Here is a 57671-nt window from a genome sequence, read left to right as displayed (position 1 = left end):
GGCGCGCAGCGCGTCCTGTTGGAAACGGGGCAGGCCGCGGCGGAAGTCGTCGGCGGGCAGATCGTCGAACGAGCTGAACCGGCCGGCCAGGAAACCGCGACCGAGCGGGGAGAACGGCAGGAAGGCGATGCCCTGCTCGACGCAGTACGGCAGCACCTCGGCCAGCGGGTCGCGGGTCCACAGCGACAGCTCGGACTGCACCGACGCCACCGGGTGCACCGCCTGGGCCCGCACGATCTGGGCCACCGTCACCTCGGACAGCCCGATCTGCCGTGCCTTGCCCGCCGCGACGATCTCCGCCATCGCACCCCAGGACTCCTCGATGGGCACCTCCGGGTCGACGCGGTGCAACTGGTAGAGGTCGACGTGGTCGGTGCCGAGCCGGCGCAGGCTGTCGTCGATCGCCACGCGGAGGTGCGCCGGGCGGCCGTTGTTGCCGATCTTCGCGAGGTTGGCAGTACCGCCGGTGGGGGAGGTGACCACCAGCCCGGCCTTCGTCGCGAGGACGGCCCGCTCGCGGTGACCGCCGGAAAGCGCCCGCCCGACCAACTTCTCGTTGGTGTACGGCCCGTACACGTCGGACGTGTCGATGAGCGTGGCGCCCAGGTCGAGTGCCTGGTGGATGACCGCGACCGAGGTGTCGTCGTCGCGCGGGCCGGTGACGTCGTAGGCGTGGGTCATGCCCATGCAGCCGAGGCCGATGACGCCGACCTCGGGACCTGCGCTGCCCAGCGTGGTGGTTCGCATGCGCCCCACGCTACGACCCGGTGCGGGCAGCCCGCACACGCTGTGGCGGGCCAGTATGGTCGGTCCATTGACCATTGCCTCTGACCTGCGATTGGAGCTGCCACGTGGGGAGCAAGCTGGTGGTGGGGACGTTCCTGTCCCTGGACGGCGTGATGCAGGGCCCCGGTGGACCCGGCGAGGACGACTCGTTCGGGTTCCCGCACGGCGGGTGGCTGCCGCCGCACGTAGACGAGGGTTTCGGCGAGATCATGGGTGGGGTGTTCGACCGCGCGGACGGGTTGCTGCTGGGCCGCAGGTCCTATGACACCCTCTCCGGGCACTGGCCCAACGTCCCCGACGAGGACGGTGGAGCAAAGATCAACAGCATGCCGAAGTACGTGGCGACGCGCAGCCCGATGACCGCCGACTGGCGCAACACCGAGGTCCTGATGGGTGAGGCCGCCGAGACCGTCGCCGCGCTCAAGCAGCGCACCGAGGGTGAGCTGCTCGTGCAGGGCAGCAGCGACCTGCTGCGTACGCTCCGGGCCGTCGGGCTGGTCGACGAGTACCGCCTGCTGATCTTCCCGGTCGTCCTGGGCCAGGGAAAGCGGCTCTTCGCCGAGGGGACCGTCCCGGCGGGGCTGCGACTGACCGGGTCGCGCACCACCAGGGCCGGCGTCGTCTACGCCGCGTACGAGGTGGCGGGCGAGCCGTCGTACGGCAGCGTTCTGTAGCGAAGCGCGGGTAGGGCGGGCGGTTCGGCGGACACCGTAAGCAGACGGTAAGGCGGCCGGCGCAGGGTGAACCACATCGGCCGCCGCGGGCGGCCGTTCACCCACCGCAGCTTCCCGAAGGGACACTCCCGTGTTGATGTCGACAGGTCGCCTCCTTCCCGTACTCACCGCTTTGCTCCTGCTGGCGTCGGCCGCCCCGGCGAACGCCGCGAGCACCAGCCGCGACAACCCGGTCACCTGGTCGGCGGCCTGGTCGGTCGCCCACCACCACCCCGTACCGGGCAACGACTGGTTCGGCGCGAACTGGTCCGTGTCCGGCTTCGCCGACGATTCGGTTCGGCAGGTGGTCCGGGTCAGCGCGGCCGGATCCCTGATCCGGATCCGCGTGTCCAACCGCTACGGCGGCCAAACGCTGCGGCTGACCGGCGCCACCGTGGGCCGGCCGGACGCCGGGGCGGCGGTGCGGCCCGGCACCCTGCTCCCGGTCACCTTCGACCGGCGGCGCTCGACCGCCGTGGCCGTCGGTGCCGAGGCCACCTCCGACCCGGTGCTCCTGCCGGTACGGGCGTTGGAGGCGCTGACCGTGACGCTCTACTTCGCCGGCGCCACCGGCCCGGCGACCTACCACCAGGACGGGCTCACCAGCACGTACCGCGCGGCGGGCGATCACCGCTTCGACCACCGTGGCGCCGCGTTCTCCGGCGAGACCAGCCAGTCGTGGTACCACCTGGCGGGGGTCGACGTCGCCGGGTCGCCGCGTGTCCGGGGGACGGTGGTGACGTTCGGTGACTCGCTGACCGACGGCTACGGATCCACCCCGGGCGCCGACAACCGCTACCCGGACCAGTTGGCCGAGCACCTTGTCGCCGCCGCCCGCCCGCTGGCCGTGGTCAACTCCGGCATCGGCGGCAACAAGCTGCTCGCCGACTCGTCGTGCTTCGGCGAGCGGGGCGTCGACCGGTTCCGCCGCGACGCCCTCGGACAGCCGGGTGTGCGCTCGGTGGTCGTCCTGATCGGCATCAACGACATCGGTGGCGGCGGCTACCCCGACTTCGGCTGTGGCGCCTCACCCGTGGTGACCGCCGCGCAGCTCATCGACGGTCACCGGGCGCTGATCCGGACCGCCCACGCCCAGCGGATCACCATCATCGGCGCCACGATGCCGCCCATCAGGAACGCGACCGGCTACGACACCCCGGCCAACGAGGCGGTCCGCGACGAGGTGAACCGGTGGATCCGCACCAGCGGCGCGTACGACACCGTCGTCGACCTCGACCGGGTCCTCGCCGATCCGGCCGACCGGGACGCCCTACGGCCCGCGTACGACCACGGCGATCACCTGCACCTCAACGACGCCGGGGCAACCGTCGCCGCTGCCGCCGTCGCCGCCCGGATCCGCTGAGCACCAGCTCGCTCGACCTGACGTCGGGTCCGCTGCTCTGCGCGCCACCGCCGGCTCTGGCGGAGCCGGGACCCGGGGCGGTATGCTCCGCCGCGATGATCACTTCCTCTCGTTCCAGATTGGGGGTCCGATCCGCGAACGGTGAGTGCTGATGCACTCCCGGGCCGCGGATGCGGACTCTCGACTGTCCTTCTGGCGGCGCGTGCGCGAGTTCGCCGTGCCGCCGTCCATGATCGAGCGCGCGGGTGCTCGCCGCCTGGTCGGTGACTGGGGCGGGGCCTGCGCCGCCGCGCGTGTCGATGCCGACATCAGCCTGCGAGCGGTCGCCCACTGCCACGGTCGAGACCTGGCGACACGGCTTCGGACCGACCTCCGCCACCTGGCACCTGACCTGCTGCGCTGGCACCTACCGAGGGTCGCCCCCGATGGTCTGCTGCGTCCGGGCCTGACCATCTCGCTGATCCGGTACGACCCGGAGCAGCCCACCGGTGGCACGGTGCACCTGGTGGCCCGTACTCCGCCGGCCTGGGCGGATGCCGGCCAACGGATCAGCCTCGCCCTGTGGGAGGGGTCGGGCCGACATCCGCACCCCGACAAGCGGTTCCGCCTCGACCTGCACCGCCACCTCTTCGACGCGCGCCGGACCACGGAGTTGCGCATCCGATCGGGCGCGGGCCGGGCCTCGGTCCCACCGCATGGCGTCCCCGACGAACTGGTCACGGCTGTCGACGCGCACCGGTACGCGACCGACCGGTGGCCAGCCGAGGCGGCGCTTCTGCTCGCGACCGAGGGAAGGACCAGTGGTGCTGTCGCGGTGCGGCTCGGCACCGGACGCCGGCTGGTCCTGCCCGTCCACGCGGAAGCTGGTGCGGCAGGCGCGGATGGCGATCGGTCCGCCGTGGCACGGGTCGGCCCGCGGGCGGACGGAACCGGGCTGCCGGTGCTGCCCGACGCGGCGACCTGGGTGCTGCCCGACCTGGCGCTGCTGCGCACCGGGCTGATCGAGCCGGCCGAACTGCACCCGCTGGTCGCGGCGGCGCTGGCGCCCGAACGTCAGGTGTCCACGGGCCCGGTGGCGTCGGATCGGGTCTCGGCACCGCGCCTGGTGCCGTGCCGAGGCGACCTGCATCGCATCGGCCTGGTCGACGGGGTGCTCGCCGCGCTGGACCACGACCCGGCCGAGATCCGCCGGGAGCAGTTGCTGGCCGCGCTCACCGGTACCCCGCTGCCCTGCCTGCGAGCCGTCGACGAGGCGCACCGAGAGCCGGAGTGCCTTCCCGACGTGCGGGCGCGGCTCGACCACGGCGACACCGTCGGCGCGCTGGCCACCGTCGAGGCCCTGCTCGGCCCCGAGGCGCTGCTGCGCGACGGCGCCCTGCGCGACGAACTCGAGTCCGCCGCGCAGCGGCGGGTCACCCACGGCCTGTTCCGGGCCGGCCTGATCGGGGCCGGGCGCGGCCCCACCGCCGACGGACCCCGCCGCTCGGGCGTGCGCCGGCGGCGCACGCGCCACGCGACATCCGGCTGACCGAGCACCCCCTTCTTCCGGTACGACCCCCACCGCACCCAACGCCAACCCCAAGGTGATGACCATGCCTGCGTCCAGTCCGCAACTCGATGTCGCCGACGACCTGATCGCTCTGCTCGGCGCGACCACCACCGAACCCCGTACCGACATCCAACTGTCGGCCCTGATGCTGACCGTGGCGGCCGATCTGCCCGTCCTGCTCTGGGGGGCGCCCGGCATCGGCAAGACGGCGGCCCTGACCCACCTGGCCGCGACCCTGGACCTGCCCCTCACGACCGTCGTCGCCAGCGTCCACGAGCCGTCTGACTTCTCGGGTCTGCCCATCGTCGGCGACGACCCGGCGACCCAGGGCGTCCCGATGGCCCCGCCGGACTGGGCGGTCCGCCTGGTCCGGGCGGGTCGGGGCCTGCTGTTCCTCGACGAGTTGTCCACCGCGCCCCCCGCCGTCCAGGCCGCCCTGCTGCGCCTCGTCCTGGAACGCCGCGTCGGTGCCCTGCGGCTGCCACCCGGCGTACGGATCGTCGCCGCCGCCAACCCACGGTCGTCGGCCGCCGAGGGATGGGAGCTGAGTCCACCGTTGGCCAACCGCTTCGTTCATCTCCAGTGGACCCACGACCATGAGATCGTCGTACGCGGACTCGGTGGCACCTGGCCGCGTGCGGCGCTGCCCCGGCTCGACCCGGACCTGCTGCCGGAGGCCGTCACCTTCGCCCGCCGGGCGGTCTGCGGTCTGCTGTCCGTCCGTCCGGATCTCGTGCACCGGCTGCCCACCACCGACGCCGCGCGTGGTGGGCCGTGGCCGTCACCGCGGAGCTGGGAGATGGCGCTGCGCCTGACCGCCTTCGCGACGGCGGCGGGCGTCTCCCGTGAGGTGCTGTCGCTCCTGGTCCGGGGCACGGTCGGCGACGGCCCCGGGCTCGAGCTGCTGGCCAGTATGGATCGGATGGACCTGCCCGACCCGGAGGACCTGCTGGCTGACCCGGCCGCCGCGGTGCTGCCCGAACGGGGCGATCTGCGGCAGGCCGTGTTGGACGCCGTGGTGGCCGCGGTCCGCAACCGGCCGGAGCGGTCCCGGTGGGACGCGGCGTGGGTGCTGTTGGCGCGGGCCGTGGACACGGGCGCGCCGGACCTGGTGGTGGTCCCCGCGACCACTCTCGCCAGCCTGCGCCGCGAGAACTGGGACGTGCCCGCCACGATCGAACGCCTGGCCGGGGCGGTGTCGCTGTCCCGGCGAGCCGACCAGGTGGCGACCCGGATCGCGGCCGCCGCCGGGGCCGGACGATGAACGCGGGCGTCCCGGCGACGCTCGACGTCGACAAGCTGTACGCCGCCCGCCTGTACGCCGCCCGGGTGCGTCCCTACCTGGCGACCGCGTTGTTCGCCCTGCACACGGTGGCGTCACGGCAGGTGCCGACGATGGCGGTGGACCGGCACTGGCGCTGTTACGTCTCGCCGACGTTCGTGGACCGCACCCCGTTGGAGCAACTCGCCGGGGTGTGGGTGCACGAGGTGTCGCATCTGCTGCGCGACCACCACGGCCGCGGTGACCGGGTCGCCCGGGACCGGGGGCTGCACGGCCCGGGGGAGCGGCTGCGGATGAACATCGCCGCGGACTGCGAGATCAACGACGACGTGTTCGGTGACGGGCTGACCATGCCCGAGGGCGCCGTCGAGCCGGCGTCGCTGGGGCTCCGCCCGGGGGAGCTGATGGAGGACTACCTGCGCCAGTTCGGGCTGGGTCCGCGTACGCAGGGTCTGGTCTGGTTGGACTGTGGCAGTGGCGCGGACGGGCTGGAACGGGAGTGGGACCTGGGACCGGACGGCGCACAGGGCCTCAGCGAGCAGGAGCGCGACGCGGTCCGGTTCCGGGTGGCGGAGGGCATCACCGGCCACCCGGGATCCGTGCCCCAGGGCTGGCGACGGTGGGCGGAGCAGGCGTTTCACCCCCCGCAGCCGTGGCGTGACCTGCTGGGGGCGGCGGTCCGCTCGGCGGCGGTGGCGGCCGGGACCGGTACGGATCACAGCTATGGCCGGCCGTCCCGGCGGTCCCAGGGCGTGCCGGGCGTGATCCTGCCCAGCCTGCGCCGCCGACCTCCGACGGTCTGCGTCATCGTCGACACGTCCGGGTCGGTCAGCGACGCCGAGCTGGGTAGCGCGCTGCTCGAGGTGGCGGCGATATCCCGGGCCCTGGGCGGTCGACGCGATCTGGTCAGCGTGTTGCCGTGCGACGCGGCGGCCCGAGTCGTGCACGCGCTGTGTCGTGCGGAGGAGATCCCGCTGATCGGCGGTGGCGGCACGGATCTGCGGACCGGCTTCGCCCGTGCGCAGCGGGTCCGGCCGGACGTCATCGTGGCGCTCACCGACGGGCAGACGCCCTGGCCGCGTGCCCGCCCGGTGGCGCGCACGGTGGTGGGGCTCTTCCCCCGGGGCCGGGCATCGTGGACCGAGGACGCGGACCGGGTGCCGCCCAGGCCACCGGAGTGGGCGCGGGTGGTGACCATCGGGCCGCACTGAGTCCGACGAGCGGCCGCTTTTGCAGCCGGCACCCCGGCCAGCGGGAGAATCGGCGGGCCGACCTTGAATTCCATAGCGGATGATCGATATTGTCTGCGCAGGCGCCGCCCCGCCCCAGGCCATCACCGTCGATCGACCGAAGCGGGTTCAGCATGCGCGCTCTGAGACTTGTCACGACTCTGGCCGTCGCCGGCCTGCTCGCCGGTGCGGTGGCGATGCTCGCCACACCGGCCAGCGCGGCGACCGCCGTGTTCTCCGTGACCAACACCTGGGGCAGTGGCTACCAGGGGCAGGTCACCGTCACCAACAACACCTCCACCCAGATCAGCAGTTGGCGCGTGGAGTTCGACCTAGCGGCCGGCACGAGCGTCAGCCAGTCGTGGAACGCGCAGCAGACGACCTCCGGCAGCCACTACACCTTCACCAACGTGTCCTGGAACGGCACGCTCGCCGCCGGGGCCTCGACGTCGTTCGGCTTTCTCGTCACTGGCTCCGGCACTCCGCTCAACTGCACGGTCAACGGCGCGTCCTGCACCGGCGGGACGCCCCCGACGACCGCGCCACCGACCACGTTGCCCCCGACGAGCGCTCCGCCCACGACTCCGCCACCGACCACCCCGCCGCCGAGCACCGGCACGCCCGTCGAGCGGCACGGGCAGCTCCGGGTCTGCGGCACGACGATGTGCGACAGGTCCGGCGCTCGGGTGCAGTTGCGCGGCATCAGCAGCATGTGGCTCAACTGGGAGACCGCCCCGTACGCCGAGAACCTCTCCGCGTTGAGGTGGATGCGGGACAACTGGAACCTCCAGGTGATCCGCGCGGCCATGGGCGTGGAGCCGGCCGGCGCGTACCTGAGTGACCCGACCAGGGCGCGGGCGCAGGTGGAAACCATCATCAACAACGCGGTCACCGCCGGGGTGTACGTGATCGTCGACTGGCACGCGCACGAGGCGCAGAACAACCAGTCCCAGGCGGTGGCGTTCTTCGGCGACCTGGCCCGCCGCTACGGCCACCTGCCCAACGTCATCTGGGAGCCGTACAACGAGCCGTTGCAGGTGAGCTGGACCAGCGTCATCAAGCCGTACCACCAGGCGGTGGTCTCCGCGATCCGCGCCGCCGACCCGGACAACATCGTCGTGCTCGGCACGCCGACCTGGTCGCAGGACGTGGACGTGGCGGCCGCCAACCCCGTGAGCGGCACCAATCTGATGTACACCCTGCACTTCTACTCGTGCACGCACGGCGCGTCACTGCGGGCCAAGGGTGACGCGGCGATCCGCGCCGGCCTCGCGCTCTTCGTCACCGAGTGGGGCGCCAGCAACGCCGACGGCGGCCTCGACGGTCGGTCCTGCCTACCGGAGGCGCAGTCCTGGATCGACTGGATGAGGGCGAACGGCATCTCCTGGACGGCGTGGAAGCTCGACGTCGGCACCGACACGACAAACCTGCTCAGCCCCGGCGCGCCGGTGACCGGCGGGTGGAGCAACTACCTGCACGGCCACGCGCCGTTCGTCGTGGCGAACATGAGGTAATCCAGCCGCGCAGGCTTGATCAACTCCAGATCGCCAATGTCGGGGTGTCCGCTGCGGCGCGACACCCCGACACTGCCGATCCCGTGTCGAGCACCCAAGCGCGCGGCCATCGGTGAGTGGCCCCGAGGCAGAACGGTCCGCCACCTTAACGCACCGGAAACACGCCCGGTACCAAACCTGGGAACGCTCGTCGGACAGCCACGACCACCGATACGCGAACCGGGGTGACCATGGCCGACAACACCACGAACGCGCCAACGTTCGACGGGCCGACCAGCCGGTCCGGCAACGGCCGGGCACTGCCCACGCCGCGCGCCAGAACGGCCGCGACCCTCGACGACGGCGACCCGGCGGATCTCGCCACGCTCGGTGTGGAGGAGGAGTTCCACGTCGTCGACCTGCACACCCGGGAGCTGGTGCCCCGGGCGGGAGAGTTGCTCGACCGGCTGCCGGCCGACTCGTTCACCGCGGAGCTGCACCGCAGCGTGGTGGAGACCAACACCGCGGTCTGCCGCACCCTGGACGAGATCCGCGCCGAGCTGACCCGACTGCGCCAACTGGCCGTGCAGGTCGCCGACCGGGCCGGGCTGGGCATCGTGGCGGCCGGCACGGTGCCGTTGCGGGCCGACGGCGATCTGAGCGTCACCCCGACCTCCCGCTACCGGCGGATGCTCGACGAGTACCAACTGCTCGCGCGGGAGCAGTTGATCTGCGGCGCGCAGGTGCACGTCGGGGTGACCGACCGGGACCTGGCCGTCGCGGTCACCCGCCGGGTCCAGCCGTGGCTGCCGGTGCTGCTCGCCCTGTCGACCAGTTCGCCGTACTGGATGGGTCAGGACAGCGGCTACGCCAGCATGCGGTCGCTGGTCTGGCAGCGCTGGCCCACGGCGGGTGACCCCGGCGAGGTGACCAGCGCGGCGGATCACGAGGCGCTGGTCGCCGAGCTGATCTCCTCCGAGACGATCACCGACCCCGCCATGATCTACTTCGATGTCCGGCCGTCGGCGCACGTCCCCACCGTGGAGCTGCGCATCACCGACGCCAACGCCGACGTGGAGACCATCGTCCTGCTCACCGGCCTGTTCCGGGCGTTGGTCCGGCGCGAGGTCGCCGCCCTGCGCGCCGGGGTCGAGCGCACCGCCGTGCGTTCCCCGGTGCTGCGCGCCGCGGTGTGGCGGGCGGCCCGCTCCGGCCTGGAGGGTGACCTGCTCGACCTGCCCCGCTCGGCCCGGCCGGTGCCGGCCGCCGAGGCGGTCCGCCGGCTGGTGACCGACCTGCGCCCGCAACTGGAGGCGACCGCTGACTGGGAGCAGATCCGAGAGCTGACCCGGTACGCCCTGGAGCGCGGCAGCTCCGCCGCGCGGCAGCGACGGGCGTACGAGCGTCGCGGCCGGCTGGCCGACGTGGTGGACCTGCTCCTCGCCGAGACCAGGGGCCGGGTCCGCGAGACGCTGCCGGGTACGCACACACCACCGGTGCTTCCCACGTACGCCGATGCCGGTGACGAGGTCTTCGGAGCGGCCGGGCCGGAGCCGGCGTACGCCCCGATCCTGGCGGCCCTGCGCCACCTCGGTGCCGGCGCCCTCCGCCAGCGTGAGCACGACCGGGACGAGGAACAGCGCGCGCGGGGCGTGACGTTCAGCGTTGCCGGTGAGGCGAGCACCAGGCTCTTCCCGGTCGACCTGGTGCCCCGCGTGGTGCCGGCCGCCGACTGGCGGACCCTGCGCACCGGCCTGGTGCAGCGTGCCCACGCCCTGGACGCGTTCCTCCGGGACGTCTACGGCGACCGGGCCGTGGTGGCCGACGGCGTGGTGCCGGCGTGGGTGGTGGAGTCCTCACCCGGGCTGCGCCCGACCGGCGCGCTGATGGGCCGGCGGGGCACCCGCGCCCAGGTGTCCGGGACCGATCTCGTCCGGGACCCGGACGGCGGCTGGTACGTCCTGGAGGACAACCTGCGGGTGCCCTCCGGGCTCGGCTACGCGGTGCAGAACCGGCGGCTCACCCAGGCGGTGCTGCCTGAGCTGCCGGTGCCCGACGACCTGCTGCCCGCCGACGAGACGCCCGCGATGCTGTACCGGGCGCTGATCGCCGCCGCGCCCGCCGCGGCCGACGATCCCGCCGTGGTGGTGCTCAGCAGCGGCCCGGGTGACCCCGCGTGGTTCGAGCACCGGTTGCTCGCCGACGAGATGGCGGTGCCGCTGACCGAGACCAGCGACCTGCTGGTGCAGGAGGGTCGGGTCTGGTTGGTCCGGGCCGGCACCCGCAGCCGGGTCGACGTGATCTACCTGCGGATGGACGAGGAGGCGCTGCTGCACGCGCCCGGCGCCGACGGGGTGCCGCTGGGCTGGCCGTTGCTCGCCGCGGTGCACGCCGGGCGGCTCACGCTCGCCAACGCCCTGGGCAACGGCGTCGGCGACGACAAGGCGCTGTACGCGTACGTGCCCCGACTGATCGAGTACTACCTGGGCGAGAAGCCCCTGCTGGGAGACGTGCCGACGTACCTGTGTGGGCTGCCCGAGCAGCGGGCCGAGGTGCTGGACCGGCTCGATGAGTTGGTGCTCAAGCCGGTCGACGGGTACGGCGGCGACCGTGTGGTGATCGGCCCGCGGGCCGAGGAGGAGGAGTTGGACGCCGTCCGGGAACAGATCCTCGCGGCCCCGCACCGGTGGATCGCCCAGGAGATGGTCTCGCTCACCACCCACCCGGTCTTTGACGGCACGGCTCTCGCTCCCCGCCACGTCGACCTGCGGGCCTTCGTGTTCCTCGGCGAGCAGGCCGAGGTCGCGCCGGTGGCGCTGACCAGGGTCGCACCCGCCGGCAGCATGATCGTCAACTCGTCGCGAGGCGGTGGGTCGAAGGACACCTGGTTGCTCGGTGGAGACGAGCAGAATTCGGTGTAACGCACGGTTGACCAACCCGTCATCGGTTCGCAACCCGGTCCGCCAAACCTGGACCGGTCAGCGGCCCGAGCGGATCCGAGCCGATGAGAGGTGAGTGCCATGTGCGGTATCGGAGGCGAGCTACGCCTCGACGGGGCGCCACCGGACGTGGCCGCCGTCGAGCGGATGCTTCCCGTTCTGAGCGCCCGAGGCCCGGACGGCGCGGGTCGGTGGCAGCACGGTCCGGCGGCTCTGGTGCACCGCCGGTTGCGCATCATCGACCTCTCCGACGCCGGCGCCCAGCCGATGGTCGACCCCGAACTGGGCCTGGCCCTGGTCTTCAACGGTTGCATTTACAACTACCGGGAGCTGCGCGACGAGCTGATCAGCCTCGGCTACTCCTTCCGGTCGACCTCCGACACCGAGGTGATCCTCAAGGCGTACCACAGGTGGGGGACGGCCTGCGTCGAACGGTTCTACGGCATGTTCGCGTTCGCCCTGGTCGAGCTGGCCACGCACACCCTGGTGCTGGCCCGCGACCGGCTCGGCATCAAGCCGCTCTACCTGTCCGAGGGGCCGGGACGGGTCCGCTTCGCCTCGACCCTGCCGGCGTTGCTCGCCGCCGGCGACGTGGACACCGACCTCGACCCGGTGGCGCTGCACCACTACATGACCTTTCACTCGGTGGTGCCCCCGCCGCGCACGATCCTCGCCGGGGTCCGCAAGCTCCCACCGGCCACCGTGCGGGTGATCACCGCGGACGGTCGGAGCACCGACACGCTCTACTGGAAGCCGGAGTTCAACCGTGCGGCGGCCGACCCGATGTCCGCCGACGAGTGGCAGGAGCGACTCATGGCGGCGTTGCGCACCGCCGTACGCCGACGGATGGTCGCCGACGTGCCGGTCGGGGTGCTGCTCTCCGGCGGGCTCGACTCCAGCCTGATCGTCGCGTTGCTGGCCGAGCAGGGCCAGACCGGACTGGCCACCTTCAGCATCGGGTTCGAGGCGGCGGCGGGGGAGAGCGGCGACGAGTTCCACTACTCCGACCTGGTGGCCCGCCACTTCGACACCGACCACCAGCAGATCCGCATCGGTGCCAGCCGGTTCGTCCCCGCCGTGCACGCCGCCATCGCGGCGATGAGCGAGCCGATGGTCAGCCACGACTGCGTCGCGTTCCACCTGCTCTCCGAGGAGGTCTCGCAGCGCATCACGGTGGTGCAGTCCGGGCAGGGCGCCGACGAGATCCTGGCCGGCTACGACTGGTACCCGCCGATGGCGAACGTGGCCCGCGCGGACGCCGTCGAGGCGTACGCCCGGGTGTTCTTCGACCGTCGGCACGACGCGCTCGGCGGGCACCTGGCACCCGAGTGGATGCTCGACCACGACGCGAGCCTGGAGTTCGTCGCCGCCCACTTCGGCGCGCCCGGCGCGGACACCGCGCTGGACGCGGCGCTGCGCCAGGACAGCCTGGTGATGCTCGTCGACGATCCGGTCAAACGGGTCGACAACATGACGATGGCCTGGGGATTGGAGGCGCGCGTGCCGTTCCTCGACCACGAGGTGGTCGAGCTGGCCGCCGCCTGCCCACCCGCGCTGAAGCTGGCCCAGGGTGGCAAGGGCGTGCTCAAGGCGGCGAGCCGGGGCATCGTCCCGGACGAGGTGATCGACCGACCGAAGGGCTACTTCCCGGTCCCCGCCATCCGGCACCTCTCCGGGCCGCTGCTCGACGACGTCCGGGACGCGCTGACCGCCCAGCCGGCGCGCGAGCGGGGGCTGTTCCGCAAGGACTACCTGGAGGAGTTGCTGGACGCGCCGAACACCCGGCGGACCACGCTGGGCTCCAACGCGCTCTGGCAGCTCGGGCTGCTGGAGCTCTGGTTGCAGCGGATCGGGGTTTAGATGATCGTTCGGACCGAGGTGCCGCGTACCGTCCTTCGGAACCGACCCGCCAGCCCTCGGCCGGCGGTGCCGGTGCCCGTGGGCGAGGAGTACCGCCCCGCGCCGTCGCCCGACGGCCGTCGGGTGGCGTTCCTCTCCGACCAGGGCGGCAGCCCACGAGTCTGGGTCCGCGACGTCGACACCGCCGAGGCCGTCGCGCTGCCCACCGGTGACGAGCCGGTGCTGGCGCTGAGCTGGTCCCCGGACGGGCGGTGGCTGGCCTGCGTCGTCGCCCCCGGTGGTGCGCCCCGCACCGAGCTGTGGGTGCTGCGCCCGGACGGTTCGCGACGCCGGCAGGTCGCCGGGTTCGGCAGGCGCAGCGCCGCGCTGGCCGGCTGGCTGCCCGACGGCGCGGTCCTGATGGTCACCGAGACCGACGAGCGGGGCCGGGCCGTCCTGGTCGACGCGGGCACCGGGCGCCGGCGGGTGCTCGCCGAGGGTGATCTGCTCACGCTCCTGGACGTGACCCCGGACGCCGGCACCGCGCTGCTGCGCCGTGGCCCCCGCAACGCCCGGTGGTTGGAGCTGCTCGACGTGGCGACGGGCGAACAGCTGCGGTTGTTCCCGGACACCGGCCAGGGCAGCACCGACCAGGGCTGGTTCGGCCCGGACGGCACGAGCGTGCTGGCCCGTACCGACGCGTTCTCGGAGCTGGCCGCGCTGGTACGGGTCGACCTGACCCGACCGGAGCGGACGCCGACCCGGCTCGCCGGGCGACCGGACGCCGAGTTGGAGCACGCCGCGCACAGCACGGACGGGCACCGTGTCGCGCTGCTGTGGAACACCTACGGCGGGCGCAGCGAGCTGAGCCTGCTCGACCTCACCGACGGCGTGCAGCGGGCCGCCGGCGCCCCCGGGGAGGTGCTCGACGACGCCGTGTTCGCCGCCGGCGGCGACCTGCTCTGCCTGACCGCGCAGGGGCCGGTGCAGCCCCGGGAGGTCTGGCTCGTCGACCCGTCGTCCGGCGCGCTGCGTCCGTTGCGGCCGAGCGCCCCGCCCACCGGCACGAGCGGCGGCGGGGTCGCGCCACAACTTGTCGACCTGCGCGCCCAGGACGGGTTGCCGCTCTCCGGCTGGCTCTACCGCCCGGCCGGCCCGGGTCCCTGGCCGACCGCGATCAGCCTGCACGGCGGCCCGGAGGCGCAGGAGCGCCCCGGCTACAACCCACTGTTCCAGGCCCTCGTGGCGCAGGGCGTCGCGGTGTTCGCGCCAAACGTCCGCGGGTCGTCCGGGTTCGGCCGCTCCTTCGTCGCCGCCGACAACCTCGCCGGCCGCTACGGTGCGATCGCCGACGTCGCGGCCTGCGCCGAGTTCCTCGTCGACGCCGGCGTCGCCCGGCCCGGCCAGCTCGGCTGTCTGGGCCGTTCCTACGGCGGTTACCTGGTCCTCGCGGTGCTGGTGAACTTCCCCGGGCTGTTCGCCGCCGGGGTCGCCGAGTGCGGCATCTCCGACTTCCACACCTTCTACGCCGGCACCGAACCGTGGATCGCCGCCGCCGCCGTCAGCAAGTACGGCGACCCGCAGCGAGACGCGGAGCTGCTGCGGGACCTGTCGCCGCTGACCCACATCGACCGGCTGGACGTGCCGGTGCTGCTCATCCACGGCGCGAACGACACGAACGTGCCGGCCGGCGAGTCGGCGCAGGTGGCGCGGGCCCTCGCCGCCCGGGACGTGCCGCACGGGCACCTGGTGCTCACCGGCGAGGGGCACGACTTTCTGGCGCGGACCAACCAGGAGGCGGCCCGGACGGCCACCACCGCCTGGCTGACCCGGCACCTCGCCGCGACCACGGCCACCGTGGGCTGAGGCGTTATCCTGCGCCGGTGGAGGTCACGACGCAGGGCGAGTGGTTGGCCGCGGACCTGGGTCGCTGGTTGGCCGAGCTGACCTTCGTCGACCTGGACGCGGACGCGGTCACCGCCCGGGTGATCGACTCGGTGGTGCGGTGGGCCGAGGCGCAGGGCTGGCGGGTCTACCGGCGGGCGCCGAGCGTGTTGCCGTTGCCGCCGCCGATGGGGCAGCGGCACTCGGTCCTCGACGTGGCGTGTGCCCGCCCGGACGGCCCGCCGGTCGTGGTGGAGGTCGACCACACCGACCGCGCCCGTACGGTGCAGAAGCTGCACGCCGAGGCGGACGCCGGTCGCATCCCGATCTGGGTGCGGTGGGGGGTCGGACGGTTCACCGCGCCGCCACCGCCGGTGCGGATGGTGACCGTCGAGGTGACCCGTCGGGCCGGTCCCGCCGGGCGCGGACGGCTGCACAGCCGCGGCGGGGACCGCCCCGCGCCGGCGCACTCGACCGGCGGTGGCACGGTGGCCGCGCAGGCGCTGCCCATCCCACTGACCGACCCGGACGCGGACGCCGGTAAGGGCGTCGGAAGCGAATCGTAAGCGCGGATCGGCAGAGTTCTGGGTGTCACCGGAGAGCACGACACAAACCCAGGAGAATTCCGATGCGCAAGCTCATCAACTCGACCTACATCACCCTCGACGGCGTCATCGACAACCCGATGTGGACCATGCCGTACTTCGACGAGGAGGCCGCCAGCCTCGCCGGGGCGCAGACCACCGAGGCCGACGCGATGCTGATGGGCCGGGCCACCTACGACGGCTTCTCCGCCGCGTGGCCGAACATGGACGAGAGCGACCCGACCACGGGCGCCGCGTTCTTCAACAACGTCAAGAAGTACGTCGCCTCGACCACCCTGACCGACCCCACCTGGAACAACACGGAGGTGCTCCAGGGCGACCTGGTCGAGGCGGTCACCGCCCTCAAGGCCCAGGAGGGCAAGAACATCATCCAGTACGGCTTCGGGTCGGTCACCGCCAAACTGATCAGGGCGGGTCTGGTGGACGAGGTCCGGTTCTGGATCCACCCGGTGTTGGAGGGCGGCGACAACCTGACGGTGGCGCTCTCCGATTTCAAGGCATCGTTCGACCTGGTCGACACGCGGGTGCACAAGAGTGGCGTGATCGTCGCCTCGTACGCGCCGAAGACGCCGGCCTGACGGGCGCGTTCGCCCGCTGTCGCCCGCCGAACCGCCCGCCGCGGCCGGGGGCGCGGGTCAGAGCTGAGCCCGGGCCTCGCTCGGGCTCAGCTTCGCGCCCTCGGCGAGCAGCGCGTCGAACCGTTGCGGCCCCAGTTCGGCCCGCAGCCGAGCGGTCGTCCGGTCGGTGTCGTCGCGTTCGGCCGGCGCGGCGGGGGACTGCGCGGCGAGCCGGGCGGCGGCCGCGGCGCCCAGCAGCCGGGCGGCGACCTCGGGGGAGTCTGCCGCCGCCGCCATCCCCTCCAGGGGGCCGACCGCGTCGCGCATCGTCGCCATCGCCTCGGCGGCCTCGAACGCCTCGATGTGCAGGGCCAGCGCCGCGTCCGGGTCGCCGCCCTGCTCGACGGCGTAGCCCAGCTCGACCAGGACCATGGGCAGGTAGAGCGCCGGCTGTGTCTCGCTGCGGCCCAGGTCGACGAGTCGGGTGAGGTGGGTGACGGCCAGGTCGAGCTTGCCGTCGCGGCGGGCGGCCATCCCGAGGCTCATCTCCGCGAAGATCACCGCACCGGGCGAGCCCTGGTCCACCGCCAGCTCGTACGCGCGTTCGGCCAGCTCCCGACCCTGGGCGTAGTCGCGGGTCTGCACGGCGAGCCAGGCCAACCAGGACAGCTCCGCACAGACCTGCGGCCAGAGCGCCAACTCCTCCGCCCAGCGCAGCCCCTCCCGGTGCAGCGCGGCGGCGCGCTCGTGCTCGCCGCGCATGTCGGCGAGCCCACCCACCCACTCGGTCGCCCGGAGTCGACCCCACCGGTCGCCGAGGTCGGCGAACAGTGCCGCGCTGCGGGTCGCGGTGCGTTCCAGGGTGGCCTGGTCACCGCCCGCGTGCGCGAGGTGGGCCAGGGAGGTGAGCACCGCCGCCTCGGTCCACCTGTCGACGGGAGCGGTGGGCAGCAGCTCCGACGCCAGGGCCAGGTCGCCGTGCTCGATCACCGCGTTGGCCGCGAACCAGGCGGCGTGTCCACCCGGGTCGACCGCCACCGCGGCGCGTACGTCGTCGGGTGCGATCACCTCGCCCTGCGACAGGGCGAAGCCGACCCGCCAGGGGGCTGCGCGCGTCTCCTGTCCCGGGTCACCGGGCGCGGTCAGGGCCTGCCGTGCCTCGGTGAGCCGGCCGCGCAGATACCAGTACCAGCTCAGGGCGATGGCCAACCGCAGCCCGCCACCGTGAACGAGTGCCGGGCGCAGGTTCGCCGTCTCCGCGTCCAGCAGGGCCAGCCACCGCTTCTGGTCGGCGCCGCGCAGCTCAGGGTCGGCGCGTTCGGCCAGCTCGGTGAAGTAGGCGGCGTGCCGCGCGCGTACCTCCTCGGCGTCGGTCAGCCGGTCCAGACCGAACGCGGCTACCGACTCGAGCAGCCGGTAGCGCGGCTCCGCGCCGGAGTCGTCGAGCACCACCAGCGACCGGTCCACCAGCCGCGCGAGGGTGTCCAGGTCGGTGCGGCAGACGTGCTCGGCGGCCTGCGGGGTGCAGCCGTCGCGGAACACCGCCAACCGGGCCAGCACCTCCCGGTCGGGCGCGTCGAGGAGGTCCCAGCTCCAGCCGATCACGGCGGTCAGGGTCCGCTGCCGGGTCGGCACGTCCCGTTGGGCGGTGCTGAGCAACCGGAAACGATCATCGAGCCGGTCCACCACACCCCGCACACCGAGGGTGCGGACCCGGGTCGCGGCCAACTCCAGGGCCAGCGGCAGCCCGTCGAGGCGGCGACAGAGCTGCGCCACCGCCGGCGCGGTCTGCTCGTCGAGCCGGAAGCCGCGCTGCTGCGCGGCGGCGCGGGCGGCGAACAACCGGGCCGCCGCCGAGCGCCGGACCGCGTCGAGGTCACCGTCGACCGGCACGGGCAGCGGGGGTACGTCCCAGAGCAGCTCGCCGGTCAACCCGAGTGGCTCCCTGCTGGTGGCCAGCACGCTCACCCCGGGCACGTCGCGCAGCAGTCGGGCGACCAGCTCGGCGGCCGGCTCGACCACGTGTTCGCAGTTGTCCAGGACGAGAAGTAGGTGCCGGTGTTGCAGGGCCGTGACCAGGCGGTCGCTGGCCGACAGGCTCGTGCCGGCGGCCTCGTGGGCGCCCAGCACCGCGAGCACCTGCTCGGCGACGCGCGGGTCGCCGGCCGACAGCGGGGCCAGCTCCACCAGCTGGACGCCGTCCGGGAACGACTGGGTCCGGGCCGTCTCGGTGGCCAGGCGCGTCTTGCCGACCCCGCCCGGCCCGACGAGTGTGACCAGCCGTTGCCGGGGCAGCAGCGTCCGCAGCTCGGCCAGCGCCTCGGCCCTGCCGACCAGTTCGTCGAGCTGGGCCGGCAGGCTGTTGCGGATGAGCGCGGTCTTCGGCGGTGCGCTCAGGCCGGCGTCCTGTTCGAGGATCCTGCGGTGCAGGGCGACCAGCTCCGGCCCCGGGTCGAGGCCCAACTCCTCGGCGAGCCGCTCGCGCAGGTCGGCATAGCTGTCCAACGCCTCGGACTGACGCCCAGCCGCGTACAGCGCGCGTAGTTGCACGGCGCGTAGGCCCTCGCGCAGCGGATGCCGGGCGACCAACTCGGCGAGGTCGGCCGCGACCAGGTCGTGCTCACCCCGGGCCAGGCGGGCCTCGGCCAGCCGTTCGTGCACGGCGAGGCGCTGCTCGGCGAGGCGGCCCGCCTCGGCGCGGACGAACTCGGCGTCGGCCACATCGGCGTACGCCTCGCCGCGCCACAGCCCGAGCGCCTCGGCCAACCGGTCGGCGTCGCTGCTGCGGGCCAACTCGGCGAACCGGTCGGCGTCGACGGTGGCGGTGCGCAGCAGGTAGCCGGGCGGTCGGGACTCGACCACCTCGCGGGCGCCCGGCTCGGCGTCGTTGAGCGCCTTGCGCAACTGGGACACCCGCACCTGGAGAGCGCCGAGCGGGTTGGCGGGGGCGTCCGCACCCCACAGGTCGTCGACGAGGCGGTCCGCCGACACGACCTGATTGCGGTTGGCCAGCAGGTCGGCCAACAACGCGCGCACCTTCGCGCCGGGCACCACCACCGGCTCGCCGTCGTCCGTGGCCACGGCGAGCGGCCCAAGCACCCCGAACTGCACGGCGGTCATCTTAGCGTCGGTAAGGCGACCGGAAGCCAACCGTAAGCGCGTCGGCGCACCGTGTGGCCATGGACATCTATTCCGAAGCACACGGCCACGGGGCGGGCCGCCCCCTGGTGCTGATCCACGGAGCGCTCTCCGGCATCGGCACCTCGTTCGGCGCGATCCTGCCGCTCCTGGCGAAGACCCGACCGGTCATCGCCGTCGAGCTGCAGGCCCACGGCCGCACTCCCGACGTGGACCGCCCGCTGACCGTGGAGCACTTCGCCGCCGACGTGGTGGAGTTGCTCGACCGGCTGGGCGTCGCGCGGGCGGACGTGTTCGGCTGGAGCATGGGCGCGGCGGTCGCGCTGCGCCTCGGCACCGATCACCCCGACCGGGTCGGGCGGCTGGTGCTCGCCTCGGTGAGCTTCGACGACGACGGCCTGCACCCCGGGCTCCTGGACGGGATCCAGGACCTGCAACCCGAGCACCTGCACGGATCGGAGTTCCACGAGGAGTACCTGCGGACCGCGCCGGACCCGGTGGGATGGGCCAACCTGGTCACCAAGATGAAGGTGCTGGACGCGAACCTGCCGCAGTGGACGCCCGAGCAGATCCGTGCGCTGGCCGCACCGACCATGATCGTGCTGGCCGACTCGGACATCGTCCAGCCGGAGCACGCGGTGCTGATGTTCCGACTGCTCGGCGGCGCGGTGCCCGGCGACCTGACCGGTCTGCCGGCGTGCCGGCTGGCCATCCTGCCCGGCACCACGCACACCTCGATCCCGCAGCGCGCCGACTGGCTGGCCCCGATGATCGACGAGTTCCTGACCGAAGCCGGGTCGATCGGTTAGACCCCTCGATCCGTCGCCCTCCCCGGCTTGTCCGCCGCCGACCGTGAGGAGCGGCTTGCCGATGGCTCGCCAGCGACTGCTGTCGGAGAGTTGCCCAGTCGGATCGGTGTCAACTGGCAATGGTGCCGTGGCGTCCTCGCCCACCTCGCGATCTTGCGCTTCCTGCGACCACACAAGCCGCAAGAGCCGCGGGATCCACCGATCGCGGGCAGCGGCGCGGGGGCGGGGCGGGGCTGCTGTCTGCTCCGACGTGGACTTCTCGATCAAGCGGTTACCGTGCACCGATGAATGTGCCCCGGGTTGATTCATGTCTGTTGGAGTTCGCGATCGGCTTGTCCGAACGAGCGGGCAGCCTGGCTGCCGAGCGGTTCTTCGCGGCGGACTTCGCGACCGCGATCAAAGCGGATGGGACCGAGGTCACCGAAGCTGACTTAGCCGTCGAGGCGTTGATCTGCGGTGAGCTGGCAGACCGGTTTCCCGCTGACGGAATATACGGCGAGGAGACCGGTGCCACGGCTGGCACGTCGGGCCGGCGGTGGGTCATCGACCCGATCGACGGCACCAGGTACTTCGCGCACCGCATCCCCATCTTCGGTACGAACCTTGCCCTTGAGGATCAGCATGGCACCGCTCTTGCCGTGATCAATCAGCCGGTGGCTCGGCAGCTCATCTACGCAGGCCGTGGCCGAGGTTGCCGTGTCCGTACTGACGGCACAGATATGGCACCGGTGCTGCGGGACAACCCCGAGTTGGCCACAGCCCGGGTGGAACTCGTCAATCCGGCTGGCTGGCCCGCTGATCTCCTGCTCACGCTGCATCGCCACACCCGGATCACCGGCCATCTGGGTGGCATCGGTGGCCTGTTGACCGGATTGGTGGACGCCGTGGTGATCGCCGGCTCCGAAATGGGTTACGAAGACCTCGCGCCCCTACCAGTGATTCTCGAGGAGGCTGGCGGTAGAGCGACCGACCTTCGCGGCGGCCCACTTCTCGCCGGGAACGGAACGGCGCTGCTCAGCACCGGCCGCCACCACCAGGCACTGTTGGACATGCTTGCGCCAGTGCTGGCGTACTGAGTGTCGATGTGCGGTCCGGATCACGGACCGCCGGCGTGGACCCGGGGATCTTGTTCGGATCGGCGGCGGATGGTCGCGAGGATGCGTCGGACGCCGATCACGTGACCGCCGGAGGTCAGCAGGATCTGCCGGTAGAGGCCGCCGGTCAGGCCGGCGAAGACGGCGCGCGTCTCGGCTCGTAGCCGGGATCGGCCCGGCTCGATTGGTGTGAGGCGGAAGATCAGCGCGTAGGTCGAGAACCGGTGGCTGCCGCGCAGTGCCAGTTCCTCACCGGGGACCGCGCTGGTCACCCGGAACCCGGGGAACGTCGAGCCGGCGGCGAGTGGTCGTGGCCCGGACGAGACGGGATCGGCGGCGCTCACCAGCCGGGCGTACCCGGTCATCCCCGGCGCTGCGAAGGACCTCTCGACGACGTCGGTCAGGTGCGGCCAGATCCGGTCGGTGTCCGCCGCGATGAGAGTGGAATGTTCGTCCAGGTGGGGCAACGAGTCGATAGCCATCAGCGACTCCTCGCGTCGGCCTCCATTCTCACCCGTCGTTCCCGAAGTTCGCCGCCCGCGGTCATAGCGTCTGGTCGATCGAACGGGTAGAAACATGTCTACCCGTCAGAGAGCGCTCTCACCGCCCCCAGCTGTGCCGGTGGTACGCCTCCGGCCAGCGGAGAGGACGAACCACATGACAAACCCGTCCCGACGTACCCTCCTGCTTGCCCTGCTGGTGACCACCGCGGTCGTGACGACGAGCACGGCCGCCACCGCCGGTCGCCCCACGCACGGCGCACCCGACTTCGGCCCGAACGTGACGATCTTCGACCCGAGCATGCCGGTCGGCGAGATCCAGCAGACCCTGAACGCCGCGCACGGCCGGCAGGTCGACAACGAGATGGGCACCGAGCGGCACGCGTACCTGTTCAAGCCGGGCACGTACGGCACTGCCGAGCAGCCGTTGCAGGCCAGGGTCGGCTACTACACCGAGGTCTCCGGCCTGGGCGCCTCGCCCACCGACGTCACCGTCAACGGCAAACTCGAGGTCTACAACCGCTGTCTGGCCGACGGCGGCACCGGCAACTGCCTCGCCCTGGTCAACTTCTGGCGCACCCTGTCCAACCTGTCGCTCACCATCAACGCCGCCGGCCAGGACGACTGCCGCTCGACCGCGAACTTCTGGGCGGTGTCGCAGGCGGTGTCGATGCGCCGGCTGAATATCGACGGCGGCGGTCTGTCGCTGATGGACTATTGCACCGCCGAGCCGCGGTACGCCAGTGGCGAGTTCATCGCCGACTCGCGGCTGCCGGCCACCACGAACGGCTCACAGCAGCAGTGGCTGACCCGCAACAGCGAGGTCGGCGGCTGGTCCAACGCGGTGTGGAACCAGGTCTTCGCGGGCGTCGAGGGCGCGCCGGACGACGCCACGTTCCCCGACCCGCCCTACACCACCCTGGAGACCACCCCGCTCAGTCGGGAGAAGCCGTACCTCTTCGTCGACGCAAAGGGTCGCTACCAGGTGCGGGTGCCCGCCGCGCAGCGCGACAGTCGGGGAGTCTCCTGGGCCGACGGTATGACGCCGGGGCGGACCCTCGGCATCGGCGACTTCTTCATCGCCAAGCCGACCGACTCGGTGCGCGTCATCAACAGCCACCTCGCACGCGGCAAGCACCTGCTGCTCACGCCCGGCTTGTACGACATCGCCCGTAGCATCGAGGTCCGGCGACCCGGCACCGTGGTGCTCGGGATCGGCCATGCGACGCTCACCGCGGTGAACGGCGCCATCCCGCTCGACGTCGCCGGCGTCCCCGGAGTGATCGTCGCGGGCGTCACGATCGACGCGGGCCCGGTCGAGTCGCCGGTCCTGCTGCGGGTGGGTCGCCAGCACGGTCACCACGCCAGCAGCCCGACCGACCCCACCACCCTGTCCGATGTGTACTTCCGGGTCGGCGGCCCGCACATCGGGCGGGCGAACACCGCGCTGGAGATCAACAGCGACAACGTGCTGATCGACCACACCTGGGTCTGGCGCGGGGACCACGGCGTGGAGGGCTTCACCGAGGGCGTCAACGGGGACACCGACCGGTGGCGCACCAACACCGGTCGCTACGGCGCCGTCATCAACGGCGACCACGTGACCGCGACCGGCCTCTTCGTCGAGCACTTCCAGCGGTACAACACGGTCTGGAACGGCGAACACGGCACCACGATCCTCTACCAGAACGAGCTGCCGTACGACCCGCCGACGCAGGCCGACTGGATGAACGGCGCGGTCGAGGGCTGGGCCGGGTACAAGGTCGCTGACCGGGTGCGGCACCACACCCTGTACGGCGGCGGGGTGTACGTCTTCAACCAGAACAACCCGTCGATCCACACCGAGAACGGGTTCGAGGTCCCGAACCGTCCGGGTGTGCGGCTGCACCACATCATGACCGTCAACCTCAGTGCCGGAACGATCGACCAGGTGGTCAACGGCGTCGGGGCGGCGGCCGACATGACAAAGGTCGGCGCGCCGGTCTACCTCGCGCAGTATCCGACTCCGTAGGGAACTCGGGCGCACCGACGGGGCCGGAGCCGGCACGGCTCCGGCCCCGATGGGCTGATCCGCTACGGCCTGGCTCGCCGGTCCGAGCGGTCGACTAGCTCGACTCGTAGTCCGGCAGCGGCAGGGCTCTGGGCTGTAGGCGGCGCTCCACCGCGGCCATGGCTGCGAGCAGCGGCAGTTGGGCCATCGTGTTTCGAGCCCAGATGCCCGGGCGGCTCTTCGGCGCGATCATACCGATGAAGAGGCTCGACTGACTTCGCTCGACCATCTTTCGATGGCCCTGCTCGTAGCGCCGAAACGCGATCCGATGATCCCCGCCAGCTGACGACAACTCGCCCGCAAGTCGGTAGGCGCCGATGAGCGACAGCGTCGCCCCGGCACCCGCCGCCGGTGATGCACAGTGCGCGGCGTCTCCGACAAGCGCCACCCGCCCGGACGACCACGACCCCATCCGCACCTGGCTCAGCGCGTCGAAGTAGAAGTCAGGATCGGCGAGTGCGCCCGCGAGGAGTTCCGGTACGACCCATGGCAGGCCCTCGAACGCCTCGCTCAGCAGCCGCTTCTGCTGCTCGACATCCCGGTAGTCGTACGTCAGCGGCCTGCTGCGGAAGAGGAAGTTCACCTTCGCCCCGGCGTGGGTGCCTGAGCGGTAGATCCCGGCCACCCTGCCCGGCTGGTTGTAGAGCGTCACCCACCGCTGCTCACCCAGGCCCGGGTCCGCGTTGGCGGACGCGAAGTAGTGGCCCAGGTGGGTAAGGAACTCCGACTCCGGGCCGAAGGCCAGATGTCGCACCGTCGAGTGCGTGCCGTCGGCACCGAGGACCAGGTCGAACCGGCGGGTCGGACCGTGCGCGAAGGTGACGGTCACGCCGTCGTCGTCCTGCTCCATGGTGCGGATCGAATCACCGAAGACGTACTCGACGTCGTCCTTGGTCGTCTCGTACAGGATGGCCGCCAAATCGCCGCGCATGATCTCGACCTCGGTGCCGGCAACTCCGCCCCGGATCGCCTGCATGTCGATGCGGGCCACGCTTCGGTTGGCCGCATTCACAAAGGACATGCCGAGGACGTCCGCCGCCACCGCACGGGTCTGCGGCAGGATGCCCATCCGCTCGGCGATGTCGACGGCCTGCCCACGTAGGTCGACGCCGTTGCCGCCCTCGCGCAGGTGAGGCGCCCGCTCGACCACCGTGGGCGCAAAGCCGTGCCGAGCCAGCCAGAACGCCACGGTCGGCCCCGCGATGCTGGCGCCGGAGATCAGGATCCGCTGGTTCATCGACTCCTCCTTCGTGGCACAGCGAGGAGCACGCCAGTGGCAGGCGCGCCGCTTGCGTGGTCCGGTGGGGTTTCGTAGGCTAACTGAAATACGTGTTCCACATGACGATATGGAATGAGCGTTTCAGATGTCAACCCCGACCGCGAGCGGTGTCACCCGGCGCAGAGCGGACGCCGTCCGTAATCGCCAACGCGTGCTGGACGCGACGAAGACGCTCCTCGCCGAGGGGAGTGCCACTCCCACGGTCGACGCGATCTCGCGGAAAGCGGGGGTGGGGGCGGCCACTGTCGTTCGCACCTTCGGCAGCAAGGAGGCGCTCATCGACGCCGCCGTGGCCGAGTTGCTCGAACCACTCGTGCAGCGAGGCCGTGACGCGCTGCTCGAGCCGGATGCCGAACAAGCTCTTCGCGGCTTCCTCGTCGAGGTGATCGCGTTTCAGTCCAGGTACTGGATCATGGGCGAACGGCTCGGGGAGATGGACTTGCCGGCGACGACCGCGCAACGGGCCGCCCTGAACGCCGCCGGGCTCGACCTGATCACCAGGGGCCGCGACGACGGTGCGATTCGCACCGACATCGACGCCTCCGTCGTCACCGTGCTGATCGGCGAGGTGACCTACGCGGTCGCGAGGTCGCAGTCGGGATCGCCAGCCCTCGCTGAGAGCTACGTGTCGGTCATCATGGACGGGCTTCGCCCGCAGCGGGTCAGGCCCTGAGTCATCCTCTGGGCGGACAATCACGCCGAGAGTCTTAAATTCCTACTGGGACAGTAGGAAAATTGGCGGATGCCGGCTGGTCCGATCCTCACCTCGCGTCGGGCCGTTGACCTGATGCGGGTCGCCTCCGAGCTCTGTCCGGGCCGCTGACCGCCGACGAGCGCCGGCGCCACCCGCACCCCTCATCCGGCCCCGGCCGCACCTCACCCGCCATCCCGTGGCCCAACCGGCCCCGGCGGTCTGCGCGTGGTCGCCCAGCGCACCCGCTTCCTGTCCCGCCCCCACCGAACCCGCCACGGCCGGAACCGTTCACCCCCCTGTAGGTAGGTCATGACCACCGATCCGTCACCGCCCAAATCGGAGACCGACGGCGAGTCCCGGCTCGCGTTCAACGAGGACTGGCCTACACGGCCAGCCTGGTCATCATCTTCGCGCTGCCGTCGATCTTCATTCTGCCCTGGCTGGCCGACGTGTTCGGGCTGTCCGACGCGGTGGCCGGCGCCTGGATCGGCGGCAACATCGACACCACCGCCGCGGTCACCGCCGCCGGGGCGATCGCCGGTGAGGAGGCCCTCCAGATCGCCAGCATCGTCAAGGTCACCCAGAACGCGCTGATGGGTGTGGTCGCGGTCGCGCTCACCGCGTACTTCACCCTGCGGGTGGAGCGGCGGCCCGGCGCGGAACGGCCGGGCCTGCGCGAGTTGTGGACCCGGTTTCCGAAGTTCGTCCTGGGCTTCATCGCCGCCTCGGTCATCGCCACCTGGTACCTCGATTGGGGTCGGTGCGGACGGCAAGGCCACCATCGCCATCGCCAACGACCTGCGCGTCTGGTTCCTGATCCTGGCCTTCGTCAGCATCGGCCTGGAGGTCCGGGTCGCGTCGTTGCGGGAGGCCGGTTGGGCGGCCGGTGGCGGTGTTCGCCAGTGCCACCGTCTTCAACCTGGCGTTGGCGCTCGGCCTGGCGTCGCTGTTGTTCCGCACCTTCTCGGCCTGAGTTGAGGCGTTCGGTACGGGGGTGCGACGGCGGGGCCGGGCCAGGACGGCGCCGGCCCCGCCGGTCTCAACCTGGCGGTGTCGTTGGGGCGGGCTGCGCGTGGCGTGCCCGTCCCGATCGGGCATGCGAGGTCGGCTTCTTCGCCGGGACCGACAGGGTTTCCCGCTTGGCCCGTTCCGGCAGGTCGAGGAAGGGCAGCGCCTCCGCGTAGGACTGGGGGACGCGACGACGCGCGGTCGTCGCGGGCTGTTCGATCTTCGTCGATCGGCTGTGCCGCGCGCCGGCCCTGCGCGGTCCGGTGCCGGCCGGGTCCGGTCGCGATGCGGTGTCCGTGCCGATCGCCGGACCGGGGATCGGCAGGGTGCCGAGGTTGGCGGCGCGGCGGGTGGTCCGGTGCCGGGCACGTCCGCTGCCGGTCTTGAAGTCGAGGGCCGGGCGCTCCACCAGGTGCCAGGACACCATGGCGAAGAGCAGGGCGCCGAGCAGGCTCAGCACGATGTAGCCGACCATCCCGAAGCGGGCGCCGCCGAACAGGGCGATGAGCTGCTGCACCGGGAAGCCGTAGATGTAGATGCCGTACGTGTAGTCGTGCCGCCGGCTGATCGTGGACAGCCGCTTCGGCAGCGCGACCGCCGCGAACAGGACCAGGTAGGCGAACGCCGGCAGGCCGACCGCGAAGAACCCGCCCAGCCACAGTGAGCCGACAAGCACAACGCCCGCCAACACGGCCAGTTCCCGGTTCACGGGGATTCGGTGTGCGTACAGCCGGGCGGCGGCGCCGAGCAGGAACAGGAAGCCGAGCATCAGGGTCCAGTCGGCGGCGAAGGCGCCGATCAGCGGGAAGGGTCCGATCGCACCGTGCTGCGGTGGCCGGGAGCTCCAGGTCGGTGCGGCGAAGAAGTCCGCCAGGATCAGCGCGTACGAGCCGGCGGTCAGGACCAGGACCGCACGGGGTGCCCTGCGCAGCACCGAGGTCACCACGAGGATGCCGACGATCCCGTAGAAGGCCAGGTCGTAGCGCAACGTCCACAGTGAACCGTCGAACGCGCTCGGCCCGCCGACGAGCTGCCCGTACGGGGTGTCGGCCAGCAGCCCGGAGATGGGGAACTGTTCCATCGAGGCGACGAAGTTCGTCAGGACGTAGTCGAAGGGTCCCTCCGGGTGCCCCCAGAATCCGTCGAGGTTGCCGTTCTCGTACAGCGCCGCCAGGGGAGCGAAGACGAACGCGGTGACCAGCAGGCAGGCCCAGAGCCCGGGAAAGACCCGCAGCAGGCGGGCGCGGATGTACTGGCGCAGTGTGGAACGCAGCGCGCTGTCGGTGATGAGGTATCCGGAGATCAGGAAGAATCCGTACAGGCACAGGGTGCCGAGGTCACTCTGCCGGCCGAACGTCGCGGCCCCGACGTTCGACTGACCGAAGCCCAGCGGGCCGGCGTGCGCGACGATCACGCCGCACGCCATCGCCAGGCGGAGCACGCCGAAAGCGTTGTGCTGGGCCGAGTATCTGCCCTGCAGGGTCGGGGAACGCTGCCCGTTGAACCACGCCTGCACCTGACGACTCCTCTGATCACTGATAAGTGGGGGCCGACAGACCGGAACACCGCCTGCCGATACGCCAATTATCAGGAGCTAAAGGAGCTTTGTCCCCGAAACAGTTGATTGTCCTTGTTGTCCGCATTCAGCGCACGGTGGAGGTGAGCCGGCGACGTTGCGTCACCCGCCGGGCCGGCAGATTCAACAACCTTGCCATGGCGGCGACCGAGCGTTCACTGGCCCGCCCGTCGCCGAACGGCGAGCCGACCGTGGCGACGCGCCCGATGGCGAGGTGCCGGAGCCCGGCCGACACGAGCCGCTCGGGATCGGTGCCGACGAGTTCGCCGCGACCCGCTGTCAGGGCCTCCGGCCGTTCCGTGGTGTCCCTGGTGACCAGCAACGGGACCCCCAGGGTGGCGGCCTCCTCCTGAAGACCACCCGAGTCGGTGACGACCAGGTCGGCGACCCGCAGCAGCCCGACCATCTGTGGATAGGGCAGCGCTGGGGTGACCCGGGCGTTGGCGATACCCGCGAGACCCGTGGTGACCGCCGCGCTGACCTGCGGGTTGGGATGTGCCACCAGGACGATCTGGACGTCGGGGCACTGTCGCGCCAACCGGCGCAGACCATCGAGTGTGGCAGCCACGCCGTGACCCCAGTTCTCCCGGCGGTGCACGGTGGCCACCACCAGTTTCCGGGTCGGGTCGACCCAGGCCGGTGGTTGGGCCGTGCCTCGCTCGACGAGGTCGTGCAGGGCGTCCACGACGGTGTTGCCGGTCACCACGATCGCGGCGGCGGCGATCCCCTCACCGATGAGGTTCGCCCTGGCCGCCGGAGTCGGCGCCAGGTGCAGTGCCGCGATCCGGGCCAGCATGGCCCGGTTGGCCTCCTCCGGGAACGGCCGGTCCAGGTCGTTGGTCCGTAGCCCGGCCTCCAGGTGGACGACGGGAACGCGTCGCCAGAAGGCGACGGTTCCGCCGGCCAGGGCGGTCGTGGTGTCCCCCTGCACCACGACCGCCGCTGGACGGTGGTGTGCGACCAGCTCGTCAACCCCCGTGATCAGTGCCGCCGCCAGCTCCGCAAGCGAGCCGGTGCGCCGTTGCGGGCGCAGGCTCACCTCCGGGTGGAGGCCGAACGGGGTGAGGGCCTCAGCGACGCGCCCCGGCTGTTGACCGGTGTCCGCCACCCGCACCGTGAACCTCGGATCATCGAGGAGACGGCGGATCAGAGGCGCGGTCTTGACCCCTTCTGGCCTGGTGCCGGCCAGGATCAGGACCTCTCGCGATGTCGATCTGCTCGCACACATGTCGGGGTCAGCTCCTGGCGGCCGCGCGGCGTCGCTGGTAGAGCGAGAACCCGCCGGCAGTGCCGGCCACGAGTGCGCCGAGACCGAGCGCGATCGGTGCCCCGGCGAGCGGGATCACCGGGATGGGGGGTGCGACCGCGTTGGCACCGCAGTTCGAGGTGCCGATGGTCACCCCGGCCAACGCCCCACCGAGCGCCGTCAGGTTCAGCGCCGTGACGCTGAGCTGGCCGACACCCGAGCTGGACTGCGCGTTGAGGGTCAGGTTGAGCAGTCCCGGAACGTTCAGCCCGGTGTTCGGCGCCGGGTTGACCGGCAGGCTGAGCAGCGTCGTCTCGATGCCGAGCAGCGTCGAGGTGATCCGGGCGTTGACCAGGCTCGTCGAGCCCGTCGCCGACGGGCTGCTGGTGGCCGTGCACTGCGAGGTGATGGCGTCCGCCACCAGGGCGATCGAGGCGAGGCCGCTGGTCCCGAGGACCAGGGACACCCCGGCGCCCGGCGTGACGAGGCACGACCCGCCGGGACCAATGGTCACCGTGCCGCCCACGCCCAGCACGCCCGCGCAGGCCGCCGAGGAGCCGTCGTTGAAGGCCCGGACGTTCTGGACCAACACGCCTGCGGTGATGACGGTCTGCCCACCGAGCACACCCAGCGGGGGATTCTGGTTTCCGGAGATCGACTCGGTGGTGCCGTCGTTCGTGGCCGACGCGGTGCCGGAGCTGGCGAGGCCACCACCGAGCAGGCTGATCTGGAGCGCGGAGGCGGAGGACTGGGAGGTGTCGGCCATCGCCGGAGAGGCCGCAAGGACGGCCAGGGCGAGGCCGCCGGCCAGCACCGCGGCGGTACGGGCGAGACCGGATCTAACTCGTGGCATAGAGGTCTACTTTCTGACGTGGGCGATTGTGGGGCGGTCTGTGGTGGGGGTGGCGGTGAGGTGCGTGAGATGGGTCAGGTGGCGGGGCGGCCGGATCGAGCGGGGCAGGTCGGCACGGCCCGATCGGCGCGGCGGTTGCACCCGGCTCGGCTGGGCCGGCACGGACACCCGACCGATGGCCCGGACCGGAGTCGGCGGTGTCGGCGGATCGGCGGCGCGGGCGGTCTTCTGCCAGTCGGTGCGGGCGGTCACCATGCGGGCGAAGGCCAGCCAGACCGCGAGCGACTGGGCGTAGCTGTACAGCCAGTGGCAGACGCCGAGCAGCAACGCCTTGGTCACCGACAACTGCGGCTCACACCGGGACCGGTAGACGATGCCCCACAGGGCGAACGGCCCGATGCCGAAGACGAGCACCAGCGGGGGTACGCCCCAGCCGCCGGTGCTCCACCAGCCCGGCAACCCACCGCTTGTGTTGTCGATGTAGTAGCTCATCACCACCAGGCAGGCGAGATAGACGGGCGTACCGAGCAGTTGGGTCCACGGTGCGGCCAGGAAGTGGGCGATCTCCAGGGTCGCCGAGTTACGGATTCGCGGTGAGCGCAGCACCTTGCCCAGGTAGCGGCCGCACTGCATCGATCCCTGCGCCCAGCGGGTGCGTTGCCGCACCAGCGGTCCGATCCGGGTCAGTGCCTCCTGGGCCACCCAGCTCTCCGAGCAGTACTCGGTGTGCCCGCCGGCCAGCAGAATGTGCAGGCCCAGTTCGAAGTCCTCCAGCAGGGCGCCGTGCCACGGTGTGCCGTGCTCGTCGGCGATCTCGTTGAGCAGCGACAGTCGGGTGAACTGCCCGTTGCCGCCCATCGCGACGCTGCCGGTGCGTCGGCGCAGTGACTGCATCGCGGCGATCGGTGCCCGGAACTCCATGTCCTGGAGCCGGATCAGGAGCCGTCCCCAGCCGCTGACCTCTGTCGTCGGTGCGTAGCGGCGTGGTGCGCACTGGAGCATCCGCACCTCCACCTGCACGGCGCCGACCTCCTGCGCGCCGAAGTACTGCCGGCCGGAGAGGGCGACGGGACCCTGCGGGTCGAGGCGGCTGTCCGCGTCGAGGACGCCGACGATCACCCGGGTGCGGTCGGCGTTGGCGGGCAGCCACTGCTCGATGCCGCGCCAGGCGGCGTTGAGCGCGGCGCCCTTGCCCTGCCGTGCGTCCGGCAGTTGACGCCTGATGACGTGCACCCGAGGTTGGTCGGCGAAGGCGGCCAGTTCGGTGAGGGTGCCGTCCTCGGAGGCGTCGTCGACGCACCAGACGGTCGTGAGCGGAAAGTCGGTGAGCAGGCGCCGGATCGTGGCGCCGACGACGGACGCCTCGTTGCGGCACGGCACGATGATGTGCCAGTCGAAGCCGTCCGGGCTTCCACCCCGACTACGTTGGCTCTTCAGGTGGAACACCAGGATGCTCAGCACGTACGCGCAGAAGCTGACGCACAGCAGGAACGCCGCGGTGTTGAGCAGGGCGAGGGACTGCGCCTCAGTGGACACCGGCGACCGCCCCACGCATGCGCTTGGTGCGGCTGACCAGGACCACGAAGAGGATCGCGACAGCGATCAGGCCAGCGGTCGTGATGACCGAGCCGATCAGCACGTGACTGCGTTCGTAGCCGAGCCGGAAGCCCCAGGTCTGCATCGAGACCACCACGGCGGCGAGTCGGAGCTGGTTCACCGTGACCAGCAGCACGATCGCCACCGCCAGGGCGTTCAGCCCTCGGGACATCGAGATGCGCCGGAACCCGACGAGCGTCGAGGCCAGCACGATCGGCGGGATCAGCAACATGGCGACCGAGCAGCCGCTGGAGACCATGAAGCCGACCCAGCGCTCGTCGAGCGGGAAGATGACGGCTGCGCCGATGGACCTGGTGTCGGCCAACCCGACCGCGTCGACGAGCCTGGCGTTCAGCCACGCCTCGCCGCTGGCGATGTCGTGCCAGCGCCACAGGGTGGCGGCAGCGACGGCGACGCCGAACAGCATGCCCGCGCTGGCGCGCAGCCACGCCCCCCGGGGGGAACCTGTCATCGCTCGCGGCCCAACATGGCGACGAACCACAGCGCCAGACCCAGCACGACCAGCCCGACGCCGACCAGCAGCCACGACTGAATGGCGACCCCGGTGGCGGCGAGACCGCCGCCGATGTGTGGCCCCTTGGTGGGTACTCCGTACATGCCCAAACCTCCTCGCTGACTCGGAGGCCAGAATGGCATCGGGCGAATAGGGCAAAGAGGATAAAACGGCATGGAGACCCTAAAGAGTGATTAAATACTCCTTACGTGGAGGTGTGCCTCGGTCACCCCCGACATCCCTTGCCGCGCAACAGGTCCCGGCGTCCCGACAGGTTGGTCAGAGGTGGTCAAGATGGTGACCGGTAACCCCCGCCGGACGGTCCCGCCGGCGACATCGCGGTGGCGGGCCATGGCGGGTTGGAAGAAGGCCATGGTCGCCCTGGTCGCTCTGTTCGGCGTGCTCTGTGCGGGCCTCGTCACGGTCGGCTTCGGCCTGAAGCACAGGTACGAGAGCCGGGTGCAGCGCGAGGACATCCTCGGCCCGGGTGCCGGCCCCCACGACGAGCGCCGGTGGGAGGCGGGACCACTCAACCTCCTGCTGCTCGGCTCGGACTCCCGCGACGGCGAGCCGGACCAGGCTCTCTACCCGGGCCAGCGCTCGGACACGATCATGCTGGTGCACGTCAACGCCGCCCGCGACGCGGCAACTGTCGTCTCCATCCCCCGGGACAGTTACGTCGACGTGCCCGCCGCGGGGCAGACCTGGGCCGGCGGACCCAACAAGATCAACGCCGCGTTCGCGTTCGGCGGGGCCGCGCTGGCAGCCGAGACGGTCGCCAAGCTCAGCGGCCTGCCACTGGACGGAGTGCTGGTGGCCAACTTCGCCGCCGTCCGCAAACTCGTGGACGCCGTCGAGGGCATCACCGTCTGCCTGCCGTACCCCGTCAAGTCCTCGGACACGGGCGTCGCCTGGCCTGCCGGCTGTCACGACCTCGACGGCAAGGCGGCCGACGACCTGGTGCGGCAGCGGCACGGCGTGCCCGGCGGCGACTTCGGGCGCATCTACGACCAGCAGCTGGTGGTACGTGCCCTCGCCGATCGGGTCACCACGACGAGTCTGCTCACCAACCCGACCCGACTCGACCGAGTGCTCACCACGGCGGCGGAGTCGCTGATCGTCGACCGCGACCTCGACCTTGCCGGCCTCGCCCGCGCGCTGCGCCGGGTGAAGCCCGAGACGGTCCAGTTCGTCACCGTCCCCTTCAGTGACCCGAACCTCCAGACCCCGGCTGGGTCGGCGGTGCGGCTGGACGAGGTCCGGGCCCCGGCGCTCTTCACGGCACTGCGCGAGGACCGCGTGGCGCAGTGGCTCGCGGCCAACCCGCAGACGCCGCCGGCCAACTGATTCGGCGCTGCCGCCGCCACCGGGCACGGCAAGGGCGGGTGGGAGGTCCTCTCAACCTCCCACCCGCCCTGGTCCGGCAGAGCTAGCGCGACCGTCGCCAGTAGCGGCACGTCCAGTCGACCTGGTGCAGCTCGTCCACGATGCCGTGCTCGGCGCGGAAGTCGTCCACGGCCTGCTTGCAGCCGCGTACCGCGTGGTAGTCGTCGATGATGACGTACCCCCCGATCGACAGCTTCGGGTAGAGCGAGCGCAACGCCACCATCGTGGAGTCGTAGAGATCCCCGTCGAGACGCATCACCGAGATCCGCTCGACCGGGGCGTTGGGCAGGGTGTCGGAGAACCAGCCCTTGAGAAACCGCACCTGGTCGTCGAGCAGCCCGTACCTGTCGAAGTTCGCCTTCACCTGCTCCAACGACACGGCCAGGAAGGGCACCTCCCAGAGCGCGTCCTCGACGTCCTCGATGCGTTTCGGGTCGGGCTTCGGCAGGCCCCGGAAGGAGTCGGCGACCCACACCGTGCGGTCCCGGTCACCGTAGGCGCGCAGCATTCCGCGCATGAAGATGACCGCGCCGCCCCGCCACACGCCGGTCTCGATCAGGTCGCCGGGTACGCCCCGGTCCAGCACGTCCGCGATGCACCGCTCCAGGTTGTCCAACCGGCGCAGCCCGATCATGGTCTCGGCTTCCGGCGGCCAGTCCCGGCCGGTGGCCCGTGCCTCCGCGTCGAACGGGAACTGGAGGACCAGCTCCAGCCCCTTGCGTTGCAGCAGGTGCCGGCCGCGCTCGTAGAGCTTGCCGTGCAGGGACCCCCGGCGCGGCTGGTAGGGCATCCACGTCTCGCGGAAGACATACCTGGTAAGCGCCTTCTTGAGCAGGTCGCAGTAGAGCGCGCGCGGGTCGTCCAGCACCGGCGCGGACGTCTGGGTCGGCACCAACATCTCACTCATGGGCAATCTCCTTGTTCGGTGTCTCGGGTAGGCGGCTGGCGGCGGGCAGCCGCCGTTCGTCGTCGCGTTCGTCGTCAGCCCCGCCGCTCGGCGTCGCCGACGGCCACCGCGCGGCGCAGGACCACAGAGGCGGGGGAGAGCCGTTCCGGGCTCGGTCGGCCGGCGGCCAGCAGCTCCTGCCCGAAGGCCGGCCAGCTGTCCGAGAGGTGGGGCGTCGGCGCGTCCGGGGACGGCTGCGCCGCTGCTGCGGCCGTCGGCGGCCGCCGGGTCGTCTCGGGCTGGGCCAGCGGTCGTCCGCGGATGCCCACCACAGTGGGGCTGCCCCAGACCGGCGGAGCCTCGGCGGGATCAGGCTGAACGTTCGCCGCCGGCACCGGCTCGGGTCGATCCGGGACGTCCGTCACCACCGGGTTCGGCTGGGTGACCGCATCCTCGATCCGGGTCGGCGCGACAGGCGCTCCGGCGGCACCAGAAGAGGCGCCAACCGGTGTCGCGCGCTCGGCCGTTGTCGCGCGCTCGGCCGTTGTCGCGCGCTCGGCCGGCGTCGTGTGTGTGACCGGCGCGTGCCGGACCGTGGTGCCCTCGACAGTGGTGCCCTCGACCGTGCGGCCGTGACCGTTCGTGCCTACCGACTCGCCCGAGTCCCGGGCCTGCCGGCGGTGCCTCCCGGGCGTGCTGCCGGAGGAGTCCTCGACGAGGGCGCTGACCAACTCCCGGATGACGGCGCCCTGGGCGCTGGCCCGCGCCGCCGGCAGCGCCAGGGTGTGCTGGACCGTGTCCGGCACCAGGTCCGGTTGCTCGCCGCCCTGCCGGTGGTCGGTCCGCGACACCGCGCCGATCACCACGACACCGGCCAGCGGAAGCCCGAGCCGTTGGACCAGCCGGGCCGCCCGTGTGCTGTCGTCAAGGTTCGTCCGGCCGGCCCGTACGACGAGCAGCACACCGTCCGCGTGCTGTGCGAACGCGGAGATCTCCCGCCCCGCCAGGATCGGCGGCGCGTGCACGAGCACGCAGTCCTCGTCCTCGCCCAGCGCGTTGAGCAGCCCGCCCAGGTCGTGCAGAGCCTGCGTGTCGGAGCCCTCACGCGGCTCGGCCGGCAGCACGGTCAGCGTAGGGAAGTCGACCAGACGCACCGGCGGGCACTTCTGGGTGAGCACCTGCTGCCAGGTGTGCGGCGCCTCCGGGAAGTGACCCGAGAGCACCGGGTCGCGTACCGCCCCGTCGACAAGCGTGGCCCGACAGTGCTCGTCGGCCATCCCGAGACCGAGCAGCGCGGTCACCAGCGCCTTGCCGTCGTCGTCGTGGGCGCTGGTCACCAGCAGCCTCCGGCGTGGCAGCGGGGCGGTGAGCACACTGAGCGTCGAGATCGTGGCGCGTACGGCGTCGGCGACGTCGGTGCGGGCGTACAGCGCGGCGGCGTGGTGGCGGGCGAAGCGGCGCGGCATCTTCGGCAGCGCCCCGAGGACCGGCAGTCCCAGGCGCGCCTCGATCTGCCCGACGTCGCGCAGTCGGCTGTCGAACCGGTCGCGGAGCAGCGTCGCGCCCCACCCGGCCAGCAGGCCGGCCAGGGCCCCGAGCACGCCGTTCAACAGCGGCTTCGGGAAGGCGGGCGTGAGCGGCGGGCTGGCGTTGTCGAGCACCCGGGCGTTGATGCTGGTCGAGCCGCCCATGTCCAACCGGCTCAGCTGTTGGCTGACGGCTCGGGAGGCCGCGTTCGCGATCGCGGCGGCCTGCGTGCCGGACCCGGCGCTCGCGTGCACCGTGATGATCTGGAGACCGAGTTCGTACTCGCCGCTGACGTGCCCGAGTACCGCGTGCTCGGGCAGTTGCAGCGCGCGCGCCGCCTCGATCGCGACCTCCCGGGACCCGACCAGCCGGGCGATGGTGGGGGTGAGGTTCTGCGCGAGGGCCAGGTCCGCCGGCCGGTCCTCCGCGGTCTGCTCGGCGCTGACCAGAACGGACGCCTCGGCCTCGTAGCGGGCCGGAAGGAGCTGGGTGACGCCCTGGGCGGCGGCCAGCCCCGCGCACAGGCCGATCAGGGGGACGCCCGCGCGGCGCCAGGAGAAACCGAGCAGACCTTTGACATCTATCGACGCGCTCATCAGGCGATCGCCTCTCTGGTTGGGTGCCCGGCCTCGGCGGGCGGGACGCGAAGGGAGCCGGTCGGGGACCGCAACCCTCGCCAGGTCGAGCAGAGGGTTTCGGCGATCCGGTCCCAGCCGAACTCGGCGTCGGCGCGACGCAGTCCACGGTTCGCCAACTGACCGGCGAGTGCGGGCTCGTCGCGCAGTCGCGCGAGGCGAGCGGCCAGCGCGGACACGTCGCCGGCCGAGAAGACGAGACCGGCGTCGCCCACCACGTGGGGGATCTCGCCGACGTCGCTGCCCACGACCGGTACGCCACAGGCCATGGCCTCGACCAGCACCCGGCCGAACTGCTCGCGCAACGGGATGCCGATCCACGGCAGCGTGTTGCGCTGCACCACCTCGACCGAGGGCATCGCCAGCACGTCCATCTGGTTCAGCAGCGCGGGCAGTTCGGCGTGCCCGGCCCAACCGTGCCGGTGAACCCGGCCGGGACGCTGCTCGGCGGCCCGCTCGATCTCGCCACGGAGGCTGCCGTCGCCCACCAGCGACACGTCGCAGTCGATCAGCTCAGCGGCGCGCAGCAGGTCGGTCACGCCCTTGTGCGGCTCGAACCGCCCGACGAACCCGACGGTGAACGGGCGGGTGGCCATGCCACTGGACAGTGGGCGGAAGACCCGGGTGTCCACGCCGAGCGGCACGATCGTGGCCGGACCCCGGTAACCCTTGACCCGCAGCACGTTCAGGGCCGCGGGGGTGATCGGGAAGGCGTGGTTGACCGACAGGTACGACTGCCGCTCGATCCGGGGAAACGGCACCGGAAAGCGCGTGACCACGTTCTGCGCCGCGTACAGGGTGGTGGGCACCCCGGCCCAGCAGCGCTGGCGCAGCCGCAGGGCCTGCCAGGTGGTGAGGTACGCCGCCTCACCGATGACGTGCAGGATGTCGGGTCGGGCGGTGGTCACGTCGTGCTGGCCGGGCAGCCGGAACAGCACCGAGGCCATGTGCCCGGTCAGCGACTCACCGAGCAGGTGCGGCACCACGTGGTAGCGCAGCCGCTGGTGTGTGCGGGCCAGCCGGGCCAGCTCGCGTCGTGTCGTCGGGGACACGTCCGCGGCGAGCACGGTGAGGGTGACGTCCGGCTGTTCGCAGAGAACGTCGAACAGGTCCGTCCAGTGTTCGGTGCGCTTGCCGACGACCGTGGTCAGGACGTGCATCACGCTCCTCCTCTCGTCTCAGGTCGGGTGACCGCGATCCGTCCGACGCGGGTCCAGGCCCGCAGCCGCGTCAGTCCGGCCCGGGGTTGTATCGGCAGCCGCACCCCGGCCAGACCGATACCGATCAGCGCGCGCAGGAGCACGGCGCCGCGTACGGCGCGCAGGGTGCCGGCGCGGTGGCGGGCGAAGAACCGCAGCATGCTGCGGTACAGGTGGGGCCAGATCCAGGCCGGGTCGGAGCTGCTCGCGCCGCCGCTGTGTACGGCGGTCACCGCGGGCACGTACCGCACCTCGGCACCACGTCGGGCGGCCTGAAGGCACAGCTCCTCGTCCTCGTAATACAGGAAGTAGCCCTCGTCGAGCCCGCCGATCGCCACGAACAGGTCGGTCCGTACCGCCAGGCAGGCGCCGGACAGCCAGTCCACCGCCACCGGCCGCGCCCCGCGCACACAGGCGTCGTACGCGGCACGGCGCTGCCGCCCGCTGAGCAGCCGCCGCAGCGCGACGGGCACCAGCGCCCCACCGAACCGGCTGGCCAGCACCGTGACGAGGGATTCGAAACGGTGGGCGCTGATCGCGATCCGGCCGTGCGCGTCGATGATTCGTGGTCCCGCGACGCCCACCGACGGTTGGCTGCGGAGGACCCGGACCAGCTCCGCCACGGTGCCGGGGGCGACCACGCAGTCCGGGTTGACCAGGAGTAGGACGTCGGTGGTGACTCCGGCCGCGGCCCGGTTCACGGCGCTGGCGAAGCCGGTGTTGGTCGGGCTGGCGAGGACCGTCACGTCCGGGAAGCGGTGCCGGACGAGCGCGACGGTGTCGTCGGTCGAGGCGTTGTCCACCAACCGCACCGGCAGGTGCGCCTGGCGCAGCGCGCTCAGGGCCGCGACGATCTGGCGCTGCGAGTTGTGGGTGACCACGATGGCTGTGGCGGCCGCGTGTGTCATGCCGGTGCTCCCGTCCGGCGCAGCGGTCGGCGGGGGAGCGGGGCCCCGCTGGGTCGACGGAGCCGCCCAGCAACCTGCGGTGCCGTGAGGAGGGTCAACGCCGGCAGCAGGCCCAGCTCCCAGTGCCCGTCGGTCGGCGCCGCGAAGACGGCGGCGGCCAGGAAGCCGCAGGAGAGTGCCGCGAACGGCAGCGTGATCCCGTCCCGACCGCGCAGACCGACGCGGACGCTGCGCAGGATCGGCCAGAGGACCAGCAGGAGGCCGACCAACCCGAGGTTGGCCAACACGGTGACGTAGAAGGCGTGGTAGACCGGCCCGACGTCGGTGAAGGTGAAGCCGGACAGGTAGATGCCGGGCGTGGTCTGCCCGAGACCGGCGCCGACCAACGGCTGGTCGGCGAAGACGCCCAGGCCCACCGACGACTCCACGCCCCGATAACCGGCCGACTGTTGCAGCCCCTTGGTGATCTCGCCGGCCCGCTCCCGTACCCCCGGTTGCAGGGCGAGAAGCGCCGCCACCGCGACCGCCGCGGCGGCGGTGGCGGCCAGACCGGTCCGGACGGTACGACCACCGCGCACCAGCATGATCAGGAAGGTCAGCGCGGCGGCGAGCCAGATTCCCCGGTACGACGCGAGCAGCACGTCGACGGCGAAGAACCCGCCGAGCAGCAGGACGCCGTTGCGCCGCCACCCGCGTAGCCGCCCGGCGATCCAGATCAGCGGGGGGATCGCCATCAGGGTGATGAGCCCACCGTGCCGCCCCGGTGTCGCCACCGAGATGGCGGTGAAGACGGCGGCCAGCACCACGTACAGGACGCCGGCGGCCAGGATCCGGCGGGGCGTGGTGAGGGTGTGGACGGCGACGAAGAAGTACACCGGGATGGTGGCCACCTGGTACGCGGCGACCAGCACCTCCGACGGGACGTTGCCGACGGCCAGACCGTAGGCCGCGGCCACGGCTGTCAACCCGATCAGGCTCAGCATGCCCACGTCGGCGGGGGTGCGCCGGGTCGGCTTCTCCGTCCGCAGCCAGTGCCGCGCGGCCAGCGCGACGCCGCCGGCGGCCAGCAGCAGCACCTTCACCGCGATGTAGCCGCGTACGTCACCGCCGCTGAGCACGGCGCCGATCACGGCGCCGCCGATGATGCCGACCGGCAGCACGGCCCAAGGCCAGAGCAGGAACACGCCGCAACTGAGCACCCCGACGGAGGCGGCCAGGCCAACCGGGCCGGGCAGCAGGGTGACCACTGTCACCAGGGCGCCCAGGCCGGCGCCGCCGAGCAGCACTGTGGGCGCGACGATCGGCACTCTCATCGGGGCAGCCCCGCCAGCAGTGAGCGCAGCTGTACGCCCCGGGCCGACCAACTGTTGCGGGCAGCGATCGCCCGGCGTCGGGCCGCCTGCTCCGGTGCGTCGGCCTCGTCGAGCGCGACGGCGAGGGCCGCGGCGAAGCTGTGCGGGTCACCGGCGAGGGCGATGGTGTCGTGCAGCGTCCGCAGCGCCGGCAGCGGTGTCGCGACGACCGGTTTGCCGAGGGCGAGGTACTCGTAGCACTTCTTCGGGTGCACGTAGTCCACCAGACCGCCCACCCGGTAGGGGATGATGGTGGCGTCACAGGCGCGCAGGATGCCCGGCACGTCCGCGTAACCGACGGCGTCCACGAGTTGCACATTCGACAGTTGGGTCAGTGGCGCGCGGCCGGCCCGGGTGGACGGGCCGATCAGCACGAAGGTCCACTCGGGGTGCGCGCGGGCCACCGCGGCGACCAGATTCGCGTCGAAGGCACGGGTGTCAACAGCCCCGCTGTAACCGATGAGTGGTCGGCGCAGCCCGGTCAACCAGGGCGCAACCGGGCCGTCCGGCGAGAAGTGCTCCGGGTCGCACCCGTTGGGCAGCACCACAGGTGCTGGGTCGGAGCTGGGCATCCGTTCCGGCAGCGCACTGGACGAGGTGAGCACCAGGTCGGCCGCGCCCACGGCGGAGCGCAGCGCGCGGCGTAGGTGCGGACGATTCCAGCGTCGGGTGAAGGTCCAGTCCAGGTCGGTGGCGTCGTACACCACCGCGGCGGCGTCCAGCCGGCCGGCGACCGGCGCGGCCAGGTCCTCGTCCAGCCACAGCAGTCGGATCGAGTCGGCCCGCCGCCGGAACCACCTGCGGAGCAGGAGCGCGGCGAACCAGCGGTTGGCCCGGTTGACAGGTGGCAGGTGCCGGCCGAACGGCAGCAGCGCCGGCCCGGCGCACTGCCAGAGGCCGTCGGCCTCCTGTCGGACGCGGACGCGCCACCGGGGTCGGTGCCCGGCCGGATCGACGAAGAGCACCCGGTGGTCGTCGGTCAGCTCGCGGGCCAGCGCGTGCTGCCGGTGGGCGCCGTTCGCCCACGGCGTGCCGCTGAGGACGACCACCCAGCCCTGGTCGTTGGTGGACGCGACGACCGTCGGCGCCGCCGGTTGCAGTGTCGCGTGCTCAGCCACGGCCGGACCGTTCCAGCGGCCGGGGCGCTTCGACGGGCAGCACCTCGTCCTCACCGAGACGGCCGAGCACCGGGCGGGCGCGCTCGTCGTCGAGCCGCAGCAGCCGGGCACCGGCCTGGCGGTCCAGCCAGCGGCGCAGCGCGCTCGCCGCGACCCGCCGGTTGATCCAGTTGACAGCTGGCAACGAGTTCCCCAGCGGCAACACGGTCGGTGCCACCGCGTGCCAGGCGGCCGAGCCGATCGGGGTCACCTCACACCGCCAGCGGGGACGCTGCGCCGGCGGATCGACGAAGAGCAACCGCTGCCCGGCCGACAACTGCCTCAGCACCGCCGAATGCCCGTCGACGGACCAGCGGTCCCGGCTGAACACCACGACCCAGTCGCGGGTGTCGCCGTCGGGCAGCGGGCCGACGTCGCCGCGCAGCGCGGCGAGCAGATCGGCCAGACCCAGCTGTACGGGTCGGCCGAAGAGCCGCTTGACCACGTGGTCGGCGAGCAGGGCGGCCCGGAACGCCACCATCCGGCGCCGAGGCTGGGTCATCCGCAGATACCCGACCAGGCTGCCCAGGAGGTGTCGGTACCGGATGGTCGGCCCGAGCAGCCGGCAGGACGCCCCGCGGCTGTGCGTCACCACCGCGTCGGGGATCATCCACAGCTCGTGCCCGGCCTGGTCGAGCTGCCGCGCGAGGACCGCGTCGTTCCAGTAGACGGGGAAGGTTTCGTCGAAGATGGTCTGCTGTCCGAGCACCGCCCGACGCAGCAGCATGCAACTGCCCGAGGCGAGTTGCCGGGGCTTGCTGAAATCCTCGCCGCGCATCTGGAACCGGTGCAGCGCCTGACGGAAGCCGGGCAGCCGGCGCAGCGCGGTGACAAGCGCGATGGTGGCGGCGAAACTGGGCTGTTGGACGTAGTGCTGCTGGAAGGTGCCGTCCGGGTTGAGGTAGAGCGGGCTGACCCCCGCCACGTCCGGCCGTTCCCGTAGATAGTCGATCATCCGGGACAGCGCGCCCGGGTGAAACCGGACGTCGCTGTTGAGCAGCAGGATGAGCTGCCCGTTCGCCCGGCGGTACGCCTGGTTCACCGCGGCGGCGAACCCGGTGTTGTGCTGCTTGCGGATCAGGCGGACCCGGGGTTGGTCGGCGAGCATCTCGGCCGAACCGTCGGACGAGCCGTTGTCGACGGCCACCACCTCGTAGTCGAGGTCCTCCTCGGCGGTCGCGGCCAGTGATTCCAGGCACTGCCGGGTCTGCTCGCAGGTGTTCCAGCTGACCAGCAGCACCGACAGGTGCGGCGTACCCATCACGCCACCGCCCGGTCGTCGCGCCGGGCGAAGATCCGCAGCAGGTCGCCGAGCTGTGGGTGTGTCACCCCGGGCGAGCGGCTGGCGGCGACGTCGGCGATGAGCAGGTCCCGCGCGTTGCGCAGCCGCGCCAGCGGACGCCAGTAGAACCGCGAGAAGACGGTGTCGTGGGAGATCACCCGGAACCCGGACTCCACGAGCATCCGGCTCAGCGTGTCCGGGGTGAAGTGCCAGCGGTGGTACGCGGGGGCGATCGCGGGCCACGCGGTGCCGAGGCGCTGTGCGGCGGCGGAGGCGATGTTGGGCACCTCGAGGGCGAGCCAGCCGTCGGGGCTGAGGGCGGTGTGGGCGGCGCGCAGGAAGTCGCGGGGGTCCTCGACGTGTTCGAGGACGTGGAAGGCGCAGACGACGTCGGCGCTGAGGGTGGGTGCGACGTCCTCGAAGTAGCCCTGGCGGACCGGCAGGCGTAGGTGGTCGCGGGCGAACTGGGAGGCCGCGTGACTGACCTCGATGCCGCTGGCGGTGATGCCGGCGCGTTGGGCGGCTTCGAGGAAGTAGCCGCCGGCGCAGCCGGCTTCGAGCAGGACGCCGGGGCGGACGGTGGACAGTAGCCAGCGCAGCCGCCGGTTCGCCTCGAACCGGCGTTGATCGGCGGAGGCGAAGTAGTCCTGGTACCCGTCCGTGGTGTAGTACGCCTCGTCGTACAGCTCCTCCGGCGCGGGCGCGCTGCCGGCGGTCCAGACGAACCCGCAGTCGGGGCAGCTCCACAGCAGCTCGCCGAGGGTCGGCGAGTGCCCGCCGGCGCGGCCGCAGAGCTGGCAGCGGACCAGTTCGATCCCATCCAGTTTCATCAGGTACTCCGTCTGGTTCGTGGCGTCCGGGCGATCACCCGGAGCAGGTCGCCGAGGCGTGGGTGGGTCAGCCGCGGTGAGCGGAGCCCGATCAGGTCGGCGGGCAGGAGGTGCCGTGCGTGCCGCAGCCGATACCGCAGGGGCATGTAGTAGCGGAAGACCGTGGTGTCCTGCCGGACCACCTCGAAGCCGGCGTCGGTCACCAGTCGGACCAGCGCGTCCGGGGTGAAGTGCCAGCGGTGGTAGCGCGGTTGCAGACCCGGCCAGGCGGTGCCGAGGCGGTCAGCGGCGGCGGAGGCGATGTTTGGCACTTCGAGGGCGAGCCAGCCGCCGGGCGTGAGCGCGGTGTGGGCGGCGTGCAGGAAGGCGCGAGGGTCTTCGACGTGTTCGAGGACGTGGAATGCGCAGACCACGTCGGCGGCGCGGCTGGGCGCGAGGTCCTCGAAGTGCCCCTGGCGGACGGGCAGGTGCAGGTGGTCGCGGGCGAAGCGGGCGGCGGTGTGGCTGACCTCGATGCCGCTGACGGTGATGCCGGCCCGTCGCGCGGCTTCGAGGAAGTAGCCGCCCGCGGGACCGGCTTCGAGCAGGACGCTCGGGCGGACGGTGGACAGCAGCCAGCGCAGCCGGCGGTTGGCCTCGAACCGGCGCGGCTCGGCCCGGAAGTAGTCGTCGTAGCCGCCGCCGGCGAAGTAGTCCTCGTCGTAGCGCCCGTCCGCCTCGGCCTGCTCCCGCGCGGTCCAGCGGAACCCGCAGGCCTCGCAGCGGCGCAGCAGTCCGCCCAGGTGGGGCCGGTGGGCCGGCACGGGTCCGCACACCAGGCACCGGGCGGTGCGGTGGTCCACGCTCATCGCGGGCCGCCCGTCGTCGGCGACAGCACGGTCGCGGGGGCGCGCAGCAGTCGGTGCAGCCGCATCCGGTCGCTCGCGCCCACCTGTCCGCTGATGGCCAGCAGCGTGGCGGCGACGAGCAGGGTCAGACCCGCCCGGGTGGACACGGCGAGGGCGGCGTCGAGTCGTCTCGGCCCGTCCGGCAGGAACTGGCTGGCCGCCGCGATGACCACCCCGGCGGCGACCGCCGCGGCGACCGGTGGCCAGACCGCTCGCACCAGCGGGGTCAGCGGCCGGGCCGTGGCCGTGTGGAAGTAGGCCAGGAAGTACCCGGTGCTGAGCACCACCGCCAGCGCGGTCGACAGCGGTACGCCCAGCGGCCCGCACAGCAGCAGCATCGGTACGGTGAGGGCGAGGTTGAGGACGACGGAGAGCAGCACGTAGCGCGTCTCCAACCCGGGCCGGCCCTCGGCACGGGCGACGATCGTCGCCGCTCCCGTGATCAGGTTGAGGGCGTACGCGGGCGCGAGGATCATGATGTTCGCCGCGGCCCAGGGGACCTGGTGCCCCAACCAGAGCCGGACCAGGGGGTCCGCGCTCACCATCAGGGCCGCGGTGGCCGGGGCGAGAAACAGCGCGAGGTACCGGGTGGTGGTCAGGTAGAACCGGTCCAACCAACCGGCGCCCCGGGTGACGGTGCGCGCGACCGCCGCGGGAAACAGCACGATGAGGGCGAAACCGGGGGGCAGCCGGAGCAGGTTGAGCAGGCGGCCGCCCAGGTCGAAGCCGCCGGCAACGGCGGGACCGAAGACGCCGCCGAGGACGAGGCGGTCGAGTTCCACGTTGACCATGCCGGCGCCGCTGGAAACCTGCACCCGCATGCCGTAGCCGCCGATCCGACGTACGTCACCGAGGTCCAGCCGTCCCCATCGGGGGGACAGGTCCGGGCACTGGCGGTTGGTGGCCGCGGCGAGCAACAGGGTGCGCAGCGCACCGGTCGCGGCGGCCGAGGCGGCCAACGCCACCAGGCCACCGCCGAGGCGTACGACAAGGATCGCCAGTGCGGCCGCGAGGATCGCGGTGCCGGCGCTGATCGCGGCGAGTGACCCGTACCGCTGGCTGCCTTCGAGCACGGACCGCCACGGCAGCTCCACGGCACCGGCCACCAGGCCGACGACCAGCCAGAGCGTCGCCTGCCATGCCTCGTCGGCGAGGCTGCCGAGGCGCAGCAGCCCGGCGAGCCACGGCCAGCAGGCGCCGATCGCCCCCAGGGTGAGCAGGCCCAGCAGGACGGCCCAGCCGAGCCCCAGCCCGAGCAGCCGTCGCACCAGGTCCCGGTCCGCCGCGCTCTCGGCCCTGGCCACCTCGCGCACGAGGGCGGAGTTGAGCCCGAGGTCGATCAGGGCGGCCATCGCCAGCAGACCGGCCAGCACCACCCAGATCCCGAACTCCTGCGGCCCGAGGTGCTGGTAGATGACCGGCACCGAGACCAGCCCGGACAGCGCCATGATCACCCGTGCGGCCAGCATGCTCGCCGTGTTGCGGGTGACCCGGGTCTCGACCGCGGTGGCGGCGCTAGCCACGGGGGAACCCGCGGAACAACTCGACGACGGTCAGCAGGAGCAGGGCAAGGTCGACCCGTGTCGAGCGGCAGTTGAGGTAGAGCAGGTCGCAGCGGAGCTTGTCCTCGACGGTGGCCGCGTACCCGCCGGTGAGCTGCGCGATCCCGGTCAGCCCCGGTCGGATCAGGTGCCGTAGGTCGTAGTGGGGGAGCCGGTCGAAGTCGGCGATGAACTCCGGGCGTTCCGGGCGGGGGCCGACCAGGCTCATGTCGCCGCACACGACGTTCCAGAGCTGGGGAAGCTCGTCCAGCCGGGACCGTCGTAGCCAGTGTCCGACCCGGGTGATCCGGGCGTCGTCCGGCTGGGCGAGGACCGGGCCGGTGGCCTGTTCGGCACCGACCCGCATGGTCCGGAACTTGACCACCCGGAACAGGCGGCCACCGGCTCCGACGCGCTGCTGGAGATAGAAGGGTGGGCCGGTGAACGACACGACGGCGGTGATCGCCGCGATCAGCGGGAGCACCACGACGGCACTGAGCAGGATCACGCTGAGGTCGATGAACCGCTTGAGCCATTCGCGACGGGGACGGCGGGTGCCGGAGCCCAACCGGATCCAGGGCAGCCCGCCGAAGCGCGCCATGGCGGGCGCCCGCAGCAGGCCGTAGACCGGTCGGGCCAGCACCATGATCTCGACTCCCACGCTCATGCAGCTGGTCATGATGCGCTCGTCGATGCTGTCCAGTGAGTGCTTGAGCAACAGGAGCCGGGGGCGGACGTGGACCAGCAGCCGTACGAGGTCTTCGGCGCGGGCCGGTACCGGGAGCCGGGCTGCCACGTCGAACTCGTCGTCGAGACGGTCGGGCATCGTGGCCGCGTCGTTCGGTTCGAGCACCACCACACGGGTTCGTTGCCCGTTCTGGTCCGACCGGGTGGCCCGTTCACCGCGGTCGAGGAGTTCCTCGAGTCGGGTCGGGATGTCCAGGTGGGGCGCGGTGACGTCGTACGCGATCGCGTCTTCGGTGTCCAGGACGGGAGCTGGGTCCGCGGTCATGGGACCGGGGTTCTTCCTCAACACGCCGACCTCCTTCTGCGTCCGGTGCTTCCGGGGCATGCGGGCGAGCACCCCGGGAGAAAATTACTACCGACAAAGCCCCAAACAGTGGCAGATGGGTAAAAACAGGACTTCCTTCCCGTAAGTACCTATAGGCACTCTGATGGTTGGGTGAAAAGTCCTGTTTGTAGCCAACTGGTGGGTTACTGTCGGGCCGGTCAACTTGGTTTCCGGAGCGGGCCGACAGCCCTGTCGTTCCAAGGAGTTCCACATGGACCTGCCAGCAACAGCCGTGGGCGTCGAACCGTCGACCGACCTGACGCCCCGGCGTGTCCTCGTCACGGGCGGTGCCGGCTTCATCGGCAGTCACGTGGTGGCCCGGCTGATGCTGATGGGCAGCCAGGTCCGGGTGCTCGACAACTTCTCCACCGGCCGGCTGGAGAATCTGGCGGACGCCGCCTACGGCGGACTGACCGAGGCGGACGTCAGCACTGGTGACATCCGTACGCCGGAAGGTGTCGAGGTCATCCACCAGTGGCAGCCGGACGTCGTGGTGCACCTCGCCGCGCAACCGAGCGTTCCCGCCGGCCGCCGCTCACCGCTGTACGACGCCGACGTGAACGTCTTCGGCACCGTCAACGTGCTGGACGCCTGTGCCCGTAGCGGCGTACGGCTGGTGGTCAACGCGGCCAGCAGCGCCATCTTCGGCAGTGTTCCCGCCCACGATCTGCCGGTCCGCGAGGATCACCCGATCGCGCCCATCAGCCCGTACGGCATCAGCAAGGCCGCCGCCGTCCACTATCTCGACTGGTACGGACGCCAGCACGGCCTGTCGTACACGTCGATGGTCTTCGGCAACGTCTACGGGCCGCGGCAGGAGGGCGGCGACTGCGGGGTGGTGTCCCTGATGGCCGATGCCCTGCTCGGCGGTCGCCAGGTGGTGATCTACGACGACGGCACACAGTCGCGGGACTTCATCCACGTCGGTGACGTCGCCGAGGCGGTGGCCCTCGCCTGTCTGCACAACGGGGTGGGGCTGGTCAACATCTCCTCCGGGCGGCAGACGAGCATCAACGAGGTGTACGACACCGTCCGGGGGGCTTCCGGCGTCGGCAACGCGGCCCGCTACGAGCCGCTGCCCTGGCCGGGCGAGGTCCGCCACATGGCGCTGGACACCAGGAAGGCGCGCGAACTGCTCGGTTGGTACCCGAAGATCAACTTCGCCGAGGGTGTGCGGATGACCGTGCGGGACGCCCGCCGTCGCCAGGGCGCTCGGCCCCTCAGTCCGGTGCGCGAGCTGGAACGGGCGATGACCTCCCAGTAACGGACCCGACCGAACGCCACGCACAGCGGCACGCCAGGCGCGTCGAATTCCCGTCGACGGGCAAGTATTTTCATAGATCCGTCCCACTCTTGCGGTTTGGCATTCACTGCTGCCACGATGACCGTCAATGCCTTCCGTCCCGAAGGAGTGGTCGACATGGCGGTCTCCCGCCGCAGGTTCGTCACGTCGGTGCTGGGCGGGTCCGCCCTCGCCGCCGCCTCCACCACCGAGCTGCTCAGCACCCTGGCCAGCCCCGCCTCCGCCGCCAGTCCCCCCGGGGACGTGGTCGGCAAGGTGACGGTCGGCTACCAGGGCTGGTTCAGTGCCCCCGGCGACTCCGCGCCGATCGGCGGCTGGTGGCACTGGAGCCGCGACCGGTTCCAGCCGCCCTCGCCCGCGAACACCACGATCGTGTCCTGGCCGGACATGCGCGAGTACACGCGCAGCTATCCCACCGCCTACCCCAACCTCGGCAACGGATCGCCGGCCACCCTCTTCTCCTCCTACGACCAGCAGACGGTGGACACCCACTTCCGGTGGATGCAGGAGTATGGCTGCGACACCGCCGCCCTGCAACGCTTCAACCCGACGGGCGACGAGGGGCCGACCCGCGACGCGATGACGCTGAAGGTCCGCTCGGCGGCCGAGCGCCACAACCGCAAGTTCTACATCATGTACGACGTCACCGACTGGCTGACCATGCAGTCGGACATCAAGACCGACTGGACGACGAAGATGTCCACGCACACCGCGTCCAGCGCGTACGCACGGCAGAACGGCAAGCCGGTCGTCTGCATCTGGGGCTTCGGCTTCAGCGAGTCGAGTCGCCCGTTCACCCCCGGACCCTGCCTGGAGGTCATCAACTGGTTCAAGGCGCAGGGCTGTTACGTCATCGGTGGTGTGCCCACCTGGTGGCGGCTGGGCCGAGAGGACTCCCGCGCCGGCTTCCTCGACGTCTACCACGCGTTCAACGCGATCTCGCCCTGGATGGTCTACCGGACCGACACCCTGGAAGGGCTCGACTCGTACTACAACAACGTCAACATCGGTGACCTGGCCGACTGCGCGGCGCGGGGCATCGACTACCTGCCCTGCGTGATGCCCGGTGACCTCGCCGGTGGGCACCGCCGCCACGGCGACTTCTACTGGCGGCACATCTACAACATGGTCCGGCTCGGTTCCCAGGGCCTCTACGTGTCCATGTTCGACGAGTACAACGAGGGCAACCAGATCGCCAAGACCTCCGAGACCCAGGCCACCACCCCGGCCGGCGCGAACATCCGCGCCCTGGACGAGGACGGCGTGGCCTGCTCCTCCGACTACTACCTGCGGATCACCGCCGACGGCGGCCGGATGCTCAAGGGCCAACTCGCGCTTACCGCGGTCCGCCCCACCCCACCGACGACCGGCACCCCACCCCAGACCGGCGGGAACCTCGCCGCCGGCCGGTCCACCTCGGCGAGCAGCCAGGGCGGCGGCTTCCCGTCCGGCAACGCGGTGGACGCCAACGCCGGCAGCTACTGGGAGAGCGGCGGCGGCTCCTTCCCGCACTGGTGGCTGGTCGACCTCGGCGCCAGCCACCAGGTCAACAAACTCGTGGTACGGCTGCCCGCCGGCTGGGGCGCGCGGACCCAGACCATCGCCGTGCAGGGCAGCGTCGACGGCAGCTCCTTCGCCACCATCGCCGGGGCCTCCGCGTTCGCCTTCGACCCGGCGACCGGCAACAGCGTCACGCGCACGCTGACGACCACCACGACCCGCTACGTCCGCCTCAGCATCAGCGGCAACACCGGTTGGCCGGCCGCCCAGCTCGCCCAGGTCGAGGTGTACGCCGCCAGCGGCAGCACCGACAACCCGCCGAGCACGCCGAGCGGCCTCGCGGTGACCGGCAAGACGTCGAGCAGCGTCTCCCTGGCCTGGACCGCCTCCACCGACGACACCGGGGTGACCGGTTACCAGGTACGTCAGGGTGGCAGTGTTGTCGCCACCGTCGCCGGCACCACGGCGACGGTGAGTGGGCTGAGCGCGTCCACCGCGTACACCTTCACGGTCACCGCGCGCGACGCGGCCGGCAACACCTCGGCGGCCTCGAACGCGGTCACGGTCACCACGGACGCCCCGACCAACGCGGACCTCGCCCGGGGGCGGTCCACCTCGGAGAGCGGTCACGTCCAGAGCTACGGGTCGGGGAACGTGGTCGACGGTGACGCGAACAGCTACTGGGAGAGTGCGAACAACGCGTTCCCGCAGTGGGTGCAGGTCGACCTGGGTTCCGCGCGCACGGTCGGGCGGGTGGTGCTGAAGCTGCCGCCGTCGTCGGCCTGGGGCAGCCGGACGCAGACCATCGCGGTGCAGGGGAGTACGGACGGGGGCAGTTTTGGGACGCTGTCGGGTTCGGCGGGGCGCACGTTCGACCCGGCGTCCGGCAACCAGGTGACGATCACCTTCAGTGCCGCGCAGACGCGCTATGTGCGGATCACCGTCACCGGCAACACCGGCTGGCCGGCCGGGCAGTTGTCGGCCCTGGAGGTGTACGCGAGCTGACCGGCTGTGAGGGCGGCCGCCGGACGCCGACCGGCGGCCGTCCGCCTCGTCGAATGGGCACCATCATCCCGGCTATCGCTTCCACGACCTCGGCACCCGAGCCGGAGGACGACATGGTCGGCACCGCGATCGGCTACCCGGACGATGCAACTCATGCGTTCATGGCGCGCAACTTCGACCTGATGTGGTCCGCTTCGGCCGCGGCTCGCTCCGCTTCGGTATCACGGCCCAGCTGACGCAACCGCAGCGACAGGTTGTTCAGCGAGGTGGCGAGGTTGGGGAGGTAGGCGGCGGGGTTGGCTTCGGCCAGTCGGCGGCGGATCGTGACGGCTTCCTCGATCGCTGTCAGTCCCTCGTTCCGCCGGCCCAGCTCACCCATCCGCACCGACAGGTTGTTCAGTGACATGGCGAGGTCAGGGAGGTAGGCGGCGGGGTTGGCTTCGGCCAAGCGGCGGCGGATCGTGACGGCTTCTTCGATCGCTGTCAGTCCCTCGTCCTGCCGGCCCAGCTCACCCATCCGCACCGACAGGTTGTTCAGTGACATGGCGAGGTCAGGGAGGTAGGCGGCGGGGTTGGCTTCGGCCAGTCGGCGGTAGGCGGTCGTAGCTTCCTCGATCGCTGCCAGTGCCTCGTCCCGTCGGCCCAGCTCACCCAACCACAGCGACAGGTTGTTCAGGGACCCGGCGAGGTTGGGGAGGTAGGCGGCGGGGTTGGCTTCGGCCAAGCGGCGGCGGATCGTGACGGCTTCCTCGATCGCTGTCAGTCCCTCGGTCCGCCGGCCCAGCTCACCCAATCGCACCGACAGGTTGTTCAGGGATCCGGCGAGGTTGGGGAGGTAGGCGGCGGGGTTGGCTTCGGCCAGTCGGCGGCGGATCGTGACGGCTTCCTCGATCGCTGTCAGTGCCTCGTTCCGCCGGCCCAGCTCACCCAACCACAGCGACAGGTTGTTCAGGGACCCGGCGAGGTTGGGCAGGTAGGCGGCGGGGTTTGCCTCGGCCAAGCGGCGGCGGATCGTGACGGCTTCCTCGATCGCTGTCAGTCCCTCGTTCCGCCGGCCCAGCTCACCCAATCGCACCGACAGGTTGTTCAGAGACATGGCGAGGTCAGGGAGATAGGCGGCGGGGTTTGCCTCGGCCAAGCGGCGGCGGATCGTGACGGCTTCCTCGATCGCTGTCAGTCCCTCGTCCCGCCGGCCCACCTCACCCAATCGCACCGACAGGTTGTTCAGCGAGGTGGCGAGTTCAGGGAGATAGGCGGCGGGGTTTGCCTCGGCCATCCGGCGGCGGATCGTGACGGCTTCCTCGATCGCTGTCAGTCCCTCGTCCCGCCGGCCCAGCTCACCCAATCGCAGCGACAGGTTGTTCAGTGACATGGCGAGGCTGGGGAGGTAGGCGGCGGGGTTTGCCTCGGCCATCCGGCGGCGGATCGTGACGGCTTCCTCGATCGCTGTCAGTCCCTCGTCCCGCCGGCCCACCTCACCCAACCGCACCGACAGGTTGTTCAACTCGCGCGCATATCGGTCCTGGGACACGTCATCATGGGCAGCGTCAGTCCGTCTCGCCGCTACCAGCCTCTGCCCCACCGCCACCGCCACCCGCGTCCGCGTCGTCGCAAATCCCAACCGATGCAACAGCGCGTCCAGTTCCTCCACCTGCGCCAGGCTCAACCCACCGTCACGGCCATCCACCGCGGCCATGATCTCTGACTCGAACCCCACCGGATCCACCACCATCAACGCCGGCACATACACCGGCGGGAACCGGACCGCCAACCCCGCCAACCCATCCCGGACAAGCCCCAACCCGTCCCGCCACACCCGACCCGGATCCGGCGTCGACAAACACCGCCGCAGCACCGCCGTCGCGTGCGCCGCTACCTCAGGATCATCACCACCGCACACCGCCGCCAGATCATCAATCCACTGCTGCCGACTCGACGAACGAGCAGCCAACTCCAACAGATGGACATCCGTCAACCGATCTGGCTTTGGCGCTTGCCACACCCGTTCCCACGACTCATCCGGAAACAACCCGCCCAACACCCGCACCAATCCATGCCCGTCCAGGTCGCCCACACCCGACACCCCAGAAAGCCGGCCCGCCACCTGCACCGCCTCGTCCACGGTGCCCGGCGCCGTCAACGCCACCATGGCCACCGCCCACGCCTGCCCCACCTCACCCAGATCCAGACCTACCGCGTTCAGCGCCGCCGACACCTGACGCTGCTCATGCCGCAACACCCCCAGCAACGCATCCAGGTCACCCGGATCCCCTGCCCCCGGCCCGTTCGCGGCATCCAACACCGCCAGCAACGCCCCCGCATACAAATCCAACGTCGTGCCGAACCCACCCCCCGGCAACGACGCCTGCCGGACACCCGACGGCACCTCGAAGCCACGCTGCCGGGCATGCGTGGCGAACCGCTCCACCGCCCGCGCCCACACGTCCTGTTCCCGGCCCTGATCCCAATCCCGCGACAACGTCGCCAACCGCATCGGCCGGGGATGCACCCAGTCATGCAGCCGGTGATCCACCGACAGTGCCCGGAACCAATCCGCATCCGTGCGCGCCAGCAACAACACACGTACCCACCTGGCTGCATCCGCCTCTGCAATGGTGTCCAACAGTTCCGCCACCACCGGACCGACGTTCTCCGCGTAGTCGACAACCAGGAGCGTCCGCACCCGCACTCGGACCGCCGCCTGCACCCCGGCGGTCAGCTCCACCACCCGCTCCAAATCGCGCCGAGCGCGCTGCCCCGCCACCCCACCCTGCGTCAGATCAGACAGCCGCACCGCCCGCCAACTGGGCGACGGCACCGACACCACACCCGCCGACCAGCCCTGCTCCCGCAGCCGCCGGCACACCTGACCCGCAAGGTGCGTCTTGCCCTGCCCACCCGACCCACACACCAACCGCACCACCGGCCCCCCGGCCGACACACACCAGTCCACCAACGCGTCCGCCTCGCCACGCGGCTCGGCCTGAATCACGCCCGCATCCGGACGCAACCACGAACCCACCAACGACAGGTCGGGCCCCACCGCCGGCCCAAACAACAACCTCTCCAACTCGACGACCGTCCTCGCGACGGGGACCTCCGCCACCTGCCGATCACCAGCCAGCAGCACTACCGAATGGTCACCGGTGACCACCACGCTGTTGACCGCCGAGCCGACCGACCGGCCACCGGCAACGTCCACCTCACCCGCACCTGAACCGGTGTCGGACCTCACCGGCGATCGTCTTTTGGGGAACCCACCCCATCCCCAGGCTCGGCATCGCCCAGAGCGCGCGGCTGGCCAACCACATTGCGGTCTCCGGTCACCACCGTGCCATCACCCGCCGACCCGACTGACCGGTCACCGAACACCAGCACCGAAGACGGCTCCTTCGGCCGATCGGTCCCACCGCGCCCTGGGCCAGAAAGGCCCACCTGCACCGCCGCCAAAAGCGCGACGAGTGAGACGAGACTGGCGCCCCAGACCCACTGCCACCGCTCCGTGAACTCATTCGTCACCACAGCTACAGCGGCCGCCAACACGACCGACAACACAGTGAACACGACTCGACGCATTCGACTCCTCCCCCTGAGACACGCCGCTCACCTATACCACCGACCGTCGATGGCTCATTCCCGAAGACCAACACCCGACAGTCTCAAGCCACATTGATGCCGGCAACCGGGAAGATCAGCAAGTGCAGAGCCGGGAAGGGAACGGCCACCGGCGCTTCGATACCACCGAGAGCCACCAAGGAACCGACCTGTACACCGGATCGTGCCCAGGCAGTCTGCGGCCGAGGTCCTACTTCGTGTTCCGCTCTATCGACCCCGCCCTGCCCCGGTGATCATGAGGTTGGCGAGCCGGGTGCAGATCAAATCGCCCGTCAACCCCATGATCAGCGCGGGCCGGGCAGTGCGGGGCAGCGGGCGGTGGGGGAGTGGGCTGTGGGTGGGACGTTGCTGGTGCAGGCCGCCCTGGCCGCTGCCGGGTGTGGTGAGCACCGCCGCGCTGGCGAGCTGATCGACCGGGCGGCGGGCATCGCCGCAAACCTGCGGGGGTACGACGATCCGCACCGCACCAGCTTTGGATCGGTCGCCGTCGAGTTGGCCCGGGTGCTGGTGGCGGCGCAACGAGGTGACGCCGCCGAGGCAGTGCGTCGGCATTTGACCCTGGTGCGGCGGGAGGGGTGGCGGCGTTTGCCGGCCGAGTATCGGGGCGCGTACCTGCTCGACGTCGCGCGGACGTACCTCCGGGTGGGTGACCTGCGCGGGGCCGCCCGCGCCCTCGTCGACGCGGACCACGTCGCGCCGGCCGAGGTCCGGTGCCGGCCGTTGGCGCGTACCGTGATCGCCGAGATTGCCCGCGTGCGGCCGGCACCGGCCGGTGTCGCGCGACTGGCGACGGTGGTTGGCCTTACCCGCTGACCGGCCGCACCGGAAAGCGGGGCGGTATGGCTACCACGGCCAGTGCTGGGCCAGGTTGATCGGGTCGTCGCCCGGCGACACCACGAACGCGCAGGAGCCGCTGTCGTCGAACAACAGCAACGGCCCGGCCTGCGATGCCAGCGCCACCGACGCGGCCAAGACGGCGAGGCCCGACGGCTTGCGGAATCCGATGTCGGTCACAGCCTGGCTCAATGCCACAGGCTCGTCGCGGGTGGCACCATCGACGCCCAGGGTGACCTCTCCCAGGTCCAGGCCACCCACCGACGCGCACCTGGCGGGGTTCGGGCAGCCGGGGAGGTCGGCGGTCATATTATGCCCCGTGACCTGGAACCACGGCGTGCCGTGACAGCCAGCCTCCCGAAACGACGACAGGACCTGTTCCACTGTCGGCAGCTGACGGACTGGTGGTGGTTCCTCGGGCAGACCAAAGGAAGACTCAGCGCCGGCCGCCCACTCGAGTCCACCATTCTCGGCCGCCTCGTGCAGGGGCGTCACCACCAAGAACCAACCCACAGCACGCATCGTGCCATTCCGACGTCCGGACCAGGACGTGAGGCGAACCTGTTTGAGGCGTCTGCACCCCCGTAACCAGGTGGACGGGCTGGTTGGGCAACGGGCAGCATTGCGTGGTGCACATCGCGACGGACGGGGAGGCCGTCGACGTCATCACGGCTGCCGACCACTGGCAGTCCTCCTGGTATCCGCCATCGAACCTCCCCGCTGGCACTCCACGCGGATCGACCGGGGTCTGCGTGGTCGATGGTCAGGTGATCCTGGTCAGTGATGACGGCACGCACTGGCAGTTCCCGGGCGGACGCCCGGAGGCCGGCGAGGACTGGTTCGACACTCTGGCCCGTGAGGGGAGCGAAGAGGCGTGCGCGACGGTGCTCGACTCTCGATTGCTGGGCTTCAGTCGCGGGGTGTGCAGGAGAGCACCAGAGCAGGGTCTCGTGCTGGTGCGGGCACTGTGGCGCGCGGATGTCCGCCTGGACGCGTGGGCGCCCGAGCACGAGATGGTGGAGCGTCGTCTCGTCCCTTCCGGGAACGTGTGGGACCTGGTGACCGTTCCGGCCGGTTGGGAGCCGATATACCGCCGAATCCTGATCGAGGCAGGTATCCCAGTTTGCCAATTGCCGAAAGGCGGACAGGTGAACGCCTGAGTTCGCTGGCGACAGCATCTCCGCTGGTCCTGGTAGGCTCGGCGGGGAACCAATGTTTAGGAGCTTCGGCTCCGAAGGGATCGAGCCTTCGATCCTCTAGCGAGTCTCAGACTCGCCTCGCAGGATTTCCGCCAGGCGCACATTCGTGCCACGCCCTCCTGCGATACCTCTTCGTAGCGGGCCCGCCTGGCCCTACGAGTCGAGGGGCTTCCCATGACCGCCACCGTCAGTTACGCCGACGAGGCCGCGATCCGCGATCACTACCAGCACCTGCTCGACAGTTGGGGCGATTCGTTCGCCTACGCCGAGTGCTTCACCCCCGACGCGGACTACATCATCGCGAACGGGATGATCGAGCACGGCTGGCAGGAGATCATCGACGGCCACGACATCATCTTCTCGGCCTGGGCGCGCAACAGCCGTCTGATCGGTCGGATCGAGAGCATCCGCTTCATCACCAACGACGTGGCGTTGCTGATCGCGCACGGGCACATCGAGTACCTGGACAACCGTTCCAGCGACAGCAACAAGCGCACCGTCTACTCCCTGGTCGCCCAGCGGTTCGAGGGCCGCTGGCTGTTCGCCGCGTACCAGAACACACCGCTGGCCGGTCACTGAAATGTCCGCAATGGTCCAGGCGCGCCGAAGTCGCGGGCCTCTCTGGCCGGGACGGCAGTGGCTCGGTACGGGTTGGTCGGCCCCACCCGGCCCTGAGTAGCCGGGTCAGCCGCCCAACTGTTGGGAGAGCGCTGATGATCGACTCGGGTTTGCTGAACTCGCGGTGTCCGAGCCGCTCGGACACCGCGAGGTCCTGAAAACCGAGTCGATCTTGGGTCCGCGGGTCCGCGGGTCCGCGGGTCCGCGGGTCCGCGGGTCCGCGGGTCCGCGGGTCCGCGGGCTCCCGGGTCCGCGGGGGGGCGGGGGCGCCCCCCCCCCCCGGGGGGGGCGCCGGGGGGCGGGTTGACCCGCGGGCGGGGGCGGGCCGCCGGGCGGGCG

45 protein-coding genes and 1 pseudogene (1 of these 46 running past the window's edge) are annotated in these 57671 nt (G+C 71.4%); 23 read left to right on the top strand and 23 right to left on the bottom strand.

The genetic code is table 11. The annotated features are described in order from the left end of the window. On the bottom strand, nucleotides 1-747 hold the 5' portion of the coding sequence (locus ACFYPM_RS29565) for an aldo/keto reductase (protein ID WP_387203800.1). The gene continues 231 nt to the left of window position 1, outside the view; the window shows 747 of its 978 coding nt (coding positions 1-747); the start codon lies at nucleotides 745-747; the stop codon falls past the left edge of the window. A gap of 104 nt (nucleotides 748-851) precedes the next feature. Here ACFYPM_RS29565 and ACFYPM_RS29560 point away from each other — a divergent pair, with 104 nt between their 5' ends. The 11 genes from ACFYPM_RS29560 to ACFYPM_RS29510 all read left to right on the top strand — a co-directional run bounded on the left by ACFYPM_RS29560 (nucleotide 852) and on the right by ACFYPM_RS29510 (nucleotide 16260). After that, nucleotides 852-1460, top strand: coding sequence for a dihydrofolate reductase family protein (locus ACFYPM_RS29560; RefSeq protein WP_387203797.1), 609 nt, complete (start codon nucleotides 852-854; stop codon nucleotides 1458-1460). A gap of 136 nt (nucleotides 1461-1596) precedes the next feature. Then, on the top strand, nucleotides 1597-2862 hold the full coding sequence (locus tag ACFYPM_RS29555; RefSeq protein ID WP_387203794.1) for a GDSL-type esterase/lipase family protein: 1266 nt from the start codon (nucleotides 1597-1599) through the stop codon (nucleotides 2860-2862). A gap of 151 nt (nucleotides 2863-3013) precedes the next feature. After that, nucleotides 3014-4390, top strand: coding sequence for a hypothetical protein (locus tag ACFYPM_RS29550; RefSeq protein WP_387203791.1), 1377 nt, complete (start codon nucleotides 3014-3016; stop codon nucleotides 4388-4390). 58 nt (nucleotides 4391-4448) lie between these two features. Continuing rightward, the gene (locus tag ACFYPM_RS29545) at nucleotides 4449-5675 is read left to right on the top strand and encodes an AAA family ATPase (RefSeq protein WP_387203788.1); all 1227 of its coding nucleotides are present in this window, start codon (nucleotides 4449-4451) and stop codon (nucleotides 5673-5675) included. Beyond that, the gene (locus ACFYPM_RS29540) at nucleotides 5672-6904 is read left to right on the top strand and encodes a VWA-like domain-containing protein (protein WP_387203785.1); all 1233 of its coding nucleotides are present in this window, start codon (nucleotides 5672-5674) and stop codon (nucleotides 6902-6904) included. The genes ACFYPM_RS29545 and ACFYPM_RS29540 overlap by 4 nt, the downstream gene beginning before the upstream one ends. A 152-nt stretch (nucleotides 6905-7056) precedes the next feature. Next, the gene (locus tag ACFYPM_RS29535) at nucleotides 7057-8436 is read left to right on the top strand and encodes a cellulase family glycosylhydrolase (RefSeq protein ID WP_387203783.1); all 1380 of its coding nucleotides are present in this window, start codon (nucleotides 7057-7059) and stop codon (nucleotides 8434-8436) included. Nucleotides 8437-8666: 230 nt separating this feature from the next. Beyond that, nucleotides 8667-11336, top strand: a complete 2670-nt coding sequence (locus tag ACFYPM_RS29530) for a glutamate--cysteine ligase (protein WP_387203780.1) — start codon at nucleotides 8667-8669, stop codon at nucleotides 11334-11336. A 99-nt stretch (nucleotides 11337-11435) separates the two neighbouring features. Next, a complete protein-coding gene (locus tag ACFYPM_RS29525) occupies nucleotides 11436-13214 on the top strand; it encodes an N-acetylglutaminylglutamine amidotransferase (protein WP_387203777.1) in 1779 nt (592 codons plus the stop codon). Beyond that, nucleotides 13215-15059 carry a prolyl oligopeptidase family serine peptidase gene (locus ACFYPM_RS29520; protein ID WP_387203774.1) on the top strand — a complete coding sequence of 615 codons (1845 nt, stop codon included), beginning with the start codon at nucleotides 13215-13217 and terminating at the stop codon, nucleotides 15057-15059. It abuts the gene before it with no gap. 17 nt (nucleotides 15060-15076) lie between these two features. Beyond that, nucleotides 15077-15643 (top strand): hypothetical protein, encoded by a 567-nt coding sequence (locus ACFYPM_RS29515; protein ID WP_387203771.1) that lies wholly within the window; start codon nucleotides 15077-15079, stop codon nucleotides 15641-15643. 62 nt (nucleotides 15644-15705) lie between these two features. Next, a complete protein-coding gene (locus ACFYPM_RS29510) occupies nucleotides 15706-16260 on the top strand; it encodes a dihydrofolate reductase family protein (protein ID WP_387203768.1) in 555 nt (184 codons plus the stop codon). A gap of 57 nt (nucleotides 16261-16317) precedes the next feature. Here ACFYPM_RS29510 and ACFYPM_RS29505 read toward each other — a convergent pair whose 3' ends face one another. Beyond that, the gene (locus ACFYPM_RS29505; RefSeq protein ID WP_387203765.1) at nucleotides 16318-19359 is read right to left on the bottom strand and encodes a BTAD domain-containing putative transcriptional regulator; all 3042 of its coding nucleotides are present in this window, start codon (nucleotides 19357-19359) and stop codon (nucleotides 16318-16320) included. Between the two features lie 59 nt (nucleotides 19360-19418). Here ACFYPM_RS29505 and ACFYPM_RS29500 point away from each other — a divergent pair, with 59 nt between their 5' ends. Both ACFYPM_RS29500 and ACFYPM_RS29495 read left to right on the top strand, forming a co-directional pair. Continuing rightward, nucleotides 19419-20186: an alpha/beta fold hydrolase gene (locus ACFYPM_RS29500; protein WP_387203763.1), complete on the top strand. Its 768-nt coding sequence runs from the start codon at nucleotides 19419-19421 to the stop codon at nucleotides 20184-20186. 284 nt (nucleotides 20187-20470) lie between these two features. Continuing rightward, a complete protein-coding gene (locus ACFYPM_RS29495; protein ID WP_387203760.1) occupies nucleotides 20471-21262 on the top strand; it encodes an inositol monophosphatase family protein in 792 nt (263 codons plus the stop codon). A 20-nt stretch (nucleotides 21263-21282) separates the two neighbouring features. Here ACFYPM_RS29495 and ACFYPM_RS29490 read toward each other — a convergent pair whose 3' ends face one another. Then, nucleotides 21283-21762 (bottom strand): hypothetical protein, encoded by a 480-nt coding sequence (locus tag ACFYPM_RS29490; protein WP_387203757.1) that lies wholly within the window; start codon nucleotides 21760-21762, stop codon nucleotides 21283-21285. A gap of 175 nt (nucleotides 21763-21937) precedes the next feature. Between ACFYPM_RS29490 and ACFYPM_RS29485 the strand changes: the two genes are divergently transcribed. Continuing rightward, nucleotides 21938-23791: an adenylyl cyclase gene (locus tag ACFYPM_RS29485; RefSeq protein WP_387203754.1), complete on the top strand. Its 1854-nt coding sequence runs from the start codon at nucleotides 21938-21940 to the stop codon at nucleotides 23789-23791. 94 nt (nucleotides 23792-23885) lie between these two features. Here ACFYPM_RS29485 and ACFYPM_RS29480 read toward each other — a convergent pair whose 3' ends face one another. Then, nucleotides 23886-25067, bottom strand: a complete 1182-nt coding sequence (locus tag ACFYPM_RS29480; RefSeq protein ID WP_387203751.1) for an FAD-dependent monooxygenase — start codon at nucleotides 25065-25067, stop codon at nucleotides 23886-23888. A gap of 193 nt (nucleotides 25068-25260) precedes the next feature. On the opposite strand from ACFYPM_RS29480, the gene ACFYPM_RS29475 reads away from it, so the two are divergent. The 3 genes and pseudogenes from ACFYPM_RS29475 to ACFYPM_RS29465 all read left to right on the top strand — a co-directional run. Beyond that, on the top strand, nucleotides 25261-25782 hold the full coding sequence (locus tag ACFYPM_RS29475; protein ID WP_387203747.1) for a TetR/AcrR family transcriptional regulator: 522 nt from the start codon (nucleotides 25261-25263) through the stop codon (nucleotides 25780-25782). Between the two features lie 69 nt (nucleotides 25783-25851). Then, nucleotides 25852-25932 (top strand): putative leader peptide, encoded by an 81-nt coding sequence (locus ACFYPM_RS29470; protein WP_387203890.1) that lies wholly within the window; start codon nucleotides 25852-25854, stop codon nucleotides 25930-25932. A gap of 206 nt (nucleotides 25933-26138) precedes the next feature. Further along, nucleotides 26139-26489: pseudogene (locus tag ACFYPM_RS29465) on the top strand (putative sulfate exporter family transporter); the annotation flags it as partial. Between the two features lie 353 nt (nucleotides 26490-26842). Here ACFYPM_RS29465 and ACFYPM_RS29460 read toward each other — a convergent pair. The 6 genes from ACFYPM_RS29460 to ACFYPM_RS29435 all read right to left on the bottom strand — a co-directional run bounded on the left by ACFYPM_RS29460 (nucleotide 26843) and on the right by ACFYPM_RS29435 (nucleotide 32700). After that, a complete protein-coding gene (locus ACFYPM_RS29460) occupies nucleotides 26843-28327 on the bottom strand; it encodes an acyltransferase family protein (protein ID WP_387203745.1) in 1485 nt (494 codons plus the stop codon). A gap of 127 nt (nucleotides 28328-28454) precedes the next feature. After that, the gene (wecB, locus tag ACFYPM_RS29455; RefSeq protein ID WP_387203742.1) at nucleotides 28455-29615 is read right to left on the bottom strand and encodes a non-hydrolyzing UDP-N-acetylglucosamine 2-epimerase; all 1161 of its coding nucleotides are present in this window, start codon (nucleotides 29613-29615) and stop codon (nucleotides 28455-28457) included. 7 nt (nucleotides 29616-29622) lie between these two features. Continuing rightward, nucleotides 29623-30486: a choice-of-anchor P family protein gene (locus tag ACFYPM_RS29450; RefSeq protein WP_387203739.1), complete on the bottom strand. Its 864-nt coding sequence runs from the start codon at nucleotides 30484-30486 to the stop codon at nucleotides 29623-29625. A gap of 6 nt (nucleotides 30487-30492) precedes the next feature. After that, the gene (locus tag ACFYPM_RS29445; RefSeq protein ID WP_387203736.1) at nucleotides 30493-32022 is read right to left on the bottom strand and encodes a glycosyltransferase; all 1530 of its coding nucleotides are present in this window, start codon (nucleotides 32020-32022) and stop codon (nucleotides 30493-30495) included. Beyond that, a complete protein-coding gene (locus tag ACFYPM_RS29440) occupies nucleotides 32012-32554 on the bottom strand; it encodes a hypothetical protein (RefSeq protein ID WP_387203733.1) in 543 nt (180 codons plus the stop codon). The genes ACFYPM_RS29445 and ACFYPM_RS29440 overlap by 11 nt, the downstream gene beginning before the upstream one ends. After that, on the bottom strand, nucleotides 32551-32700 hold the full coding sequence (locus ACFYPM_RS29435) for a hypothetical protein (protein ID WP_238643682.1): 150 nt from the start codon (nucleotides 32698-32700) through the stop codon (nucleotides 32551-32553). Before ACFYPM_RS29435 ends, ACFYPM_RS29440 begins: the two co-directional genes overlap by 4 nt. A 190-nt stretch (nucleotides 32701-32890) precedes the next feature. On the opposite strand from ACFYPM_RS29435, the gene ACFYPM_RS29430 reads away from it, so the two are divergent. Next, a complete protein-coding gene (locus ACFYPM_RS29430) occupies nucleotides 32891-33943 on the top strand; it encodes an LCP family protein (protein ID WP_387203730.1) in 1053 nt (350 codons plus the stop codon). An 82-nt stretch (nucleotides 33944-34025) separates the two neighbouring features. Here the strand turns inward: ACFYPM_RS29430 and ACFYPM_RS29425 are convergent, their stop codons facing one another. The 11 genes from ACFYPM_RS29425 to ACFYPM_RS29375 form a co-directional block, all read right to left on the bottom strand. Then, the gene (locus ACFYPM_RS29425) at nucleotides 34026-34889 is read right to left on the bottom strand and encodes a TylF/MycF/NovP-related O-methyltransferase (protein WP_387203727.1); all 864 of its coding nucleotides are present in this window, start codon (nucleotides 34887-34889) and stop codon (nucleotides 34026-34028) included. A gap of 74 nt (nucleotides 34890-34963) precedes the next feature. After that, nucleotides 34964-36991, bottom strand: a complete 2028-nt coding sequence (locus ACFYPM_RS29420) for a hypothetical protein (RefSeq protein ID WP_387203724.1) — start codon at nucleotides 36989-36991, stop codon at nucleotides 34964-34966. After that, nucleotides 36991-38190: a glycosyltransferase family 4 protein gene (locus tag ACFYPM_RS29415; protein ID WP_387203721.1), complete on the bottom strand. Its 1200-nt coding sequence runs from the start codon at nucleotides 38188-38190 to the stop codon at nucleotides 36991-36993. The genes ACFYPM_RS29420 and ACFYPM_RS29415 overlap by 1 nt, the downstream gene beginning before the upstream one ends. Then, nucleotides 38190-39137: a glycosyltransferase family 2 protein gene (locus ACFYPM_RS29410; RefSeq protein WP_387203717.1), complete on the bottom strand. Its 948-nt coding sequence runs from the start codon at nucleotides 39135-39137 to the stop codon at nucleotides 38190-38192. The genes ACFYPM_RS29415 and ACFYPM_RS29410 overlap by 1 nt, the downstream gene beginning before the upstream one ends. Further along, entirely contained in the window at nucleotides 39134-40450 is a 1317-nt protein-coding gene (locus tag ACFYPM_RS29405) for a hypothetical protein (protein WP_387203714.1), read from the bottom strand. Before ACFYPM_RS29405 ends, ACFYPM_RS29410 begins: the two co-directional genes overlap by 4 nt. Then, the gene (locus tag ACFYPM_RS29400; protein ID WP_387203711.1) at nucleotides 40447-41607 is read right to left on the bottom strand and encodes a glycosyltransferase; all 1161 of its coding nucleotides are present in this window, start codon (nucleotides 41605-41607) and stop codon (nucleotides 40447-40449) included. The genes ACFYPM_RS29405 and ACFYPM_RS29400 overlap by 4 nt, the downstream gene beginning before the upstream one ends. Next, a complete protein-coding gene (locus ACFYPM_RS29395) occupies nucleotides 41600-42907 on the bottom strand; it encodes a glycosyltransferase family 2 protein (protein ID WP_387203708.1) in 1308 nt (435 codons plus the stop codon). The genes ACFYPM_RS29400 and ACFYPM_RS29395 overlap by 8 nt, the downstream gene beginning before the upstream one ends. After that, on the bottom strand, nucleotides 42907-43758 hold the full coding sequence (locus tag ACFYPM_RS29390) for a class I SAM-dependent methyltransferase (protein ID WP_387203705.1): 852 nt from the start codon (nucleotides 43756-43758) through the stop codon (nucleotides 42907-42909). The genes ACFYPM_RS29395 and ACFYPM_RS29390 overlap by 1 nt, the downstream gene beginning before the upstream one ends. Next, the gene (locus ACFYPM_RS29385; protein WP_387203702.1) at nucleotides 43758-44606 is read right to left on the bottom strand and encodes a class I SAM-dependent methyltransferase; all 849 of its coding nucleotides are present in this window, start codon (nucleotides 44604-44606) and stop codon (nucleotides 43758-43760) included. The genes ACFYPM_RS29390 and ACFYPM_RS29385 overlap by 1 nt, the downstream gene beginning before the upstream one ends. After that, on the bottom strand, nucleotides 44603-46168 hold the full coding sequence (locus ACFYPM_RS29380; RefSeq protein ID WP_387203699.1) for a lipopolysaccharide biosynthesis protein: 1566 nt from the start codon (nucleotides 46166-46168) through the stop codon (nucleotides 44603-44605). Before ACFYPM_RS29380 ends, ACFYPM_RS29385 begins: the two co-directional genes overlap by 4 nt. Beyond that, entirely contained in the window at nucleotides 46161-47198 is a 1038-nt protein-coding gene (locus ACFYPM_RS29375; RefSeq protein ID WP_387203697.1) for a sugar transferase, read from the bottom strand. The genes ACFYPM_RS29380 and ACFYPM_RS29375 overlap by 8 nt, the downstream gene beginning before the upstream one ends. Before the next feature lie 271 nt (nucleotides 47199-47469). On the opposite strand from ACFYPM_RS29375, the gene ACFYPM_RS29370 reads away from it, so the two are divergent. After that, on the top strand, nucleotides 47470-48522 hold the full coding sequence (locus ACFYPM_RS29370) for an NAD-dependent epimerase/dehydratase family protein (protein ID WP_387203694.1): 1053 nt from the start codon (nucleotides 47470-47472) through the stop codon (nucleotides 48520-48522). Nucleotides 48523-48678: 156 nt separating this feature from the next. Further along, on the top strand, nucleotides 48679-51066 hold the full coding sequence (locus ACFYPM_RS29365; protein ID WP_387203691.1) for a discoidin domain-containing protein: 2388 nt from the start codon (nucleotides 48679-48681) through the stop codon (nucleotides 51064-51066). A 151-nt stretch (nucleotides 51067-51217) separates the two neighbouring features. Here the strand turns inward: ACFYPM_RS29365 and ACFYPM_RS29360 are convergent, their stop codons facing one another. After that, nucleotides 51218-54268 (bottom strand): tetratricopeptide repeat protein, encoded by a 3051-nt coding sequence (locus tag ACFYPM_RS29360; protein ID WP_387203688.1) that lies wholly within the window; start codon nucleotides 54266-54268, stop codon nucleotides 51218-51220. 746 nt (nucleotides 54269-55014) lie between these two features. Between ACFYPM_RS29360 and ACFYPM_RS29355 the strand changes: the two genes are divergently transcribed. Beyond that, complete coding sequence (locus tag ACFYPM_RS29355) at nucleotides 55015-55494, top strand: hypothetical protein (RefSeq protein WP_387203685.1); 480 nt, start codon at nucleotides 55015-55017, stop codon at nucleotides 55492-55494. Nucleotides 55495-55524: 30 nt separating this feature from the next. On the opposite strand, the gene ACFYPM_RS29350 is transcribed toward ACFYPM_RS29355, so the two are convergent. Next, nucleotides 55525-55824, bottom strand: a complete 300-nt coding sequence (locus tag ACFYPM_RS29350; protein ID WP_387203682.1) for a hypothetical protein — start codon at nucleotides 55822-55824, stop codon at nucleotides 55525-55527. Nucleotides 55825-56144: 320 nt separating this feature from the next. On the opposite strand from ACFYPM_RS29350, the gene ACFYPM_RS29345 reads away from it, so the two are divergent. Together ACFYPM_RS29345 and ACFYPM_RS29340 are read left to right on the top strand one after the other, a co-directional pair. Continuing rightward, complete coding sequence (locus ACFYPM_RS29345; protein WP_387203679.1) at nucleotides 56145-56675, top strand: NUDIX hydrolase; 531 nt, start codon at nucleotides 56145-56147, stop codon at nucleotides 56673-56675. Nucleotides 56676-56888: 213 nt separating this feature from the next. Beyond that, a complete protein-coding gene (locus ACFYPM_RS29340) occupies nucleotides 56889-57293 on the top strand; it encodes an SgcJ/EcaC family oxidoreductase (RefSeq protein ID WP_387203676.1) in 405 nt (134 codons plus the stop codon). Nucleotides 57294-57671: the final 378 nt, after the last annotated feature.

This window comes from Micromonospora sp. NPDC005203 (genome assembly GCF_042872705.1).
Classification (GTDB): domain Bacteria; phylum Actinomycetota; class Actinomycetes; order Mycobacteriales; family Micromonosporaceae; genus Micromonospora.
Note: the sequence above shows the minus strand (reverse complement) of the source record. Positions and strands in the feature narration are given on the sequence as shown.

Bases quoted from the DNA above. Each gene is read 5' to 3' on its own strand.
- wecB (WP_387203742.1), bottom strand. From the start codon at position 29,615: ATGTGTGCGAGCAGATCGACATCGCGAGAGGTCCTGATCCTGGCCGGC.
- ACFYPM_RS29480 (WP_387203751.1), bottom strand. From the start codon at position 25,067: ATGAACCAGCGGATCCTGATCTCCGGCGCCAGCATCGCGGGGCCGACC.
- ACFYPM_RS29490 (WP_387203757.1), bottom strand. From the start codon at position 21,762: ATGGCTATCGACTCGTTGCCCCACCTGGACGAACATTCCACTCTCATC.
- ACFYPM_RS29415 (WP_387203721.1), bottom strand. From the start codon at position 38,190: ATGCACGTCCTGACCACGGTCGTCGGCAAGCGCACCGAACACTGGACG.
- ACFYPM_RS29545 (WP_387203788.1), top strand. From the start codon at position 4,449: ATGACCATGCCTGCGTCCAGTCCGCAACTCGATGTCGCCGACGACCTG.
- ACFYPM_RS29420 (WP_387203724.1), bottom strand. From the start codon at position 36,991: ATGAGCGCGTCGATAGATGTCAAAGGTCTGCTCGGTTTCTCCTGGCGC.
- ACFYPM_RS29530 (WP_387203780.1), top strand. From the start codon at position 8,667: ATGGCCGACAACACCACGAACGCGCCAACGTTCGACGGGCCGACCAGC.
- ACFYPM_RS29430 (WP_387203730.1), top strand. From the start codon at position 32,891: ATGGTGACCGGTAACCCCCGCCGGACGGTCCCGCCGGCGACATCGCGG.
- ACFYPM_RS29450 (WP_387203739.1), bottom strand. From the start codon at position 30,486: ATGCCACGAGTTAGATCCGGTCTCGCCCGTACCGCCGCGGTGCTGGCC.
- ACFYPM_RS29485 (WP_387203754.1), top strand. From the start codon at position 21,938: ATGACAAACCCGTCCCGACGTACCCTCCTGCTTGCCCTGCTGGTGACC.
- ACFYPM_RS29525 (WP_387203777.1), top strand. From the start codon at position 11,436: ATGTGCGGTATCGGAGGCGAGCTACGCCTCGACGGGGCGCCACCGGAC.
- ACFYPM_RS29495 (WP_387203760.1), top strand. From the start codon at position 20,471: ATGAATGTGCCCCGGGTTGATTCATGTCTGTTGGAGTTCGCGATCGGC.
- ACFYPM_RS29555 (WP_387203794.1), top strand. From the start codon at position 1,597: ATGTCGACAGGTCGCCTCCTTCCCGTACTCACCGCTTTGCTCCTGCTG.
- ACFYPM_RS29505 (WP_387203765.1), bottom strand. From the start codon at position 19,359: ATGACCGCCGTGCAGTTCGGGGTGCTTGGGCCGCTCGCCGTGGCCACG.
- ACFYPM_RS29520 (WP_387203774.1), top strand. From the start codon at position 13,215: ATGATCGTTCGGACCGAGGTGCCGCGTACCGTCCTTCGGAACCGACCC.
- ACFYPM_RS29385 (WP_387203702.1), bottom strand. From the start codon at position 44,606: ATGAGCGTGGACCACCGCACCGCCCGGTGCCTGGTGTGCGGACCCGTG.
- ACFYPM_RS29510 (WP_387203768.1), top strand. From the start codon at position 15,706: ATGCGCAAGCTCATCAACTCGACCTACATCACCCTCGACGGCGTCATC.
- ACFYPM_RS29540 (WP_387203785.1), top strand. From the start codon at position 5,672: ATGAACGCGGGCGTCCCGGCGACGCTCGACGTCGACAAGCTGTACGCC.
- ACFYPM_RS29410 (WP_387203717.1), bottom strand. From the start codon at position 39,137: ATGACACACGCGGCCGCCACAGCCATCGTGGTCACCCACAACTCGCAG.
- ACFYPM_RS29535 (WP_387203783.1), top strand. From the start codon at position 7,057: ATGCGCGCTCTGAGACTTGTCACGACTCTGGCCGTCGCCGGCCTGCTC.
- ACFYPM_RS29350 (WP_387203682.1), bottom strand. From the start codon at position 55,824: ATGACCGCCGACCTCCCCGGCTGCCCGAACCCCGCCAGGTGCGCGTCG.
- ACFYPM_RS29340 (WP_387203676.1), top strand. From the start codon at position 56,889: ATGACCGCCACCGTCAGTTACGCCGACGAGGCCGCGATCCGCGATCAC.
- ACFYPM_RS29435 (WP_238643682.1), bottom strand. From the start codon at position 32,700: ATGTACGGAGTACCCACCAAGGGGCCACACATCGGCGGCGGTCTCGCC.
- ACFYPM_RS29405 (WP_387203714.1), bottom strand. From the start codon at position 40,450: ATGAGAGTGCCGATCGTCGCGCCCACAGTGCTGCTCGGCGGCGCCGGC.
- ACFYPM_RS29440 (WP_387203733.1), bottom strand. From the start codon at position 32,554: ATGACAGGTTCCCCCCGGGGGGCGTGGCTGCGCGCCAGCGCGGGCATG.
- ACFYPM_RS29470 (WP_387203890.1), top strand. From the start codon at position 25,852: ATGCCGGCTGGTCCGATCCTCACCTCGCGTCGGGCCGTTGACCTGATG.
- ACFYPM_RS29375 (WP_387203697.1), bottom strand. From the start codon at position 47,198: ATGACCGCGGACCCAGCTCCCGTCCTGGACACCGAAGACGCGATCGCG.
- ACFYPM_RS29550 (WP_387203791.1), top strand. From the start codon at position 3,014: ATGCACTCCCGGGCCGCGGATGCGGACTCTCGACTGTCCTTCTGGCGG.
- ACFYPM_RS29500 (WP_387203763.1), top strand. From the start codon at position 19,419: ATGGACATCTATTCCGAAGCACACGGCCACGGGGCGGGCCGCCCCCTG.
- ACFYPM_RS29425 (WP_387203727.1), bottom strand. From the start codon at position 34,889: ATGAGTGAGATGTTGGTGCCGACCCAGACGTCCGCGCCGGTGCTGGAC.
- ACFYPM_RS29370 (WP_387203694.1), top strand. From the start codon at position 47,470: ATGGACCTGCCAGCAACAGCCGTGGGCGTCGAACCGTCGACCGACCTG.
- ACFYPM_RS29390 (WP_387203705.1), bottom strand. From the start codon at position 43,758: ATGAAACTGGATGGGATCGAACTGGTCCGCTGCCAGCTCTGCGGCCGC.
- ACFYPM_RS29395 (WP_387203708.1), bottom strand. From the start codon at position 42,907: ATGGGTACGCCGCACCTGTCGGTGCTGCTGGTCAGCTGGAACACCTGC.
- ACFYPM_RS29365 (WP_387203691.1), top strand. From the start codon at position 48,679: ATGGCGGTCTCCCGCCGCAGGTTCGTCACGTCGGTGCTGGGCGGGTCC.